The sequence below is a fragment of the Pseudomonas sp. ES4 genome, assembly GCF_050586665.1.
GTDB classification, from domain to species: domain Bacteria; phylum Pseudomonadota; class Gammaproteobacteria; order Pseudomonadales; family Pseudomonadaceae; genus Aquipseudomonas; species Aquipseudomonas frederiksbergensis.
On the sequence record NZ_JBOBDO010000018.1, the window covers coordinates 1 to 54040 of the forward strand.

Sequence of the window (54040 nt, forward strand, 5' to 3'; positions counted from 1 at the left end):
ACACCGCTTTCGACCGAGAAGATCGAACCGTCAAAAGAGCCAAACAACCCTGCTCTTTCAACTCCTTCTGGGCTTCGACGACCTGAAGCAACTCGCTGTCGAAAACTGCATAACTCATTGTTTACCAAGGAGTTTTCCGTTTCGACTGCGCCGGAAGTGGGGCGAATTATAGACTTCCAGAATCTGCCGTCAATCCTTAATTACGCTTTTCTATAAGGACGGCCAAAATCACAGCTTATATATAGACGCGCCCGCCATGAATGCGCAGTATATTGCCCAATACCACTCTCGTTTCCTACTTCGGACAATGCCACGCCATGAATGACCAACCTCGCAGCCTTGCCTCGACTCTGTTTTCGGTTGGCCTGCTATTGATAGCCATGGCATCAATCCAGTCAGGAGCCTCCCTGGCTAAAAGCATGTTCCCCATTATCGGCGCGCAAGGAACCACCACACTGAGGCTGATCTTCGCCAGCGTGATCATGATGCTGATACTGCGCCCCTGGCGAGCGAAGTTCACCGCGAAATCCTTGCGCACCGTCATCGTCTACGGAATGGCGTTGGGCGGCATGAACTTCCTCTTCTATATGTCATTGCAAACCGTCCCCCTCGGTATCGCGGTTGCGCTGGAATTCACCGGTCCACTGGCGGTAGCCATCTACGCCTCACGTCGCGCGATCGACTTTTTGTGGATCGCCCTGGCAGCCGTCGGCTTGCTACTGTTAATACCTATGGGAGAAACAACCGCGGGGATTGATCTGGTAGGCGCCGGTTATGCATTGGGCGCAGGTGTCTGCTGGGCGCTGTACATTCTGTTCGGCCAAAAGGCCGGTGCCGACAATGGCGTGCAGACCGCGGCACTGGGGGTGATGATTGCGGCACTTTTTGTAGCCCCTATCGGCATCGTCCATGCTGGTGCCGCACTACTCACTCCCTCACTGATCCCAGTGGCCATTGCTGTCGCCATTCTATCTACCGCAGTGCCCTACACGCTGGAGATGGTCGCCCTCACCCGCATCCCTACCCGGACATTCGGTACATTGATGAGCATTGAACCTGCGATCGGCGCGCTGTCAGGCCTGTTGTTTCTGCAGGAGTACCTTTCATTGTCACAATGGATGGCCATCATCTGCATCATTCTGGCCTCCATAGGCGCGACCATGACGATGGGGAGTGCAGCCAAGCCTGCTGTCACTGCAGATTGAGCCAGGATTTGACGAGGGTCTGGTATTTGTCGCGCAATTAGGCCATGTTTAGACCCATAACCCAGTGTCAGACATGGATTTTTTCAGATAGGGATATCAGAACGCTTCAAGCGAAAGCGAATGCAGCCAGACCCGGGCGCAAAGATCCGGGAACGCTATAAGGACAGTAATGAAACGAATTTTGGTATTGATCGCCGTACTTGCGGTTGCGGGCTGCGCGGCGACATCGAAAACCCAGGTAAAACACGGCAAGAGAGGGCTGCATATCAACTGTTCCGGGCTGTCATCATCCTGGGACAAGTGCTACACCAGCGCCGCCAACTCGTGCGCTCCAAAAGGTTACAAGGTCATCGCCAAGTCAGGGGACACTGTGGAAGAACCAGGCGATTACCCGTTCGGCCTCAACCCTGCCGGCTATACCAGCCGCAGCATGATCGTCATCTGCAAATAGATCGATGCCGCCTTGTCACGTTCGTGGACCTGCGATCTGGCGGCCAATCTCATCGTAGCTGGATTTCAGGACCGCACGCTGAATGTCCGGCGTGGCCAGCATTCGAGCAATAACCAACGCACCGATACATTGCGACAGAATCGCCCAGGCCAGGCTGTCGCTTTCCAGAACTTGTGCCCAACTCTTCTGAAGCCGACAAATCCAGTTCTCCGCTTGTTGACGAATCATCACGTCTGAACGTGCAATCTCGGCCCCTAATGCCGGCAAAGCACAACCCGATTCCGGATGCTCGACATGGGCCATGCTCAGGTAGTGTTTCAGGCAGCGCTGGAACTTCTCAGGATTCAGGTCTACCCCTAACCGCTCCAGGCTTTGAGACAGTTCACGCTCGACGATTGAAGCGAACAGCTCATCCTTTGACGAAAAGTGACTGTAGAAAGCCCCGCCACTCAAGCCGATCGCCTTCATCAAACCATCGACGCCTACCGTTGAAAAACCCGACTTCTTGGCCGACACCGCACTGCTTTCAAGTAGTTTCTCTTTGGTTTCCAGTTTGTGATTGGCCGAGTAACGCATTGCCTTGCCCTCAGGATTGATCGCCTTGACGCTTGCCGGATCGTAGCATAACGTTCGTTTAGTTAACGATCGTTTAGCAAAGGGATCTACCCATGAATAACAAGAAGGTCGTACTGGTTGTCGGTGCAGGGGATGCCACTGGCGGCGCAATTGCAAAGCGCTTTGCGCAGGAAGGATTTGTGGCGTGTGTCACCCGCCGCAGCGCGGACAAACTCCAGCCGCTGGTGGACGCCATCAAGGCCGATGGAGGTGAAGCCCACGGGTTTGCCTGCGATGCGCGCAAGGAAGAGGACGTGATTGCGTTGGTTGAGCAGATCGAAAGCCAGATCGGCCCAATCGAAGCGTTCGTCTTCAACATCGGCGCCAATGTGCCTTGCAGCATTCTCGAAGAAACCGCGCGCAAATATTTCAAGATCTGGGAAATGGCCTGTTTCTCAGGATTCCTCAACGCTCGTGAAGTGGCCAAGCGCATGGCCAAGCGTCAACGCGGGACTATTTTGTTCACCGGTGCTACCGCCGGCCTGCGTGGGGCCTCAGGGTTTGCGGCGTTCGCCGGCGCCAAGCACGGGATTCGTGCCCTGGCGCAAAGTATGGCGCGTGAACTGGGGCCGATGAACATTCATGTCGCCCATGTTGTAGTCGACGGTGCCATCGATACCGATTTTATCCGCGAGAGCTTCCCCGAAAAGTACGCGACCAAGGACCAGGACGGCATTCTCAATCCAGAGCACATTGCCGAGAACTACTGGTATCTCCACAGCCAGCCCCGTGATGCATGGACCTTCGAGCTGGACCTGCGCCCCTGGAGCGAACGCTGGTAAGCCCTCCCCCACAATAATAAACAGAGCGCATCGACCATGAGCAAAACCGTGAAGTTCTACTTCGACCTCGGCAGCCCCGCCACCTACCTGGCCTATACCCAGCTACCGAAGATCTGTGAGCAGACCGACAGCCAGTTGATCTACATACCCATCTTGCTGGGCGGCGTCTTCAAAGCCACAGGTAACGCCTCCCCCGCGGCTATCCCCGCCAAGGGTCGCTACATGTTTCAAGATCTGGACCGCTACGCCAAGCGCTATGGCGTGGCACTGAAGTTCAATCCCCACTTTCCTATCAACACCCTGATGCTGATGCGCGCCGTCACCGGCATGCAATTGCGCCATCCTGAACGCTTTCAGGCATTCATCGATTGCCTGTTTCACGCCCTCTGGGTTGAAGGCCGCAGCCTCGATGATCTGGCGACCGTCGCGTCAGTACTGACACAGAACGGTTTCGATCCAAATGAAGTCCTGGCCCTGACCGCCGACGAGGAAGTCAAAGCCACTCTCAAGGACAACACAGAGAAAGCAGTGCAACGGGGTGTATTCGGTGCCCCGAGCATGTTTGTCGATAATCAGCTGTTCTTCGGTCAGGATCGCCTGGACTTCGTCGTTGAAGCCCTGAGTTAGATCTCGACAACCAACCGCCCCTGCGCAGCTCCCGAAACGAGCAGCTCATGGGCGGCCTCGGCGGTTTGCAGCGTGAACTGCCGAGGGTCGAGCAACGGTTTCAGCTGACCCGTCTCGATCAACCGCGCAGCCTCCCTAAGTATCTCCCCGTGATGCTCACGCCCCTTGCCAGTCAGCAACGGCAACAAGGTAAACACTCCAGAATAAGTCGCCCCACGAAACGAGAGCGGCGCCACACTGTGCTGCCCCCATCCGAGACAACTCACGACATGCCCCTCGTAGACCCGAGCAGCCTTGAATGAAGCGTCCAGCGTCTCACCCCCCACCGTGTCGTAGACAATGTCGAAGCCCTCCCCCGCCGTGTGCTCAGCCACATACTCCTCAACCGAAGATTTTCGATAATCAATAAACGTCGCACCGAACCCTTCGATGATCGCCTGCTTCCCGGCCGACCCGGTGGCAAATACGTCAGCACCGAAAGCCCGGGCAATTTGTATAGCCACATGCCCGACACCGCCCGCACCGCCGTGAATCAGCACCTTCTGACCCGCCCGCACCCGCGCACGATCCACCAACCCTTCCCACGCCGTAATCAGTACCAACGGCAACCCAGCCGCCTCGCGCATGCTCAGATTGCCTGGCTTGCGTGCCAGCAGCCGTGCATCGACGGCGGCGTATTCAGCCAGTGAACCCTGCGCACCGCCAATACCGGTGGCCATTGCATAGACCTCATCCCCCGGCAGCCATTCACTGACACCCTCCCCCAATGCCGCCACTGTTCCCGCGAGATCAATACCCAATACCGCCGGCAATGACTGACGCGCATGAGCAGCCTGACCCGAGCGAATCTTTCCATCCAAAGGGTTCACCCCACTGGCCTTGATCCTGACCAATACCTGACCGGCCTCAGGCACAGGCCGTGGAACGGAAGCCAAGCGTAAAGGCCCGTTGGCCGAGTCAACAATCAGAGCGCGCATTTCAAGTGAGTCAGTCATTTCGCAATTTCCCGTCAGAGGTGGCTGTGGGATAAATCCTCCTCCCGTTCACTCATGCCGATAAGACGCTATATAGCTATAGTGACCATGCCCATTTGGCATCAATGAGAAACCCGTGGACAAACTCAATGCAATGGCAATCTTCGTTCGCGTTGTCGAGCGTGGCAGCTTTTCTGCCGTCGCCCGGGAATTGCAAACCAGCCAGCCGACCATCAGCAAAGTGCTGCGAGCACTGGAAACTGAGCTGGGTGGAAAGTTGATTTCTCGTAGCACACGACAACTATCCCTGACCGACGAAGGTCAGCGGTACTACAGCGAATGTCGACATATCCTGGCGGCCGTAGACGCCGCAGAACACAGCTTTCACTCCGGCCGCGAAGCTGTCGCCGGCAACCTGAAAGTCGGATCGTCCGTGAGTTTCGGGCGTTTACAGATTGCTCCGCGACTGCCGGCATTCCTCAAAAAACATCCTCAAGTGCAGATTGATCTGCAACTGAGCGATCAAAATCAGGACCTGGTCAGTGAAGGGCTGGACGTCACGTTCAGGATCGGCGAGTTGAACGACAGCGGATTGATTGCCCGCCGCATCGGCACCACCCACCGAGTAACTGTCGCAGCGCCCGAGTACCTTGCGCAGCACGGCCAGCCGCAAACGCCCGAAGAATTACGCGGACACAACTGCCTGCTGTTCAACCTGCTGAACAGTCAGAACCTGTGGGTTTACGAGAGAGAGAGACAACGTCACGAAGTGCGAATCAAGGGCAACGCACAAAGCAACAACTCCGAGGCGATCCGCGAGATGGTACTGGGGGGATTGGGGATTTCGCTGTCGCCGGTCTGGCTGTTCAGCGAGGACTTGAAGGCAGGACGCGTGACCGCGATTTTGCTGGAATACAGCGCCCAGTCGCTGCCGATTCATGCCGTGTCCCCGGCGAATCGTCGCCAATCCGCCAGGGTCAAAGCCTTCGTCGACTACATGAGCCAGGCGCTCGAAGAAGCGCCTGAACTCCAACCGATCAAATAGCCGCAGTCCGGGTGTTCAACCACTCAAGGGCTGCGCCGTCGAGCAACGGGCTCAAGCGCTGGCGCACCTCGGCGTGGTAGGCGTTGAACCATTGTTTTTCGTCGTCAGTCAGCAGCGACGGTTCCAGGCAGCGAGTATCGATCGGGCACAAGGTCAGGGTTTCGAATTTCAGGAACTCACCGAATTCGCTTTTGCCCGCCTCGCGGTTCAGCACCAGGTTCTCGATCCGCACACCCCAGCGGCCCGGACGGTAAGTGCCCGGTTCGATGGACGTAATCATGCCAGGCTGCATAGCCGTTTGCGGTGCCGCAGCGGCCTGATAGGCGATGACCTGCGGGCCTTCATGCACGTTGAGGAAGTAGCCAACGCCGTGACCGGTGCCGTGACCGTAATCAACGCTTTCAGCCCAGATCGGCGCGCGGGCAATCGAATCGAGCAACGGCGAGAGAATGCCACGAGGGAATTGCGCACGGGACAACGCAATCACGCCTTTGAGCACCCGCGTGCAATCGCGCTTCTGCTCATCGGTCGGCGTACCGACCGGCACCATCCGCGTGATGTCAGTGGTGCCGCCCAGGTACTGGCCGCCGGAATCGATCAACAACAGACCGTCGCCTTCGATCACCGCGTGTTCTTCTTCGGTGGCGTGGTAGTGCGGCATTGCGCCATTGGCGTTGAACGCGGCAATGGTGTTGAAGCTCAGCGATACATAGCCCGGACGTCGGGTACGCGCCGCCGTCAGGTGTTCGTCGATGGTCAGTTCGGTGATGCGCTCACGGCCCAACGCGGTGTCCAGCCAGGTGAAGAATTCACACAGCGCCGCGCCGTCCTGCTCCATGGCCTGACGAATGTGCTCGGCATCGGCCAGGCTTTTCTGTGACTTGGCCAACGTCGTCGGGTTCAGGCCTTCGATCAGCTTCACGCCGCTGTCCAGGTTATCCAGCAAGCCGGCGGTAACGCGCGCCGGGTCGACTTGCAGGCTCGCCCCGCTCGGTACGGCGCGCAAGGCGGCGGCCACTTCGCTGTAATCGCGCAGGGTCACGCCGTCCTGTTCGAGGGTTGCGCGCAGCTTGGTATCGACCTTGCTCAGAGCCACGAACAGGGTGGCCTGCTCTTGGCTGATCAACGCGAAAGAAACAAACACTGGGTTGAACGACACGTCACCGCCGCGCAAGTTGAACAGCCAAGCGATGTCATCAAGGGTGGCAATGAAATGCCAGTCGGCACCGCGATCGTTCAAAACCTCACGCAGCTTCGCCAGTTTCTCGCCGCGGCTGACCGTCGCCTGAGGCGGCAGGTGTTGATAGATCGGTTCATTTGGCAGCGTCGGACGGTCGCTCCAGACTTCGTTCAGAACATCGATATCAGTGCGCAAACGTGCGCCGCGCTCTTCGAGCTTGCTACCCAACGTACGCGCCGAAGCCACGGCCATCACCGCGCCATCTACCGCGACGACGCCGCCTTCAGGGGTTTGCTCGGCCAGCCAGTCCAGCGGGCCGGGTTGACCCGGTTGCAGCTTGACCAGTTCGATGCCGCTGCCCTTGAGTTCCTTGGTCGCTTGCTCCCAATAACGACTGTCGGCCCAGACGCCTGCAAAGTCCGGCGTAACGATCAGCGTGCCGACCGAGCCATGGAAGCCCGACAGCCATTGCCGTCCTTGCCAGTAACCCGGCAGATATTCCGACAGGTGCGGGTCGGCCGACGGCACCAACAGAGCGTGAATGCCCTCCCGGCTCATCAGTTCGCGGGTTTGCGCCAGGCGTTGAGGCACCGATCCATTGATCGAAGGCTGCGTACTCATCATGTCTCCTGCTAATCACTTCATCATTATTGTTGAGTGCCGATCAACGCCGACACTTTCAGACCTTATTGCCAAAATGCCGGAGCACTGGCGCAGGCCGCTTTAATCAGCTGTACCGCTTGGTCGATGTCTTGCTCGGTGGTGAACCGGCCGAGACTCAAGCGAATGGTGCGACTTGCCGAACGGGCGTCATGCCCCAGGGCCAGCAGCACATGGGAAGGCGCATTGCTCGCGGAATTGCAGGCCGAGGTCGCGGAGAACGCGATCGAGGTGCTCAACGCCGTGGAATTGAACTCGCCTTCGCTGAAGGTCAGGCTCAAGGTATGAGGGATGCGCTGGGTCGGACTGCCATTGAGGCGTACCCCGGGAATGCTCAGCAATTGCTCAAGCAAGCGTTCACGCAACCGCACGATCGTGGCTTTCTCTTCATCGAACGAAGCGGCCGCCAAGGCGAACGCCACACCCATGGCCGCGATCTGATGAGTCGCCAGGGTGCCGGAACGCAAACCGCCCTCGTGACCACCGCCATGAATCTGCGCCTGCAAACGCTGCTGCGCGCGTGGCCCGACGTACAACGCGCCGATGCCTTTGGGGCCGTAAATCTTGTGGGCGGAAAATGACATCAGATCCACTGGCAACCGGGCCAGGTCAATCAGCACTTTGCCTGCACCTTGAGCCGCGTCGACATGGAACAACGCATCGCGAGCACGCACGACTTCGCCGATGGCCGAGATGTCGTTGACCGTGCCCAACTCGTTGTTGACCAGCATCAACGACACCAGAAAGGTGTCTTCGCGCATCGCTTCGCTGACCGCTTGCGGGGTAATCAGACCCTCGGCGTCAGGCACCAGATAAGTCACCGCGACGCCGACGTCCTGCAACTGCTTTGCCGTGTCGAGAATCGCTTTGTGTTCAATCTGGCTGGTGATGATGTGGCCGCCAGAAACGCCACGTGCCTGGGCCACGCCCTTGAGGGCAAGGTTGTTCGATTCGGTGGCGCCGGAGGTCCAGACGATCTGGTCCGGCTGGGCGCCGACCAGTTCGGCGACCTGCTGCCGCGCCTGCTCGACCGATTGTCGGGCCTGTTGACCGAACGCATGGGAGCTGGACGCTGGATTGCCGAAGTTGCCGGTAAAACCCAGACACTCGACCATGACCTTGATGACTCGTTCATCCACCGGCGTGGTGGCGGCGTAGTCGAAATACAGAGGACGCTTATTCATAGAAGACTCGCAGAGCATGTTCCGGGATCAGGAGGCTCGTCACTGAAACGCCAAACGCAGCCTCGTGAGCTGCGCCCTTCGTTCAGAGCGTTAGAAATACCTGATCGGAGGCCGTTAAAGAAGAACAACTTCATTTAAAAGTGCGTAGGAACGCTCCTGAAGTCGAGCTTAACAGGCATCGGGCAAGCGGTTGAAGCAATGCGTCAGCTAAAGCTTTCGACCAACAACGGATACAGCGAAGCCACCAGCAGCAAGGCCATGCCCCAGTTGAACAGCCGCAACCAGCGGCGATCCTTCAGCACGTTGCGCAACAACGTGCCGCAGCCGGCCCAGACACTGACGCTCGGCAGGTTGATCAAGGCGAACACCGCTGCAATCACGATCACGTTGGTGAAATAACCCTGCATGGGCGTGTAGGTGCTGATTGCGCCGATGGCCATGATCCAGGCCTTGGGATTGACCCACTGGAACGCCGCTGCGCCCAAATAGCTGATCGGTTTGCTCTCGCCCTTTTCATTCTCGGAAACCGGTCCCGAATGGGCGATTTTCCACGCCAGATACAGCAAATACGCCGCGCCGACGTAACGCAGGACGCTGTAGAGCAAAGGATAGGTTTGAAACACTGCGCCCAAGCCGAAACCCACCGCCACGACGAGCACGAAGAAGCCGCAGGTGATGCCAAGCATGTGAGGGATGGTGCGGTTAAAACCGAAGTTCACACCCGATGCCAACAACATCGTGTTGTTCGGGCCGGGAGTGATCGAGGTGACAAGCGCAAACAGGGCAAAGCCCAATAGCAGATCGAGCGAGAGCGTCATGGTGGCAGTCCATTGGGTCAGTCAGGTACTGACCCTATCGCAGGCCTTAAGGGAAACCCATGGACAGTTGCGTAAAACTTCAAGCGGTACAGTTTTCGCTCAACTAGGACGACCGTGAAGCTGTACAGCACGTTCGGCGTTCATCTCGCCTTGTTTGTCGAAACTGAACGACTTTTGCGGTTGGCCGAGCAGCTCGGCTTTTTTCGCGTGGTATTCGTCGAACGACAAACCGCGCCGATTCAACGCCTCAAGTGCCAACTCTCTGGTTTCTTCTTCGGTGTACGGCCGTAATTCCGGGGAAACATGGCTGGCACATCCAGTGAGCACGGAGACCGCAAGCAGCAAGAAAGCAGCGATTGGAGGTTTCATTGTGAGTGTCCTGACATCTGGGTTCGAGGCAATGAACACAGGCTACGCCGGGCATCCGATCTGCAGAAATCAACGCTCTCGATAGTGGCTATCGACTTTGGCTAACGCCGCTGAGGCAGAACACTTTATATCTCCAAATGATCTATTAATATTAATTTAATGTCTTTTACGGAATAAAGCTGGACCTTTATAAACCTGTCATCGCTTCAGACACTCCATGAACCATGTCCCTGCCGATCCCGACTTTCTATTCATAGCCTTCTATTCATGGAGCCTGCCCATGCAACTGCTGACCTTACCGCCCTCGCCCGCCCTGGCCACCTCGATCCGCGCCACGGCGCAGGTGTTCGAAGACCCCAGATCCCAGGCCTTGCTCGCCCATATTCGACAAGTCGCGCCCAGTGAAGCCAGCGTGCTGATCATCGGTGAAACCGGCACCGGCAAGGAGCTGGTGGCACGGCATGTCCACAACCTCAGCGCCCGGCGCAACCGGCCATTTGTGGCGGTGAACTGCGGCGCGTTTTCCGAATCCCTGGTGGAGGCCGAGTTGTTCGGCCATGAAAAAGGTGCCTTCACCGGTGCGCTGAGCGCCAAGGCCGGCTGGTTCGAGGAGGCCGATGGCGGCACGTTGTTCCTTGATGAAATCGGCGATTTGCCGATGGCGATCCAGGTCAAGTTGTTGCGGGTATTGCAGGAGCGCGAAGTGGTGCGCCTGGGTTCGCGCAAGAGCATTCCCATCAATGTGCGTGTGCTGGCGGCGACCAACGTGCAACTGGAGAAAGCCATCAACGCCGGGCATTTCCGTGAGGATTTGTACTACCGCCTCGACGTCGTCAGCCTGGAATTAAGCCCACTGCGCGACCGCCCCGGCGACATCCTGCCGCTGACCCGGCATTTCATCGAAGCCTACAGCCAGCGCCTCGGCTACGGCACCATCACCCTCAGCAAAGAGGCCGAACTGAAACTGCGCGGCTACAGCTGGCCGGGCAATATTCGCGAACTGGAAAATGTTATTCATCACACACTGTTGATCTGCCGTAACGGCGTGATCGAACGCGACGACCTGCGCCTGTCGAACCTACGCATCGAGCGTCAGGACGATTACCACAGCACCATCGATGACTCACCGGAAGCCCTGCTCGACCGGGCTTTTCAAAAGCTCTTCGAAGAACAAGCCGGAGCGCTGCACGAGAAAGTCGAAGACGCGTTGCTGCGAGCCGCCTATCGCTTCAGCCATTACAACCAGGTACACACCGCCGCGCTGCTGGGCTTGAGCCGCAACGTAACCCGCACGCGACTGATCAGGATCGGCGAACTGGCGGTGAACAAGCGCCGCCCCATGGAAAATCTCCAGGGCGAGCGTGTCATGCAGCTGTCGATCTAACCCACCAGATTGCAGTGCAGCGCGTTGTCGTGGCTGCGTTCCAGGCTATGCAGGACCTGGAACGAGCCGAAGGTCACGGTTTTCGCCTGATGGGTGCGAATCAGTTGCCAGAAATCCTGCTCGCCGCTTTCAAAGCTCTGGAACGCGGCCTCTCCCGCCTCGCGTGTTTGCCATTGCAGGTAGTTGAGCACCCGTCGGCCATCATCGCTGGCCTGGATGCTGGCACTCAGAAATCCTGTGAAGTCCTGGGCCAGACGTTCGGTCTGTTTCGACAGTGCCGATACCAACGCGGGCTGTTGATGGGGTTCGATCTCGAATTCGATCAATTGGGTGAAGCTGCGATTTTTCTCTGACGCTTGCATGAAGAGTCCCCCTGACGTGTAAGCCGGATCTTGCGATCCGAAGGCCTGCAGGGTAAAACCTCGAGTTAACTTGAGGTCAAGGAGCATTTTTTAGATGATCACCTCGGAAAATCTGCACAAGGAACTCACCGTCGGCCAAGTGGCTGCGCGCAGCGGCGTCGCGGTCACGGCGCTGCACTTTTATGAGTCCAAGGGTTTGATCAAAAGCAATCGCAACCAGGGCAACCAGCGACGTTATCCACGGGAAGTGCTGCGGCGGGTGGCATTGATCAAAGTAGCCCAGCGATTGGGGATTCCGCTGGCGGAGATTGGCGAGGCGCTCAAGTCCCTGCCGGATAACCGAGCACCGACGGCGGCGGACTGGAAGGTGTTGTCGGCGCAGTGGAGTCGGGATCTGGATGAGCGGATCAATCAACTGACCTTGCTGCGGGACAAGCTCAATGGCTGCATTGGTTGTGGTTGTCTGTCGATGGAGGCATGTCCGCTGCGCAACTTTGGCGATGTGCTGGGGGAACGCGGGCCAGGGGCGCAGCTCCTTGGTTGATGGCTGAACAGTGCTGATGCAGCCGCGGGCGGTGATCTTTTTTGTGAACTTGGTAAATGCTGGGGATCAAAATCAAGACATCGCCATTTTTGGCAGCGCCTACACTTGATGATCCTGCTGAAAAGCGGCGAAGTGAAATCTTCCATCTACAAAAAAATCAGGGAGAACGATCATGAGTGTCAAACCTATTCCCGAGGGTTATCACAGCATTACCCCCTATCTGGGCATTCAAAAAGCGGCGGAAGCCATCGAGTTCTACAAGAAAGCCTTTGGCGCCACCGAAGTCATGCGCCTGTCCATGCCCGATGGCGGCATCGGCCACGCCGAACTGCGTATCGGCGATTGCCCGATCATGCTTGGCACACCGTGCGATCAGGGTCCGCTGAGCAATCCCGACACGTCGCCGTCCGTGGGACTGCATCTGTATGTGAACGATGTAGACAAGTCCTACAAACAGGCGATTGCGGCTGGCGGCACGGTGGTGTCCGAGGTCAAGGATCAGTTTTATGGCGACCGCTCGGGGACCTTGAAGGATCCCTATGGGCATCTGTGGTTTCTGGCCACGCGCAAGGAAGATCTGACTCAGGAGCAGATTGAGCAGCGGGCGCAGGAGATGTTCAAGCAGGGTTGACCCAATGATCGTTCCCACGCTCTGCGTGGCAATGCCTCAATGGACGCTCCGTGTCCGCTTCTGGGACGCAGAGCGTCCCGGGCTGCATTCCCACGCAGAGCGTGGGAACGATCGTGGATCACTCGCCTACAGCCAAACGATATCGCGAAACATTTTCTTTCATCTCCCCTTTCAGGATTTCCGACGCTCATCCGTCTTATCTAGATGCAGTCGGCCCGCGTAGGCAAAAGCCACAGCCCGGCCTTTCATGGACCTCATCGCTGGGAAGCCCTCAGCGACGGCCCGCTCATCGAAACAAGACCTTTAATCATGTCGAAGAAATCCCGTTCAAAACTCTGGTTTCTGGTCCATAGCTGGCTGGCATTGCCGATCTGGTTTTTCGTACTGATCGTGTGCGTGACCGGCACCCTGGCGGTGGTTAGCCAGGAAATCGTCTGGCTGGCCAACCCGCAGATGCGCGCCAGCCAACCCTCGGACAATGCACCTCTGCTCAGCTATGACCAGATCATTGCTGCGATCAAAAAGGCTGAGCCCAATACTCTGGTTGAGGCCATCAGTCGACCCGATGAATCGCACTTCGCCCTCGACGTGGACGTCAGCTACCCCGACGGTCGCTCGGTGACGGTTTACGTCAACCCCTACAGCGGCGTCATTCAGGGCACGGCGCCGCAGTTCAATTTCAAGGCGTTTACCCGTGCGCTGCATGGCTGGTGGCTGGTGCCGTTCACCAATGGTTACAGCTGGGGCTGGTACCTGGTGTCGTTTCTCAGCCTGCCATTGCTGGCTTCGTTGGTCACCGGGCTGGTGGTCTACAAGCGCTTCTGGAAAGGCTTCTTGCGACCGACGTTGCGCATTCGTCACGGTGCCCGGATTTTCTGGGGCGATTTTCATCGCCTCAGCGGCATCTGGTCGATCTGGTTCATCGCGGTAATTTCCATCACCAGCACCTGGTTCCTGATTCAGGCGTTCATGTTCGATAACCAGATCTCGATCAGCACCGCGCCGGTGACGGCTGTGGTCCCGCGTGAAAGTGTCCCGCTGACGGCCGACGGTTCACCAGCGCCGATGATCAGCCTGGAGACGGCAATCCGCGAAGCCAAGGAACGTATTCCCGGCCTGGACGACAGCTTTGTCAGCCTGCCCGCCAATGCTTATAGCTACCTCTCGGTGGGCGGGCGCAGTTGGTATCCGCTGATGTTCCAGACCGCCGACATCAATCCGTACACCGGCGACATCGCCGCCACCCGCCTGTTGTCGGACCGTTCCGGCCTGGAGTTGGTGACCGAATCCATGCGTCCGCTGCACACCGGCGACTTCGGTGGCATCTGGATCAAATTGATCTGGTTCTTCTTCGGCCTGATCCTGAGCATGATGGTGCTCAGCGGCCTGTTGATCTGGACCAAACGCACCGCCCTGGCCACGGCCAATGCCCTCAAGCGCAGCCATAAACGCCCGCGCAACCAGGCCGCTGCGGTTGCGAGCCATGAAACCACGGAGGTCAGCCAATGAGTCTGTTCATCGCTGATAAACCGGGCTCGAAACTGAGCCGTTTCTGGCACAAATGGCGCTTCCACATCAACGTACTGCTGTTGCTGGTGCCGCTGGGGTTCATGCCCAAGTACTTCGCCGATGCTGCGCTGTTTCGCGGTGACACCGGCCTGGGCGAGCGGGAAATCGGCGAGGTTCAGGTGGGGCCCTGGAGCCTTCGCCTGGCCGAGTTGCGCAACGACGCCCCGACCCTCGATGGTCCGGCCGGCTACATGAAGAGCTTCAACGCGGCGTTGTGCGACAGCTGTCGCGATCAGGTCAAGGCGACATACCTGCGCATCGGCAAACCTCGCAGTCTGCGCGCTGCCGGGGTGATTTTCTTCGGCACGCCATACCGCATGGGCGCGATATTGCCGATCCCCGAGAAGACTAAAACCGACGCCGAACTGTGGATCACCATGGAAGGCTGGGATGGCGCGATGCATCAGGCTTCCATCCCCCTGAGCCAGGCATCCCCGGCCACCCTCGCCTGGCTGAACCAACAAGGAGGCAAGCCATGATTAACGTTATACGTCCTCTGAGCGCCGCGCTGCTGGTGCTCTGCGCCGGTTTCAGCGCCAGCGCCCTGGCCCACAACCCGATGTGCGAATGCAAAGCCATCGACGCCGAGCAGATAAAATGCACCGGCGGCTTCTCCGACGGCAGCGGCGCGCCGGGGGTGACCCTGGACGTGATCGGCTACGACGAAACAATCCTGGTTCCGGGCAAACTCGGCGCCGATTCGACCCTGACGTTCAAGAAGCCCGGCGCCGAGTTCTATGTGCTGTTCGATGCCGGCCCCGGCCACGTCGTCGAAATCGACCAAGCGGACATTCAAGCCCCATGAGTACGCCAACCACGCAAGTCGTCCGCCCGGCCGGTGCTGGCCATGAAAGCCTCTTTGTGTTGCTGTTGTGCCTGATGATCCTTGCGGTTGCCGGCTCGGTGGTCGCGTGGCGCAGTGAGTCCCAGGAAGTCAGCAGCGTTGGCAGCCATCAACTGGATGCCCGTCGTGACTTGAGCGCGTCCGAGCAAGGCATCTACGCCGACCTGCGGGTGACGCTCGACGAAATTCATCTGTTACGTCAGGAGCAACAGGCGCTACCCGCCCCTGCCGCCCTCGCCGATGAGGGTTTTGCGCCGTTCGCCCAGGACGCCAGTTCGGTCAGCCGCGGCGGTCATGCCTGGCAATTGCTCGACGCCAAGGCTTACTTCGGCCAGAGCCAGGCGCCCACCGTGGCGGGTTCGTTTCTGATGCGCTTGAGCGCTGACGACGATGCGCCGGACGTCTGGCTCAACCGCGGCAACGCCCTCGCGGCCCCGACCGATCTCACCGACGCCGCGCTGGAAAGCGCCGGCTGGCAGCAGATCGTCGCGCAATTCGATGCCGGCGTGACACGCCAGCACCGGCACTGAACCCTCGCCTTCACCCGAGAGAAGACCGCTTTCCCATGCCTATTTCATCTCAACGTTGTTTCTTGCGCCTGATATTGGTCGGCTTACTGGCTTGCCTGCTGACTCCGCTGGCCAGTGCCGACGAAGCCAAGCGCCTGCGCATCGGCATCACCCTGCACCCTTACTACAGCTACGTGGCGAACATCGTCGGTGACAAGGCGGAGGTGGTACCGCTGATTCCGGCCGGTTTCAACCCGCATGCCTACGAGCCGCGCGCCGAAGACATCAAGCGCATCAGCGGGCTGGACGTGGTCGTGCTCAACGGTGTCGGTCATGACGACTTCGCCGACCGCATGATCGCCGCCAGCGAAACCCCGAAAATCCCGGTGATCGAAGCCAACGAAAACGTGCCGTTGCTGGCCGCCACCGGCACCGCCGCTCGCGGTGCCGGCAAGGTCGTAAACCCGCACACCTTCCTGTCGATCAGTGCCTCGATTGCCCAGGTCAACAACATCGCCCGGGAACTGGGCAAGCTCGACCCGGCCAACGCCAAGACCTACACCCAGAACGCCCGCGCCTACGGCAAGCGCCTGCGGCAGATGCGCGCCGATGCCCTGGCGAAACTGACCCAGGCACCGAACGCCGAACTGCGAGTAGCCACGGTTCACGCGGCTTATGACTATTTGCTGCGCGAATTCGGCCTGGAAGTGACGGCTGTGGTCGAACCGGCGCACGGCATCGAACCGAGCCCGAGCCAGCTGAAAAAGACCATCGATCAACTGCGTGAACTGGACGTGAAAGTGATCTTTTCGGAGATGGATTTCCCGTCCACCTACGTCGAGACCATCCAGCGTGAATCCGGGGTGAAGCTGTACCCGCTGTCGCACATTTCGTATGGCGAATACACCGCCGACAAGTACGAAAAGGAAATGACCGGCAACCTCGACACGGTGGTTAGGGCGATTCAGGAGTCGGGTAAATGACCGCGAAAGAAACCATCACCGCACAAACCCCCTCCCTGACTGATCCCGAATCCCCTGTGGGAGCGGCGGTGCGACGATTCGACTTGCTCGCGAAGGCGTCCAGTCAGTCGCCATCATCCTTGAATGACACACCGCAATCGCGAGCAGGCTCACTCCTACAGGGTTCGGGGCCGACGCTGGATTTTGCGCAGGTCAGTTTGACGCTGGGGCGCACGACAATCCTCGACAACGTGACCTTCCAGGTCCAGCCCGGCAGCGTGCATGCGCTGGTCGGCCCCAACGGTGGCGGCAAGAGTTCGCTGATCAAGACCTTGCTTGGGCAGATGCCGCATCAGGGTCGCTTGAGCCTGCAATGGCCCGGCACACCGGGAACCATCGGTTACGTACCCCAAGCCCTGGAATTCGATCGGGGGTTGCCGATGACCGTCGATGATTTCATGGCTGCGATGTGCCAGCGGCGTCCGGCGTTCCTCGGCTTGAGCAAACACTACGCCGCCGCCATTGGCGAAGCCCTGGAACGGGTCGGCATGCAGGACAAACGCAAGCGGCGCATGGGTGCGTTGTCGGGTGGTGAACGGCAACGGGTATTGCTGGCTCAAGGATTGATTCCGGTGCCGCAATTGTTGGTTTTGGATGAACCGATGTCGGCGCTCGACGAGGCCGGCATTCAGGTGTTCGTACGGCTGCTCGGTGACTGGCGCCAGAGCGGCATCACCGTGCTGTGGATCGAGCATGATCTGGAAGCTGTGGGTCGTCTGGCGGATCGCGTCACCGGGCTCAATCGCCGGGTGCTGTTCGATGCCACGCCGAAACAGGCTCTGACCCCGGAATGCCTGCTGACCCTGTTCTCCACTCATCCACGGAGCGCTGTGCAATGAGTTATGAAGCCTTTCGTTTGATGGTCCAGGGTTGGGCCTCGTCGGGTTATCTACCCGAGGCGCTGGCCTATGGATTCGTGGTCAATGCATTGCTTGCCGGCTTGCTGATCGGCCCGGTGCTGGGCGGTTTGGGGACACTGGTGGTGGTCAAGCGCTTCGCGTTTTTCTCCGAAGCGGTGGGCCACGCGGCGCTGACCGGCGTAGCCATCGGCATTTTGCTGGGCGAACCCTACACCGGGCCTTACGGCAGCCTGTTCGGCTACTGCTTGTTGTTCGGCATCTTGCTGAACTACCTGCGCAACCGCACGGGTCTGGCGCCGGATACCTTGATCGGCGTGTTCCTTTCCGTGTCATTGGCGCTGGGTGCCAGTCTGCTGCTGATTCTGGCGGGCAAGATCAACGTTCACATCCTCGAAAACGTGTTGTTCGGTTCGGTGCTGACCGTCAACGGCAATGACCTGCTGGTGTTGGCCATCGTCGGTTCGCTGGTCATGGCCCTGGCCTTGCCGCTGTATAACCGCATCATGCTGGCCAGTTTCAATCCGCAACTGGCGGCGGTCCGTGGCGTGGCGGTGAAGACCCTGGATTACCTGTTTGTGATTCTGGTGACCCTGATCACCGTGGCGGCGGTGAAAGTCATCGGCGCGATTCTGGTCGGTGCCCTGCTGGTGATTCCGGCGGCAGCGGCGCGATTGCTGAGTCAGTCGCTGAAGGGCTTCTTCTGGTGTTCGGTACTGATCGCTACGGTCAGCACGCTGTGCGGGATTCTCGCGCCGATTGTCTTCGACCTGCCTATCCCGTCCGGCGCCGCGATCATTCTGGTGGCTGGTATCGCCTTCGCTCTCGCCGCCATTGCCCGTGGCGTTGTCCCCAGCCTGAAAGGGAATCTCGGATAAATGTCTTTTACTTTGCGCCAATTGACCTTGGCCGTAGCCCTGTGCGGGCTGGTCAACACAAGCTTTGCAACTGACAGCGCCAAACCGTTGCGCGTGCTGGCGTCCTTGCCGATCACTTATGGTCTGGGCGAAGTCTTGCTCAAGGGCACCGACGTCAACCTCGAACGTGCCGCGCCGGCGAACCTGCCCGGCAGCCGTCAGACCGCGTACTTCACGGGACGTGGCGCTCCGGCGCTGGCCAAACTGGCGATCGACGCCGATGCGGTGATTGGCCTGCGTTCGCTGTGGGCGGATGATCCGCTTTACCCGATCTCCCGGCGTAGCAACATCCGCATCGTCGAGGTCGACGCCGCGCGCCCGGTGGACGGCGCCCTGCCCGGCATCGCCGTGCAGCCTGGCAACAAGGTCGATGGGTTGAACAGTCAGCCGTGGTTTTCCAGCAACAACATGGGACGGATGGCGGACGTGATGGCGGCGGACCTGGTGCGCCTGGCGCCCGAGGCCAAGCCGAAGATCGAGGCCAACCTGGCGGCGCTCAAACAGCGTTTGCTCAAGTTCAGCGCCGACAGCGAAGCGCGGCTGGCCAGTACCGACAACCTCAGCGTGATGAGCCTGAGCGATCACTTTGGCTATCTGATTGGCGGCCTCAACCTGGAGCTGATCGGCCTCGATGCGCGGCCGGATACCGAGTGGACACCTGAAGCGCTCAAGCAATTGGGCGCGACACTCAAGGACAATGAGGTGGCGGTGGTGTTGCACCATCGCCAGCCGTCGGAGGCGGTGAAAGCGGTGATTGCCGAGGCAGGGAGTCGGTTGGTGGTGTTGAGTGTGGATGCGGAGGATCCGGTGGCCGAGCTGGAAGGGAATGTGGATTTGCTGATCAAGAGGTTGAGCGGCGAGCCTTCGGCCTGAGATCAAAAGATCGTCCGAAGGCTCGGGCCGTGTTCGGACGATCTTTTGACGTTCAAAAACCAAAAAGCCCGCTGACCTTTCTATGAAGGGGGGGCAGTGCTTTGTGCATGGGAATGGCGTGGAGCCCGGCTACGGCGAAGGTTTCAGCGCAAGGCTGGTAACCCAGATGACGGTAAAAGGCTTCGCTGGTGCGGGTGCTGTTGAGTCGTGCCTGATGCAAACCCTGATCGGTCAACCAGCGCTCAAGGTCGCGCACCAGCGCTTGCCCGGCCCCACGACGAAAGCATTCCGGTTGCACGTAACAAAACGCCACTTTGCCGCTGATCGCAGCCATCGCGACGCCGACCGGTTTGTCCTGCAACAGAGCGATGTTCAGGTACAACCGCTCGTCGGTGAGCCAGGGCTGCACGTGTTCGATGGTTTTGTTGTGGGTCCAGGTGGCAACGATGAGTGGATCGTTGCGATGGTCGAGCGCACAACCCACGCGAATGGAGCGCTCGACGATCCGGCTGATGATGCCGGCGTCGGCGGGGGTTGCCTTGCAAATGTGAAGGGATGCATCCATGGCGCTGTTACCTCAATCCATTGAGTCAAAGCTGCTGCCGGGGACGATAGCGCTGCGGCGAGTGGGTGGCTAATGGAGAGACGTTACATTTGGTGTGCAACACAAAGCTAATGTGGGAGCGAGCCTGCTCGCGAAGGCGGCAGCACATCCAGCATTGATGTGACTGACAGATCGCTTTCGCGAGCAGGCTCGCTCCCACAGGGGGATTTTTGTGCTTGTTAGATAGGTTGCAACGGCATGGTCAGTTCGACTCGCAACCCGTCCGGCCGGCTGTCGAAATGCAACGTACAGCCGCAACGCTGGACAATCGCCTGGACAATCGCCAGCCCCAGGCCGCAGCCGGTGCTCTGGCCGTTGCGCCAGAAGCGTTGGGTCAAATGCTGCAGATCGTCTTCGGCAATGCCCGGCCCATGATCGCGAACCAGGAACTGCACGCGATTGCCGGTGGTTTCCAGGCTCAGTTCCACCGCGCCGTCGCCCGGGGTATGCCGCAGCGCGTTGTCCAGCAGGTTACGTAGCGCGGCAATCGACAGCACCGCGGGCATTTGCACCGGGGCGTGGGAGATTTTCGGCGGCAGCTGAAATTTGATCCGCTGACGATCACCGCTGGCGGCGTCCTGAATTGCCAGTTTCGCCACCTGCTCGGCGCTACATTGCACGCCGTCATCAAACGACAGACTGCCCTCGACCCGCGCCAGCAACAGCAATTGTTCAAGGGTCCGGTGCAGGCGGTCGGCGCCCTCTTCGGCCCGGGCCAGGGATTGATCGCGGGCCGCGCCGTCGGTCATGCGCGCCACTTGCAGGTGGGTCTTGATCGCTGTCAGCGGGCTGCGCAATTCATGGGCGGCGTCACCGGTCAGGCGGCGCTCGCGTTCGATGGTCTTGCCTATCCGTTGGAACAGCTGATTCTGGGTGTCCAGCAACGGTTGCAGTTCGCTGGGCAGCGGCTGGATTTGCAAAGGTTCGAGAGAATCGGCGCTACGGCGCATCAAGGCGTCACGCATACGATTGAGCGGCGCCAGCCCCTGGCCGATTCCCAGCCAGAGCAGGCATAGGCAGCCCAGCAACGCCACGCCCACCGGCACCGAAGCGGCCAGCAGGATCGACATGTTCAGCGCCTCACGTTCGATCTGCCGATCAGCGGTGGTGATGCGCACGTCGCCGCGGGCCAGGGTGAAACTGCGCCACGGTGCACCGTCGATCATCTGGTCGTGGAAGCCCATTTTCTCGGCTTCGAGGGTTTGTTGCGGATCGGTGTGACTGCGGGCGAGGATTTCGCCACGCAATGAACTGACCTGGCAGGCCATGCCACCGGGGAGGTTCAGTTGTTCAGCACTGAAATGGGTGCCCTCGCCCTTGCTCGGCAATGGCGGCAATTGTTCCATCAGGCCGGCGACCATTCGTGCCGAGGCCACCAACCGCTGGTCGAGGGAAAACATCATCTGATTGCGCAGGTCGCTGAGCATCCAGGCTGCCGCCAAGGCCCAGATCAGCGCAAAAGCGGCGCCGAGTGTCAGGCTCAGGCGCAAACGCAGGCTCATCACTTTTTCAATTCCTCTGCACCATCAGCCGGCCCCAGGCGATAGCCCAGGCCGCGCACTGTCTCGACAATGCCATTGCCGAGTTTGCGTCGCAGGTGATGGATATGCACGTTGAGGGCGTTGCTTTCCAGTTCATCGTTGAAACCGTAGACGCTGTCTTTGAGTTGCTCGGTGGACAGCACCCGGCCCCGATTATGCAGCAAGGCCTGCAACAACGACTGCTCACGACGGGAAAGGTCCACCGGCTGGCCGCCAAGCATGGTTTCGCGGCTGCTCGGGTCGTAAGTCAGGCGACCATGTTCGATCAAGTTGACGCTGCGTCCGGCCACTCGTCGCAGCAAGGTATGCAGGCGCGCGGCGAGTTCGCGCAGGTCGAAAGGCTTGAGCAAGTAATCGTCGGCGCCGGCCTGCAAGCCGTCGACGCGGTCGGTGACTGAATCCCGGGCGGTGAGGATCAGCACCGGGATTTCCAGACCGCTGTGACGCAATTGCTGCAACAGCTTCAGGCCATCTTCATCGGGCAGACCGAGGTCGAGCACCATCACATCGAACTCGGCGACCTTGAGCATCGCCCGGGCCGACGAGGCAGTGGCGACATGCTCTACCGTCAGGCCCTGAGCGGTGAGGCCGGCGACAATGCCGCTGGCGATCAACTCATCGTCTTCGCAAACCAGTACGTGCATGGTGAGACCTGTTGAAAAAAAGGTGAGTAGGCCGGAGGCCGATTAAGCGGACATTATGCCGCAAGCGCCATTGCCACAAGGCCACTGTGGTTAATCATCGGTTAATCGCCGCCTCCCATTGTGCACCTCACTTGCACAGGGATAAGGCTTACCCATGCGTCGACTGTTTTTGTTTTTTGCTCTCTTGATCTCGGGCGTGGCCCAGGCAGGGACCAATCCGTTCGAGACCAAACCTGATTTTTTGCCGGTGGAAAAAGCGTTCGTCTTCACGTCCGAGCGTCTTGAGTCGGGCGAAACCCAGCTCTATTGGCAGATCGCCGACGGCTATTACCTGTATCAGAAACGCCTGAAGTTCGATGGCTTGCCCGCTGAGCAGCATCCCGCGTTACCTGAAGGCGAAGCGCACAGCGATGAGTTCTTCGGCGAACAGCAGGTCTATCGCCAGGGTCTGGAACTGAAGATTGCGGCCGGTGCCACCGGGCAAATCAAAGTGGGCTTCCAGGGCTGTGCCGACGCTGGCTTGTGTTATCCGCCGCACACTCAGGTCGTGGATCTGGGCGGTACCTCCGCTATCGCTGCGACAGACGAAGCACCGGACCAAGCCCTGGCCAGCGGCCTGCAACAACGGGCGCTGGGCTGGAGCTTGCTGGTGTTCTTTGGTCTGGGGCTGTTGCTGGCCTTCACGCCTTGCTCGTTACCGATGCTGCCGATTCTGGCGGGTTTGATCGTCGGTAGTGGCGCCACACCCAAACGCGGTTTCGCCTTGGCCACCAGCTATGTCGTGAGCATGGCGCTGGTGTATGCGGCGATGGGCGTGCTGGCGGCAATGCTCGGGGCAAATTTGCAGGCGTTGTTGCAAAACCCTTGGTTGCTGGGCAGTTTCGCTGCGGTGTTTGTGTTGCTGGCATTGCCGATGTTCGGTTTCTTCGAGTTGCAACTGCCGGTGGCCGTGCGTGATCGACTGGAAAATGTCTCGCGCAATCAGCGTGGCGGCAGCCTGTTCGGGGCCGGAGTGTTGGGCGCCTTGTCCGGTTTGCTGGTGGGGCCGTGCATGACCGCCCCGCTGGCGGGCGCCTTGCTCTACATCGCGCAAAGCGGCAATGCGCTGCATGGCGGGCTGATTCTGTTCGCCATGGGCATCGGCATCGGTGTGCCGCTGCTGCTGTTGGTCACCGTCGGCAATCGCTTCCTGCCCAAACCCGGTGCGTGGATGAACCTGCTCAAGGGTGTGTTCGGCTTCCTGTTCCTCGCCACCGCATTGCTGATGCTGCGCCCGGTGCTGGACGAATCACTGTGGATTGGTTTGTGCGGTGGGTTGCTGCTGATTGCCGCGTACAGCGCCTGGAAGCAATCGGAGGGTTTCGGTCGCGTCGCTCATGTGTTCGGCGCCAGCTCACTCTTGTTGGGTGTGTGGGGCAGCCTGTTGATGATCGGTGCCGCCGGTGGCAGCGACGACTTGATGAAGCCTTTGCAGGTCTACAGCGCTTCGAACTCGAGCAGCGCCGCCTATCCGGTCGGCCATGACGCATTCACCACGATCAAGGACCCGACAGCTCTGCAACGGGAGCTCGATGCGGCACAGGCTCAGGGCCAATGGGTCTTGCTGGACTACTACGCCGACTGGTGCGTGTCGTGCAAGGTCATGGAAAAACAGGTGTTCGGCAAAGCCCACGTACTGGAGGCCTTGAGCGATGTGCGCTTGCTACGGCTGGACGTCACCGCCGACAATGCCGCCAGCCGCGAACTGCTCGGCCGTTATAAAGTGCCGGGGCCACCGAGCCTGCTGTGGATCGGTGCCGACGGCATCGAGCGTCGGAGCCAGCGCATCACCGGTGAAGTCGATGCCGGCACCTTCCTGCAACGCTGGACCACTACCCGAGACGCCCATTAAATGCTGACTTTTACTCTCGGCACTTTTGCCATCGCGCTTAATCACCTGCTGCTGATCAGCGCCCTGGCGCTGGCGACTTTCGTCGGCTGGCGGGTGGCCAAACGCGGCGGCGAGAATCCGGAGTCGGTGCTGTTCAGCCTGTTCCTGCTGGGCTTGGTGGCTGCCCGGGTCGGTTTCGTGGCCGTTTACTGGGCCCATTATCGCGACGATCCCTGGCAGATCATCGACCTGCGCGACGGCGGTTTCCTCGCCTGGCCCGGTGTGATCGTGCTGCTACTTGCGGCGTTGTATCGAGGCTGGCGTCGCCCGGGCTTGCGCCGGCCGTTGGGCTTTGGCGTGGCCAGTGGCCTGGCGTTCTGGTTGCTGGCGACCTTCTCCCTGACTATTTACGAACAAGGCACGCGCCTGCCGGAAATCACCCTGCGCAATGCCGCCGGTGAAACCGTGCAACTGGCCGATTACCAGGGCGGCCCGTTGGTGATCAATCTCTGGGCCACCTGGTGTCCGCCGTGCCGTCGGGAAATGCCGGTACTGGAAAACGCCCAGCAACACCGCCCGGACCTGACGTTCCTGTTCGTCAATCAGGCTGAAAGCATGCAAAGTGTCAGTACGTTTCTGGAAACCCAAGGCCTGAGCCTCTCCAACGTGCTGTTCGACGGCAGTGGCCGATTGGGTCAGGCCGTCGGCTCCATGGCGTTGCCGACTACGCTGTTCTATAGCCCCGAAGGTCGCCTGTTGGGCAGCCATCTGGGTGAGCTGTCGGAAGCGAGCCTGGCCCGCGCCCTGGAAAACTTCGACACCCCGAATCCTGCCGTACCGGCCACCTCTTCAAGGAAATTGCCATGCCCCGCCTCCGCCACCTGCTGACGTTGACCCTGGGCGCTGCCCTGCTGCATTTACCCTCAGTGCAGGCCGCCGAAGAATTGCCCGAAGCGATCAAGAAAATCGAAGCCAAGGGCGCGAAAATCGTCGGCCAATTCGACGCGCCCGATGGCCTGCGCGGTTATGCGGCGCAGTACCAGAACCGGGGCATGGCGTTGTACCTGACCCCGGATGGCAAGCACGTGCTGCTCGGCAATCTGTACGATGCCGACGGCAACGACCTGAGCAGCGCACCGTTGCAGAAGCTGGTTTATGCACCGATGGCCAAGGAAATCTGGGGCAAGATGGAAGCCAGCAACTGGATCGCCGACGGGAAGGACGATGCACCGCGGATCGTGTACCTGTTCAGCGATCCGAACTGCCCTTATTGCAACGTGTTCTGGGAGCAGGCGCGGCCATGGGTCAAGGCGGGCAAGGTGCAGCTGCGGCACATCATGGTCGGCATCATTCGCGAAGACAGTCCAGGGAAATCGGCTGCATTGCTGGCCGCCAAGGATCCGCAGAAAGCGCTGGAAGACCATGAGAAGTCAGGCAAGAAGAGCTCGCTGAAAGCCCTGAAGGACGTGCCCCCGGCGATTCAGGCGAAACTGGCGGCGAACATGCAGTTGATGGAAGACCTGGAGCTGCAGGCCACCCCGGCGATTTTCTACATGGACGGCAAGGGCGAGCTGCAACAACAGCAAGGCGCGCCGTCGCCGGATAAGTTGGTGCAAATTCTCGGGCCACGCACCTGACATTCCCAACTTATAGCCAAGCCCCCCCTGCCCGCTGACCGCATACGCAGGGGGATAAGTTCCCCTGAATCATCTTTGCGGCAACTTTAATATTCCGTAGCACTCCCGACGAGACATCAATAAAACAATCATTTACCTTTCTGAAAACGAAGGACCTCGACATACAGAAAGGACACTAAAACATGAACTTCCTCACCGACGAAATGCGTAACTTTGAGCGCAGCGCCGACATTACAGAGCTCAGCATATCGGCAACCATCCAGAACAAATCATTTGCGGGCACCGACGACAAAATCTATATAAGCATGGGTCACCATGAAAACAAGCAATTATTTTGCGACGCCCCTAGAGCGGGCCAGTCCATCACTGTCGACATAGATATTCCCCGCCTCTTCGGCAAGCAAAGTATTCATATCAGCGAACTGAATAATATTTCACTATATCAACTTCCAGTCGAGCATCCGATCGCCAGCGATGATTGGGAGCTGGAGTCACTGATACTGACCGCCAACCGTATTTTTACCAATACATCCTTTAAGAAAATCCACCAATGGCTCTCCAACCACTCCGTTAACTTACAGCAAATATGGGCCGGACAAATATCGTGGTCCGAGTGGGTCAACACCGACTACCGCCCCATAGATGTGAACACCCAGACCTACCCCGTTCGCTGGTTGCCGTGGATCGGCGACCTTCGGTCGTGGCGGACTTATGATCCATCAAAAATCGATGGTGTAGGCCAGCTGGTTGGAATGATTGACGGAAAACTGGTGGGCGAACGTTTGAAAAGTCGACAGACCGAAATCCTGAACGTCAACGGTTCCCATGACAGTTACACCTGGGTGTACACTCCCGAAGGTTCGATTATCTATAAGCTTTGGAAGCACGAAGCACGTAACTATTATATAAGACACAGCCAACTGGGCGGTGGCAGACCCGTTATATGTGCGGGTGAATTCAGACTGGATAATATTCAGGACCGCTCAGGCATTCGTGATGTCATCGGACTGGTAAATGACGCGTCCGGGCATTACATTCCGGATGGCGGTGCATGTTTAAAGTACGTAGAAGAAAAACTCCGAGGCCTGGGAATTAATACTGACCATACTGAATGGCGTTGGCACAACTCATTTCCGTAACGCTACATTCACCCAGCTCATTGTTTTATAAATAGTCCCAGCACACCTGAACCTTCGGTAACGCCTACCGAGTTACTCACACCGAAGGTTCGGGCCGCGCTCTAACAATCTTTTTATCAAGTGTCACACGAACTCCTGTCTGCCAGGAACACCAGCAAGGCCTTAGTAACAAACTGCGGATTCTCCAAATTGGAGATATGCCCCGCCTCTGGCACCAATACATACGGGCATCCGATCAACCCGGCCATCTCCCTCGTTTCCGATGGCGGCCGCGGTTTGTCTTGATCGCCGCACATCAGCAGCGTGGTATCAGGATCCAACTCGCCCAGTCGCGGCAACAAATCGTCCCGCCCAAACGTAATCCGCCCCATCGGCACGATGCTCTCGCGCAGACGCTCCGGCGGCAGCGCGGCCAGTTGGGCGCGGAAGTCCTGGTACAGCGCCGACTGCGGATCGATGCCCGGACGGAAGAAGATCGGCACGACGATGTCGAGCAGCTGCGGTGCGATCACGCCGGTATCTTCGATCTGTTTGAACAGCGAGAAGTAGTATTGGCGAGTCGGTTCCGGCTCGACGCCGACGTAGGTGTCCATCAGCACCAGACCATTGATCCGCTGCGACGCCGACAGCGCCAGACGCACGCCCCACATGCCGCCGACCGACAGACCGACCAGCGTGACACGGTCGATGTCCAGGTGATCGAGCAACGCCAGTGCCTGGCGCGCAATGTCATCCAGCGATTGCGTGCCGTGGGGTAGCGGCCCGGATTCACCATGGCCCCAGAGGTCCAGAGCAATCACCCGGTATTGCTGGGACAGGGCGGCAATCTGCGGCGCCCACATGGCCTGGTCCCACAGGTAACTGCCGGCCAGCAGAACGGCTGGGCCGGTGCCTTGATCAGTGTAGTGAAGGGGTTGTCCATCAACCGTAACGAAGGGCATTGACTGTCTCCTTTGTGAATTGCGATCCACCCAAAAAAGCACAGGCAGCCTGAGCCGGTCCGAAGCGACAGTCAACGCGCAAATCCGCGCAAATTTCGGTGACGCCATCGCAGCGGAACCATGTACTCCGGCATTTCAGTGCGCAGGCGCTACTTGATTAACCCAGCGTGTCGCAGTTCTCACTCTGCACCTCAAAGGGGCATTAGTTCTAATTCTCATTTGACAATAATTATCATTAATAATAATTTGTTGCTCGACGTGTTGGACGGCTCAGCCCCCGCTTGCCGTCCCGCCAACCTATTTGGAGCAAGGTGATTTCCAATGACGGAACAAGTGTCCACAAGCAGGTGCGATTCACCGCTACTTCAAGTATTCGTCGACAATCGACTGATTCTGGTCAAGATTGCCGCCCGCATTACCGGCTGCCGATCGCGTGCTGAAGACGTGGTGCAGGATGCGTTCTTCCGACTGCAATCAGCGCCGCAGATCACGTCCTCGTTCAAGGCTCAGATGAGCTACCTGTTCCAGATCGTGCGCAACCTGGCAATCGATCACTACCGCAAACAGGCGCTGGAGCAGAAGTATTCAGGATCTGAGGAGGAAGGCCTGAACGTGGTGATTCAAGGTGCTTCACCGGAAACCTCGCACATCAACTTCTCGACGCTGGAACACATCGCCGACGCGCTGACCGAGCTGCCTAGCCGCACCCGCTACGCCTTCGAGATGTACCGCCTGCACGGCGTGCCGCAAAAAGACATCGCCAAGGAGCTTGGCGTCTCGCCGACGCTGGTGAACTTCATGATTCGCGATGCATTGGGGCACTGCCGCAAGGTGTCGGGGAGTCGTGTGGATACCTTTGCCCGTCGCTAAGACCTGTAATCTGCCTTCTACTTGAACTTGCAGCGCGGGCTCTCGAGTCAGGTGCAGCTGAATCAGCGGCTGCCCTTCAAGGCTGAGACACAGATCTCAGGTACCCGGAACCGGCACCACGGCGATCTTGTAGGGATCGAAAATCTTCAGCAGTTGGCCATTGTCCCGCAACCCTTGCAGCAATTTGCCGAAAGCCTCGCCAGTGATCGGTGCGGCCGGCCGGAGGATGGCGTAGTGGTGATAGATCTGGTCGATACGCTGGGACACCAGCAGCTGATCGGCGACTTTCTCGTTACGCAGCAGGTAATCGCTCAGATAGGAGCGCGTCACCAGGGCAACGTCGGCACGCCCACGCAGCACCATCAGCAGGTTGCTGTCGTGGGAATACGTCAACGTTGCATCGTAGTTTTGCGCGAGGAATTTTGGATCGGCATTGAAGTTGGCGAATTCATAGTGATAGCCGCTGAACAGCGCCAGGCGCTTGCCGGCGAGGTCGGCAAAATAATTCTGCTGGCGAACCGGCTGGCCATCGGGCTGGCGTTGCGCGACAAAAATCTCGGCGTCTTCCAGCCCCATGTCGACGGTGGTGTGCGGGATGTCCTTCCAGCCCCAGTCCGGGTTCTCGAAAATCGCCATGTCCACCCGGCCTTGCTTGAAGTCGCCGAAACGTCGGGGAATGGAAGTCGGCACCAACACAAACTGATAGTCGCTCTGCAAGGCATTGAGTGCCTCGACCAACTGCGGCAGCAAACCGGTGTCGGCACCGGATTCCGGGCGCACGGTATAAGGGGGAAAATGTGCGGCACCGACCCGAACCAGCTGTGCAGCCTGGGACGGAACCATGCATAACAGCGCAAGCGTCGCCAGCAAAAGCCGCGAAACCGTCCGAATTGGCGAAGACATCAAAACAACCCACTCCCCAAAAAAAACGCCTCAATGCATTCAAGCTAGGCGGTTTCGGCTACTTAGCCAGTTTTCTTCTGTTTCAAAACAAACTTACTGCTTTTCTTCCAGCACCAGAATCAATGCCTCATCGGCCAATTGATCGAGGCTCATGCTGCCGCCTGCGCGAAACCAGGTGGTGGTCCAGGACAACGCCCCGGTCAGAAAACGGCGGGTAATGAACACATCGCCGCGAATAAAACCGGCCTGCTTGGCTTCGCCCAGCACCTGAAGCCAGAGTTCTTCATAAATGTCGCGCAGCGCCAGCACTTGCGCCTGCCCGTCTGCGGACAGCGAGCGCCACTCATATACCAATACCGCCATGGCCTCGCCGCTGCCGCCCATGATCGACTGCAATTCACAACGAATCAGCGCCAATACCCGCTCGCGCACACTGTCGGCTTCTGCCAAGGCTGCACGCATCAACGCAGTGTTATAGCGAATAGTTTCTTCCATCACCGCCCGCAGGATCTCGTCCTTGCTTTTGAAGTGATGGAAAATGCTGCCGGACTGAATCCCCACGGCGCCGGCCAGATCGCGCACGGTGGTGCGTTCGTAACCTTTGTTGCGGAACAGGTGAGCCGCCACTTGCAGCAGTTTGCCGCGGGCGCTGTCCGGGTCGGTCAATTGGCCGCTGTCGACCAATTCGCGCATCACCCTCAGGGCTTTTTGCTCGTCCACCCGTTCTCTCCTACAGTCGAATCAATCAAATACGCCGCACGCCGCTAAAACCGCGGGCTTGCGCGGGCAATTTAAGCTGGACGGCGCAACCAAGCAAGCGCTCGGGCCGAAGATATTTATACCGTTTACAAACCAAGCGCTTGCTTGGTAGTCTCGACGCACTTCTATCGCAGGTGACTATGGAGTTGACTGTGCCCAAGACAATCCGCATCGGTTGCGCCAGTGCCTTCTGGGGCGACACCTCGACCGCCGCCGCGCAACTGGTGGAAGGTGGGCGCCTGGATTATCTGGTGTTCGATTATCTGGCCGAAATTACGATGTCGATCATGGCCGGTGCGCGGATGAAAGATCCCCAGGCCGGTTACGCCAGCGACTTCATCGAAGTCCTGAGCCCGCTGCTGGGTCAACTGGCCGAACAGAAAATCCGTGTCATCAGCAACGCCGGCGGGGTCAATCCGCAAGCCTGCGCCGCCGCTTTGCAAGCGGCTTGCGACCAGGCCGGAGTGACGCTGAAAATCGCCGTGTTGCTGGGCGATGACCTGCAGCCGCAGTTCAAACAGCTGAGCAGCAGCGGTATCCATGAAATGTTCAGCGGCGCGCCCCTGCCGCCGATGTGTGTCTCGACCAACGCCTACCTCGGCGCACCGGGCATCGTCGAGGCCCTGCGTCTGGGCGCCGACATCGTCATCACCGGCCGCGTGGTCGACAGCGCCGTGGTCAGCGCCGCGCTGGTGCATGAATTCGGCTGGTCCTGGCACGACTACGACAAACTCGCCCAGGCGGCATTGGCCGGGCACCTCATCGAATGTGGCGCCCAGTGCACCGGCGGCAACTTCACCGATTGGCGCGAGGTGCCCGACTACGAACACATCGGCTTTCCCATCGTTGAAGTCAGCGCCGACAGCCAGTTCATCGTCAGTAAACCCGACGGCTCCGGCGGCCTGGTCACTCCCCTGACGGTCGGCGAGCAAATGCTGTATGAAATCGGCAACCCGCAGGCGTATCTGCTGCCGGACGTGGTCTGCGATTTCACTGAAGTCAAACTCGTGCAACAAGGCAAAAACGCGGTTCAGGTACACGGCGCAAAAGGCCTGCCGCCGACCGATCAGTACAAAGTCAGCGCGACGTACCCGGACGGTTTCCGCTGCACCGCCAGTTGCCTGATCGCCGGGATCGATGCGGTCGACAAGGCGCGTCGAGTCAGTGAAGCCATCATCAACAAGACCTCGGAAATCTTCAGTCAGCGCGGTTGGCCACCCTACAGCGAAGTGAACATCGAATTGCTTGGCAGCGAGGCCACTTACGGGCCCCACGGTCAGCGTCAGGACAGCCGCGAAGTGGTGATCAAACTCGCGGTGCGCCATCCGGGCAAACAGGCGTTGATTGTGTTTTCCCGGGAGATCGCCCAGGCCGCCACAGGCATGGCACCGGGGTTGACCGGGATTGTCGGTGGCCGGCCGACGGTGTATCCGCTGATCCGGCTGTTCTCCTTCCTTATCGACAAAACCGCCTGCACGCTGGAAATTGATCTCAAGGGCCAGCGCCACCCCTGTGCCTTGCCCGCCGTTGATGCAATCGACACCGCCGACCTGCCCGTGGCGTACGCCCCACCGAAACCCTCGGGCCGAGCCGATGCCAGCGTGGCCCTGGTCAAACTCGCCGTGGCGCGCTCCGGTGACAAGGGCAACCACAGCAACATCGGCGTCATGGCCCGCGAGCCGGAGTACCTGCCGTGGATTGCCGAAGCCTTGACGCCGGCAGTGATCGTCGACTGGATGAGTCATGTCCTCGATCCGATCCACGGACGCGTCGAACGCTGGTACCTGCCGGGCACCCACAGCCTTAATTTTCTGCTGGAAAACGCCCTGGGAGGCGGTGGCGTGGCCAGCCTGCGGATCGACCCGCAAGGCAAAGCCTTCGCCCAGCAACTGCTGGAAATCCAGATACCGGTGCCGCAGCGCATCGCCGACCGGGTCAACTAGAGGACTGTCGCCATGGCTTACGATTCGATTTTCAAAGCCGACTTGTTTGCAGGCCAAAACATCATCGTCACCGGTGGCGGCAGCGGCATCGGCCGTTGCACCGCTCACGAACTGGCGGCCCTCGGCGCCCATGTGCTGCTGCTCGGGCGCAAGGCTGACAAGCTGAAAAACGTCGCGGCCGAGATTACCGAAGATGGCGGCAAGGCTGACTGGATGGTCTGCGACATTCGTGAGGAAGAAACGGTCAAGCATGTGGTCAGCGAATTGATCCGCAAGCACGGACCGATTCACGGCCTGGTCAACAATGCTGGCGGGCAGTACCCGTCGCCGCTGGCGTCGATCAATCAGAAAGGCTTCGATACGGTGTTGCGTACCAACCTGATGGGCGGCTTCCTGATGGCCCGGGAAGTGTTCAACCAATCCATGAGCAAACACGGCGGTGCCATCGTCAACATGCTCGCCGACATGTGGGGCGGCATGCCCGGCATGGGCCACTCGGGCGCGGCCCGTGCAGGCATGGACAACCTCACCAAGACCGCCGCGTTCGAATGGGGTTATGCCGGGGTGCGGGTCAACGCCGTGGCGCCGGGCTGGATCGCGTCCAGCGGCATGGACACCTACGAAGGCGCGTTCAAAGCGGTGATCCCGACCTTGCGCGAACACGTGCCGCTGAAACGCATCGGCACCGAATCGGAAGTCAGCGCGGCGATCGTTTTCCTGCTCAGCCCGGCCGCGGCATTTGTCAGTGGCAGCACCTTGCGCATCGACGGCGCCGCCAGCCTCGGCGGGCGTGCCTGGCCGATACACAAGGCGCAGATCAGCGAGTCGTATAACGGTTTTCACCGTGCCTACCTGCCTGACGTGCTCAAGGACAAGGAATAAGTCATGCCGGTGATTCAGTCGCAAGTGGACCCATTCAGCGAACAGTTCGCCCGCAATCGCGCGGCGATGCTGGTCGGCATCGAGCATGTCCGCCAGCTCGAACAGAACCTGCTGAACAAAGCGGCCGAGGCCAAACCCAGGTTCGACAAGCGCGGCCAATTGTTGCCCCGTGAACGCCTCAATCTGCTGCTCGACCCTGGCGCACCGTTTCTCGAACTGGCGAGCCTGGCGGGCTACAAGTTGCACGATGACAAGGACGGCAGCTCGGCAGGCGGCGGGTTGATCGCCGGGATCGGCTACGTGTCCGGCGTGCGCGTACTAGTAGTGGCAAACAATAGTGCGATCAAGGGCGGGACCATTTCCCCCAGCGGTTTGAAAAAATCCCTGCGCCTGCAACAGATCGCCATGGAGAACAAACTGCCGGTCATTACCCTGGCCGAAAGCGGTGGCGCCAACCTCAATTATGCGGCGGAGATTTTCGTCGAAGGCGCCCGCAGCTTTGCCAATCAGGCGCGGATGTCGGCCATGGGCCTGCCGCAAATCACCGTGGTCCATGGCTCGGCCACGGCGGGCGGCGCCTATCAGCCAGGGTTGTCGGATTACGTCGTGGTGGTGCGTGGCAAGGCGAAGCTGTTTCTGGCCGGCCCGCCGTTGCTCAAGGCTGCCACCGGCGAAGTCGCCACCGATGAAGCATTGGGCGGCGCCGAGATGCATGCGCAGATCGCCGGCACCGCTGAATACCTGGCCGAGAACGATGCCGACGGCGTGCGCCTGGTGCGCGAGATTGTCGGCCTGCTGCGGTGGAACGATCAGCTGCAATGGCTACCCGAACGTCACTGGGAAGAACCGCTCTACCCCATCGATGAGTTGCTCGGGCTGATTCCCGACGATGCGAAAAAACCTTACGACGTGCGCGAAATCATCGCGCGGATAGCCGACGGCTCGAACTTTCTCGAATTCAAGGGCGAGTTCGATCAGCAAACCGTCTGCGGCCATTTGCAGATTCAAGGCCGCGCCTGCGGGTTCATTGGCAACAATGGGCCGATCACGCCCAAGGGTGCGAGCAAGGCGGCGCAGTTCATTCAGCTCTGTGATCAGAGCAAGACGCCGTTGCTGTTCTTCCACAACACCACCGGGTTCATGGTCGGCACCGAGTCGGAGCAGCAGGGCGTGATCAAACACGGCGCGAAAATGATTCAAGCGGTGGCCAATGCCCGGGTGCCTAAACTGACTATCGTCGTCGGTGGCTCCTATGGCGCCGGTAACTACGCGATGTGCGGCCGCGGCCTCGACCCGCGCTTCATCTTCGCCTGGCCCAACAGCCGCACGGCGGTGATGGGCGGCGCCCAGGCCGGCAAAGTGCTGCGGATCGTCACCGAGGCCAAACAGGCCAAGGACGGCCTGGTACCCGACCCGAAAATGCTCGACATGCTGGAACAGGTCACCGCGCAGAAACTCGACAGCCAGTCCACCGCGCTGTACGGCAGCGCCAGCTTGTGGGACGACGGGTTGATCGATCCTCGCGATACCCGGACCTTGCTCGGGTACTTGCTGGATATCTGCCATGAGGCTGAAGTGCGGCCATTGCAATCCAACAGCTTCGGCGTCGCTAGATTTTGATCGTCCCCACGCTCTGCGTGGGAATGCAGCCAGGGACGCTCCGCGTCCCAAGAGCGGACGCAGAGCGTCCATAGAGGCGTTACCACGCAGAGCGTGGGAACGATCGGGTTCGTCAGGAGAACAATAAGAATGATCTTCACCCAGGAACACGAAGCACTGCGCCGCACTGTCCGCCAATTCGTCGATCACGAGATCAATCCTCACGTCGATGAATGGGAAAAGGCCGGACGCTTTCCGATCCACGAGCTCTTCCGCAAGGCCGGCGAGCTCGGCCTGTTGGGGATTTCCAAACCGGAAAAGTTTGGCGGCATGGGGCTCGACTACAGCTATTCGATCGTCGCGGCTGAAGAGTTCGGCACCATCCATTGCGGCGGCATTCCGATGTCCATTGGCGTGCAGACCGACATGTGCACCCCGGCCCTCGCCCGCTTCGGCTCCGATGAGCTGCGTGAAGTATTCCTGCGACCGGCGATCACTGGCGAGCAGGTCGGTTGCATCGGTGTTTCCGAAGTCGGCGCCGGTTCCGATGTGGCCGGTTTGAAAACCACCGCCCGCAAGGACGGCGACGACTACGTGATCAACGGCAGCAAGATGTGGATCACCAACTCGCCGAGCGCGGATTTCATCTGCCTGCTGGCCAACACTTCAGACGACAAACCGCACATCAACAAGTCGCTGATCATGGTGCCGATGAACACCCCGGGCATCAGCCTCAGTTCGCACCTGGACAAGCTCGGCATGCGCAGTTCGGAAACCGCCCAGGTGTTTTTCGACAACGTGCGCGTGCCGCAACGCAACCGCATCGGCCACGAAGGCGCGGGGTTCATGATGCAAATGCTGCAGTTCCAGGAGGAGCGGCTGTTCGGCGCGGCGAACATGATCAAAGGCCTGGAGTACTGCGTCGACAGCACCATCGAGTACTGCAAGGAACGTAAAACCTTCGGCAATGCGCTGATCGACAATCAGGTCATCCACTTTCGCCTGGCCGAACTGCAAACCGAAATCGAATGCCTGCGGGCATTGGTCTATCAGGCCACCGAGCAATACATCAAAGGCCAGGACGTCACCCGCCTGGCGTCGATGGCCAAACTCAAGGCCGGGCGCCTGGGCCGGGAAGTCAGCGACAGCTGCCTGCAATATTGGGGCGGCATGGGCTTCATGTGGGATAACCCGGTGGCCCGCGCGTACCGTGACGTGCGGCTGGTGTCGATCGGCGGCGGTGCCGACGAAATCATGCTGGGGATCATCTGCAAACTCATGGGCATCCTGCCGGGGAAAAACAAATGAGCGCCCTGCCGGTTTGCCAGACCTTGTTGCTGGAATCGCACAACGGCGTCCTGCACATCACCCTCAACCGCCCCGAAAGCCGCAATGCCATGAGCCTGCTGATGGTCGCGGAACTGCGTGCGGTGCTGTTGGCCGTGCGCGATGACCGTGGGATTCGTGCCTTGGTGATCGGTGGTGCCGGCGGGCATTTTTGCGCCGGTGGCGACATCAAGGACATGGCCAACGCACGCGCTCAAGGCCCGAGCGCCTATCGCGACTTGAATCGCGCATTCGGTGCGCTGCTGCAAGAGGTGCAACACGCGCCGCAAGTGGTGATCACGGTGCTGCAAGGCGCGGTGCTCGGCGGTGGTTTGGGGCTGGCCTGCGTCAGCGATGTCGCCTTGGCCGATCACCAGGCGCAATTCGGTCTGCCGGAAACCAGCCTCGGCCTTCTGCCTGCGCAGATCGCACCGTTCGTGGTGCAGCGAATCGGCCTGACCCAGACACGTCGACTGGCGCTGACCGCGGCACGTTTCGATGGCACACACGCACGGCGCATGGGGCTGGTGCATTTTGTCGAGCATGACGCGCAAGCGTTGGCCGAGCGTCTCGATGAAATTCTGGCCCATGTGTTGTGCTGCGCGCCGGAGGCGAATGCGACGACCAAAAAGCTGTTGCTGGCGAGTGCCGGACAGCCCTCGAATGCGTTGCTGGATGAAGCGGCCGACTGGTTCAGCGAGGCAGTGACCGGGGCTGAAGGTATTGAGGGGACCATGGCTTTCGTGCAAAAGCGTAAACCGGGCTGGGCGCCTTAAAAGCATCGTCGGAACGCCGCCCGGAGCAGGTTCACTCCCACAGGGGAATGCATTTCAAATGTGGGAGCGAGCCTGCTCGCGATGAGGCCGTCACTTTCACCGCACAACTTCAGAGAAGACCCAATGCCCGGACTCAGAAAAATCCTGATCGCCAACCGCGGTGAAATAGCCTGCCGCATCCAGCGCACCGCCCAGGCCCTGGGCTATCGCACGGTCGCAGTGTTCAGCGATGCCGACGCCAATGCGCTGCATGTGCAGCTGGCCGACGAAGCCGTAAACATCGGCCCGGCACCGGTGCAGCAGTCCTATCTGAATATCCCGGCCATTCTCGACGCCGCCCGGCGCACCGGCGCTGACGCGATCCATCCGGGCTATGGCTTCCTCTCGGAAAACGCCGGGTTCGCCCGCGCTTGTCAGGATGCCGGCATCACCTTCATCGGCCCCAGTCCCGATGCCATCGAACTGATGGGCAGCAAACGCCTGTCAAAACTCGCCATGCTCGATGCCGGTGTGCCGTGTATCAAGGGTTATCAGGGCGAAGAACAGGACGACGCCACCCTGAGCCGCGAAGCCGCACGCATCGGCTATCCGCTGATGATCAAGGCCAGTGCCGGCGGTGGCGGGCGTGGCATGCGCCTGGTGCGCGAGGCTAAAGATTTGCTCGAACAGCTGCGCACCGCTCGCTCCGAAGCGCTGCATGGGTTTGGCAGCGACGAACTGATCCTCGAGCAAGCGCTGATCGACCCGCGTCATGTCGAAGTTCAACTGTTCGGCGACCAGCACGGCAACCTGGTCTACCTTGGCGAGCGCGACTGCTCGATCCAGCGTCGCCATCAAAAAGTCATCGAAGAAGCGCCCTGCCCGGTGATGACCGCCGAGTTGCGTCAGGCCATGGGTGAAGCGGCGCTAAAAGCAGGTCGCGCAGTGAATTACATTGGCGCTGGCACCGTCGAATTTCTGCTGGATGCGCGCGGGCAGTTTTACTTTCTGGAGATGAACACCCGTCTCCAGGTGGAGCACCCAGTGACCGAATTGATCACCGGCCTCGATCTGGTGGCCTGGCAGTTGCACGTCGCCGAAGGGCTGCCGTTGCCGTTGCGCCAGGAGCAGGTCCAGCTCAGCGGCCATGCCATGGAAGTCCGCTTGTACGCCGAAGATCCGGCGCACGGTTTTCTGCCACAGACCGGTCGCATCACCGCCTGGGAGCCTGCGTTGCAGAGCGGCGTGCGAATCGATCATGGCTTGGTCGAAGGCCAGACCATCAGCCCGTTTTATGACCCGATGCTGGGCAAGATCATCAGCCACGGCGCCACCCGCGAAGAAGCCCGGCGCAAACTGCTGCGGGCAGTGCAGGACAGCGTGCTGCTCGGCGTGCAGAGCAATCAGCGTTTGCTCGCCAGCCTGCTCGAACATCCGCAGTTCATCAGTGGTGAGTTCAGTACCGGCTTCATCCCGACTCACTTTGCCGAGCATCCTTGCCTGCATGCGCATGTGCCGAGCGCCGAAGAACTGGCCATCGCTGCGGCATTGTTCTATCAGGCTTCGGCGCAGGTTCATCACGCGCCACTGGCCGGTTGGCGCAACAACGCCAGCGTGCCGCTGCACTATCGAATCGGCCTTGAGGATCAGGATTGGCCTGTGGAGTTGAACGCTGTATCGGGTGAGCCGTATCGGATTCAAGTCGCAACAGTGCCCTTTGAATTGAAGATCATCCAGTGCGACGGATGCTGGGCCAGCCTGGACATCAACGGTGTCCGCCGACGCCATGCCTACCGTCTTGAGGCCGGGCAACTCTGGCTGTTCACCCGTCCCGGCAGTGTGCGGCTGATGGACCGCACGCAAGCCTTGGTCAGCAGCCAGGCCAGCGTCAGCTCCGGCACCCTCAAGGCTCCGATGGACGGGGCGATCGTCGACGTGCTGGTGACCGAGGGCAGCCCTGTCAGTAAAGGCCAGTTATTGGTGGTGCTGGAGGCCATGAAAATGGAGCATCCGCTCAAGTCAGGCATCGACGGCGTGCTCAAACGCTTGCAGGTCAGGGTCGGTGACCAGGTGAAAAATCGTCAGATTTTGTTGGAGGTCGAATAAGCCGCTAGGCGGATCCGCCGGGTTTGGCTACGCTCAAGCCCTATCAGGACGCGGATACCAGGAACCCTGCGATGCCTCACTGGCTGGTCATTGATCTGGAAGCCACCACCGATGAGGGTGGTTGGCCAGTAACAGAAATGGAAATCATCGAAATCGGCGCCACCCTGGTGGACCGAAAAGGTCGAGAACTGGATAGCTTTCAGCGCTTCGTACGCCCGACGCGTCGGCCTTTGCTGACGCCGTTTTGCCGGCAACTGACCCACATCACCCAGGCCAACATCGACGCCGCGCAGTCTCTGAGCGAGGTCTGGGCGTCGTTCGAACACTGGCTCGGCCAGCATCACTCGCGCCTCGAAGGCTGGGCCAGTTGGGGCGATTACGATCGCAAACAGCTGGTCCAGGAGTGGGAGCGCCTGCAACTCGACAGCGCCCTGAGCCGGGTTCCGCACATGAACCTCAAACAGCGCTTTGCCAAGTCTCGACGTCTGGAACGCCCGTTAGGGCTCAACGGCGCGCTGCAGCTGGCGGGCATGCAGTTCAGTGGCCAACAACATCGGGCGCTGGAAGATGCGCGCAATACCGCACGATTATTACCATTGGTTCTTCCGTCTTAGAGAGGTGACGCCGGCATGGGCCTTGTGCATACTGGCCGGCCCTTTTCAGCCCTTTTCGAGGAATCGCCCATGTTTAAAGTCAACGAGTACTTCGACGGCACCGTCAAGTCGATCGCCTTTGGCACCGCTGAAGGTCCTGCGACCATCGGCGTCATGGCACCGGGCGAATACGAATTCGGCACCAGCCAGCGTGAAATCATGCACGTGGTGTCCGGCGCCCTGACCGTCAAACTGCCGGACAGTAGCGACTGGGAAACCTTCTCCGCCGGCAGCCAGTTCAACGTGCCCGCCAACAGCAAGTTCCAGCTGAAAGTGGCCGTCGACACCGCTTACCTGTGCGAATACCGCGGCTAAAACCCCGGGTTTTCACAGCGACAAAAAAATGCCCGCGTCCTTGGACACGGGCATTTTTTTGTTCAGATGGTCCTATTCAAGGATCGTCACCGGCATACCGACTTCAAGTTGGCCATTGCTGTCGTTGACCAGGTTCTGTCCGAACATCGCGCCGTCGGCTTCGCTACGGTATTTCTGCAATGTAGCCAGAGGTTCACGATCTTCGCTGCGCTCACCGGTTTGCGGGTCGATGGTGGTCAGAATGCAACGTGAACACGATTTGACCACGCGGTACTCGACATCGCCGATGCGGATACGCTTCCAGCCATCTTCGGCATACGCCTCGCTACCCTCGATCACCAGGTTGGGCCGAAAGCGCAGCATTTCCAGCGGGCGGCCGACTTTTTGCGACAAGTCATCCAGTGAGGCCTGTCCGATCAGCAACAGCGGAAAGCCATCGGCGAAGGCCACCTGATCATCGTCCTTGCCGTAGCCGGCCTGGGTGGTCCGTGCGCGATCAAGAGGGACTTGTACCAGGCGAGTCGGTTTGCCAATGAACTCACTGACCCAGGCACCCGCCTCGTCACCGGCATCCGGCACACGCAACGTATCGCGCCAAATGGTCACGCCACGCAGTTCAGCGTGGCTGGCAGGCAGGGCGACATTGATCGGTAAGCGGCCCGGCGCACTGAGGGTCAAGCCACCGTCGGCATTCCACAACGCCGACAGTTGACTCATCTGCGCCACGGCACGCTGGGTCAGAAAGCGCCCGCTGGCCTCGTCCACCAGCATCCAGCGTCGATCACCGTCCAGGCCCAGCTTGTCGAGGCTGACCTGCTGCAGGATCTCGCCCTTGCCGGATTTCAACGGATAACGATACAGCGCGCTCAGACGCAACATGGCCAGCTCCCTGGTGGATAAAAACGCCACCCTATACGAGCTTGATCACCGAATCAAAGGCCAAAACTGTGGGAGTGTGTTGGGTCAGGCAGGCACTTCGTCGAGCATCAGACGCTGGCGCACCACATCGACGAGTTTGTCCGGCTGGAATTTGGAGAGGAAGTTGTCGCAGCCAACCTTCTTCACCATCGAGTCGTTGAAGCTGCCGGACAACGAGGTATGCAGGACCACATAAAGGCCACGCAAGCGCGGGTCGTTGCGGATTTCCGTGGTCAGGCGATAGCCGTCCATTTCCGGCATTTCCGCGTCGGTAAAAATCATCAGCAGTTTGTCGGTCATGTTCACACCGGTATCGGCCCAGGCCTTGAGCATGTTCAGCGCCTTCAAGCCGTCGCTGGCGATGTGCATCTTCACGCCCAGTTGACCCAGGGTGTCGCGCAATTGCGACAGGGCCACGTTCGAGTCGTCCACCAGCAGCACTTCACGGCCACGGGCACGTTCCAGAACCGGATCGTCGAGTTTTTCGCGCGAGACCTTGGCGTTGTACGGGACGATTTCCGCGAGAACTTTTTCGACGTCGATGATTTCCACCAACTGGTCGTCGACCTTGCTGATAGCCGTCAAATAATGCTGGCGACCGGCGCTGGCCGGCGGCGGCAGAATGGCTTCCCAGTTCATGTTGACGATACGGTCCACGCCACCAACCAGGAACGCCTGCACCGAACGGTTGTACTCGGTGACGATGATCGTACTGGTCGGGCCTGGCACCAACGGGCGCATGCCGATGGCCTGGGACAGGTCGATCACTGGCAAGGTCTGGCCACGCAAATTCACCACGCCGCAAACAAACGGATGACGCTGGGGCATCAGGGTCAGCTTCGGCAGTTGCAGCACTTCCTGCACTTTGAACACGTTGATCGCGAACAATTGACGTCCGGCCAGCCGGAACATGAGAATTTCCAGGCGATTCTCACCCACCAGTTGCGTGCGTTGGTCTACCGTGTCGAGAATGCCGGCCATCAATGACTCCTGGGCTTGTTCTGATGAATTCACTAAAGGGGGTTATCGGCTGTTTTTGCCGGACCTTGACCCCCGTGTAAAATGCCACGAACAAACATTGATGTCACATTAACATCATGCTTTACTGGCCAGGCGATTCATCTGCCCCATTGCCTGCCGCGAGACCTCGTTTCGTTCGGTTGGTTCCCCTGTGTAAGGGATTCCCCTAGTAACAATCAGGCCCAACCTGATATTCGCAATATCCAATAGCCATTAATGTGACGCCATTCTCATTGCATGAACGGAGTCAGGCTTTTGTGTGCGATCGCAGGTAAGTGGCCATCCACCCTATCGAGTTCCCCAGCCTGCAGCCAGACAGGCCGGCGCGCGATCTCACGACGGCATGGCAATGCGGGGACCATGATCGTCCCCGTCGACACACACGACACTCCCGCATTTGACATGACGTTGTGGAGATAGACATGCCGAACGATCGTAACGAATGGGCTAACCGGCTCCCTGAATTTCTCGTCGAAGCAGAAACACTGCTGGTTAAAACCGAGGAGTGCCTGAGCCATTTGCAGCTGATCAGCAATGACAAGGACGCCATCGACTGCATGCTGAGCACCCTGCTCAAACTGGCCAACAAGGCCGATGCTCTTGCCTTGGCAGCCGTTTCGGAATTTTCGTTGCACATTCATGGTTTGCTCAGCCATGCGCAGAATCACATGGATTTACACGACCAGGCCCTGAGTGCGCTGAAAGACTGCCTGACGTTGATCGCCTGGCAACTCGAGCTTATCGATCAGAAGACCGGCCAACTCAGCCTGGATGACAGCGAACAGACCTCCCTGATCGAAGCCTTCGCCTTTCAGGTCGGACACAGCCAGTTTCACCCCCCCGCTCATTCCAAACCGCTCACACTCGTTTCCTTTGCAGGTCGGCAAGCCTGAATTATCGGGCTTCTATGCCGTGCTGAAATTTTATTGCCGTGAAGCCCCTTTAGCGGGCTCATGTCGCATTTGAATATTTCATACCTGCTTACGACAACTCGAAACCAAATAAACCACTCTTTCAGCCAACTTTTTCCATTATGGAACTGCTGTCCATAGAGTGCTTGTTTCCTGACTCGACTGACATATAGACCAAACGCGACCAACGGTATCTTAGGTGGTAGTATGCCGCCCATTAGTTGACGTCAATTAATGGCAGATTGACTCCAGACAGAGACCGTTATCCTCGATGCCCCGGTCTTCCCGCAGCGAACATCTATTGGCTCCATCCGCTATGTACGCCAGCCTCAAGTCAATCATACGAAGGCTACCCTCCTCAAAGTACGCGCACCTGGTCATGCTTGTGTTGTGTACCTGCTCGGCGCTTGGCAGCGCGCTGGTTTATAGCCTGTCCACTCGCCTGCCGCTGAGTCTGCTTGCCCTCAATATCGCCGCGTTGGCCTGCGTCTGGGTGCGGCATTGTTTTTCGCGCAAGTCGATAAAATTTCAACCCCAGGAATTGGCTGACCGGCTGTTGGAGGTTCAGGAAAACGAACGTCACCGGCTCAGTCGGGAGCTGCATGACGACATCGGCCAATTGCTGACCGCGGCAAAACTTCAAAGCGACTGGCTCAAACGCCGAATGCCCGAAGAACTCCAGGGCCAGTGTTCGGTACTCTGCGACACGCTGGAAGAGACCCTGGCCAAGGTAAGAGACGTGTCGGCCATTCTCAATCCAAGGCAGCTGACCAGCCTCGGCCTGGAAGCCAGTCTGCGCGCGCATTTACTCAAGACACTGGCCAACACACCGGTGCACTGGAGCCTGGAATGCCATCAGCGCCTGTCCGGTATACCGGAGGAAATGAGCCTGGCCGCCTTTCGTATCACCCAGGAAGCGGTGACCAATATATTGCGCCATGCCAAAGCGAAAAATCTGTTGGTCCGCCTGCAACGTCTGCCGCAGGGCCTGACGCTATTGATCAGCGACGATGGCCAGGGTTTCGCGCCAGCGACCGATCCAGGCCGAGAAGGACAACGCGGCATGGCAGGGATGTCGGAGCGGATCAATCAGTTGGGCGGCACACTGAGCATTTGCAGCGAGCCGGGCAAAGGCACTCAAATCGAAGCCCTCTTCCCCTGGGCGCCCCGTGCGCTCGAACGGGCCAGTACGAATAAGGTTATGCGTTGACTTGTAACTTACTTCTGGTGGATGACCACTCACTTATCAGGGCAGGCGTGCGCGCCCTGGTGCTGGATATTCCCGGTTACGCGGTAATCGGTGAAGCCAATGACGGTTCGCAGTTGCTCGAGTTGGTCGAGCAGTTGTCCCCCGACATCATCCTGCTGGATATTTCCATGAAGGAAACCAGTGGCCTTGACGCATTGCAGCGACTCAAGCGCGTACGCCCGCAGAGCAAGGTGCTGATCCTGTCGATGCACACCGATCCCGCACTCATCATGCAGGCATTGGAAACAGGTGCGCATGGCTACTTGCTCAAGGACACCACGGCCACCGAGCTCGAACATGCCCTGGATGCCTTGCGTAACAATGAGCGCTACCTGAGCCCGGCCATCGCCCATACCGTCATCAGCCAGGCGCTGACCCGAACTCAGAAACACCAGCCGGAACCTGATTCGCACAACCTGACAGCGCGTCAGCTGGAAATCCTCCGGCTGATCGTTCGCGGAAAATCTACCCGGGAAATCGCCAATGGCCTGGGCCTCAGCATCAAGACCGTTGAAACCCACCGCTCGCAACTCATGAAGCGCTTGCAGATCTACGATGTAGCAGGCCTGGTACTGTTCGCCGTGCGCGAGCAGATCATCAGCCTGGATGATTGATCAATGGCGATGCCCCCAGCAGCGGCGAGTTTTCAGGTAAATGCACGCGCAGTGCCGCCGGACGTGTCGAGAAACGCAAGTTGTCACCTTCCAGAGGTTCGCCGTCGAGGTTGATACAGAGGCCTTCCGAGACCTTGATTTCGACCCATGGCAAGCGGACTCGCACAAACATGTTGTCGATGCCGAAGCCATCCGCCAGCAGGGTTTTCAAGGTGCCGACGATTTCCTGCGGCGCAGGCAGAATACTGATGTCCAGCAGACCGTCGTCAGCCAGCGCTTCTGGACACAGCACGTGTCCACCGCCAGCCTGCCGGCCATTGCCGATGCCCAATGCCAACAGCTCGCCGCTCCAGTGGAAATCAGGCCCCTGCAACTCGCCATAGGCTGCGTGCAACTCACTGAACCGCGATAAACCGGTGAATAGGTAAGCCGCGCCGCCGAGGATTTTTTTCAAGTCCTCCGAGGTGTTTGCCGTGACCTGGCTGCCAAAACCGCCCGTGGCCATATTCAGGAACACCTGCCCGCCGACCTCCCCCAGATCAATGGCGCTCGGTGCAATGTCGAGAAGTTCCAGCGCCTGCTCGGGCTCCAGAGGCACGCCGGCGGCACGCGCAAAATCATTGGCGGTCCCCAACGGCATCAGTACCAGGCTGGCCTGTGTCGAATGCGCGGCCATGGCTTCGGCAATATCGCGCAAGGTACCGTCACCGCCACCGGCGATGATCTGTGTGTAGCCTGCCGCCAGTGCTTCATCTACCAGCCGCTGTGCGTCGCCCGCTTCCCAGGTCACTCGAACAGCCAGTTCCCAACCCTGTTCTCGCTTGTCCGCAACGGCAGAACGAACCGCCTCGTTGAGCGCTTGCTTGCCATGCAGAATCAACAGCGCCTTGCGTTCGCTCATTAGTTGTCACTCCCATGATTGAATTCCGTATAGGAAATGTTGACCTCATCTCGCCCCATAAAAGTCGCAAGAATTTGAATTTTTTGAAGTCGAGCCGTATGGCGTCCTACAAGGCGGGATTTTTTCTTACAACATGTGAGGAATCGGCTCAATTGACCGAGCAATGCGTTTGGTACACCTTGGCACCAGCAGTTATCAAACATCAGCAGAAACTACACAGGGACGTGCCATGCAAAGCCAAGAGATCAGGTCACCGGTCACTCCGGTTGCATCCTTCGCAGAAAAACGCGCCAATCATCAAGCTGAATTCAAAACCAGCGCAAAGCCCAGTGGAGAGGCTGCCATGGAATCTCGCGTCGTTGAACTGGAGACACACCTCAAATACATCCGACGAGACATCGATGAAGTCCGCAGTGACGTCAAATCCATAAAACACAGGCTTGCCTATTCGGCTATCGGAACAGCCGTCGTCATCGGCGTTCTGGCCTGGATCGCCAATAGCCGTTTCGACCAGCTCGTGACACTCCTGGCTCACCAAGGGTAAGCCATGAACGCGAAACCCGGTTCGATCAACCGGGGTTGCGCGGTAAGACAGCGGCGGGAGTCAGCTCAAGACTTCGCTCAACGGGATGAAGCCCACGTAGTCACCTTCGCTCAGCGTGCGATCCTCCAGCACCTCAACCAGACCATCAGCCCAGGCAGCGCTACGCAGTACACCAGAACTCTGATTCCTGTAGATAATTGCCCGGCCATTCTCCAGACGCCCGCGCAAGTACTCGCGTCGAGTGCCTGCTTTTGGCCATGCAAACCCTGCAGGCACCTGAAACTTAAGGGGCTCAACCTCTTTTACACCCTGGCGGCGCAAGAGATAGGGCCTTGCCAACAAAGCAAAGGTCACCAGCGTTGAAGCCGGATTGCCAGGCAACCCAATCACCGGCACGCCGCGAAAATGCCCGAATGTCAGCGGTTTGCCGGGTTTGATGGCAAGTTTCCACAACGTCAACTCGCCCTCTTCACGCAAGGCAATGCCCAGAAAATCCGCCTCGCCCACCGAGACACCACCGGTGGAAAGGATCAGATCGACATCTTTCAATTCACCAAGACAAGTACGGGTAGTCGCTAAATCATCCGGGAGAATCCCGGCGTCGATCACTTCACAGCCCTGACGCTGCAACCAACTGCACAACAACACTCGATTGCTGTTGTAAATCTGTCCCGGTCCCAGCGCCTGACCCGGTTCAATCAGTTCGTCCCCGGTGGACAGAACAGCAACGCGAACCTTGCGAATCACGTCCAGCTCTGCACATCCCAGCGATGCAACCAACCCCTGCTCGATCGGCCCGAGGCGCGTGCCGGCTGGCAGAATCAATTCACCAACGGTAGCTTCCTGGCCTTGGGGACGAATGTTTTGTCCTGGGGCCATGGTTTGGGTGAAACGTACTCGCTCATCCGCCAGAATCTCGGTGTTTTCCTGCATCTCGACGCAATCTGCACCAGCGGGCACTGGCGCACCGGTGAAGATTCGTGCACAGGTGCCAGGCTTCAACGGCTGCGGAGCCTGACCGGCAAAAATCTTCTGGCTGACTACCAGGGGTTCTCCAGTCCAGTCGGCCACGCGCAAGGCATAACCGTCCATGGCACTGTTGGGCCAAGGTGGCAGATCCAGCGTCGAGACCAGGTCATCAGCCAGCACCCGACCCTGAACCTGCACCAATGGCAAGCGTTCACGCTCACGAATCGGTGAGGCTTCCGCCATTGCCAGCAAGCGTGCCAATGCCACCTCGACAGCCATCAGGCTGCCAGTCTTGCCTGGCTTACCCGCGGGATTCACAGGGTGCCGCCTGTTTAAGATGAGTGACGAAGTTGCACGGGCGGTGCCGCGAATCCAGCTGCTCGGCAAGAATGCCATCCCAACCGGTGCGCACGGCATTGGTCGAACCCGGTAAACAGCAGACCAGCGTGCTATTGGACAAGCCGGCCAGGGCACGGGACTGAACAGTAGAGGTGCCAATATCCGCCACCGATATTTGCCTGAACAGTTCACCAAAACCGTCGACCTGTTTATCCAGCAGGCAACTCACCGCTTCCGGAGTGCTGTCGCGCCCCGTGAAACCGGTACCGCCAGTGATCAGTACCACCTGCACAACATCGTCGGCAATCCAGTTGGCGACTTGCGCGCGAATTTTGTAGAGATCATCTTTGAGCAGAACCCGGGCCGCCAGGTTATGGCCGGCAGCACTCAAGCGGTCGACGAAGAGCTGGCCTGAAGTATCGGTTTCCAGAGTACGGGTATCGCTGACCGTCAGCACCGCGATGTTGAGCGGTGCGAAAGGTACATCAGCCTTGGCTTTCATAGGCTCATCCAGTTGTAGGAGAAACAGCCCGGTGTTATATCACAGCGCTTCATTTTTTCGCCGCCCCCATGGAGACCGGCCATGACCTCGAATACACATTTGCCGCCCTGCTCCATTCTGCTCCTGGCAGGTGGTCGCGGCCAACGCATGGGCGGGCAGGACAAAGGTCTGCTGGAATGGCACGGCGAGCCATTGATTGCCCACTTGCACCGCAAGACCCGTTCACTGAGCGATGACCTGATCATCTCCTGCAACAGAAACCTGGAAAAGTACGCACCCTACGCCGACCAATTGGTTCATGACGATGAAGGCGACTTCCCTGGCCCCCTGGCCGGTATTCGCGCAGGCCTGAAGGCCGCCCGCCATGCGCATTTGCTGGTGCTGCCTTGTGATGTACCGCGCATAGACACCGCACTGCTCAATAGCATGCGCGATTCCGCTAGCCGGCACCCGGACCAACCACTGATGCTTCGCCATGGCGAACACTGGGAGCCTCTGCTGTGCATTATTCCCGTGGCACTCTCGGCGGAATTCGAAAGCGCCTGGAGCGACGGTGAACGCAGCCCGGGTCGCCTCATGCGCAAACTGGGCGCTACGGCCCTGCAATGCCCCGACAATGACCCACGTCTGGCCAACCTCAACACACCAGAACTGTTAAGTGCCCACAACTCTGTGTCAGACTGACACGAGAAGGAACTTGCGCGCGCTCTACACGTCTCAAGCTCAGTAACCAAAAGAATTCATATTCGGAGACACACTCATGACTCAACGGACCCTCGCCACTTTCATGCTCGCACTGGGCCTCGCTACCCTCGCCGGTTGCGCATCGCCTACAGTGATTACCTTGAATGACGGTCGAGAAATCCAGGCTGTCGACGCGCCAAAGTTCGATAAGGATTCGGGTTTCTACGAATTCGAACAACTGGATGGCAAGCAGAACCGCATCAACAAGGATCAGGTTCGTACCGTTAAAGAGCTGTAATTTTTGCGGTGAACAACCGGATATGAAAAAGCCCGCTTCATGCGGGCTTTTTCGTGGCTGAAGATCGGCAGATTCGCTGAATTTGGTGATCACCACTGCAGGGTGATGGTGCTTTCGAATGCTCTTTCCTGGCCGCTGACCGGGTCCACAAATCGTAATCCCTGAGCGAGCAGTTTCAAAGGATTGGCATAGTCATCCTCAACACCCTTGAGTACGTGCGGATAAAACGGGTCGTTGCAGATGCTGGCGCCCAAGGCTGTCATGTGCACCCGTAATTGATGCTTTTTGCCTGTCACCGGGTAAAGCGCATAACGCCACAGATCACCGTTCTTCTCCGTAACCTCGACAGCCGTTTCGGTATTGCTGACGCCCGGGCCTTCCTGCATGCGGAAGAAAGGCTCGCCATCGATGAGCCGACTCTTGTGGACCAGCGGAAAAGACAGTTCAGGTAGCGCTCGGGCAATTGCCTCGTAGCGTTTTTCGATCTGCCGTGTAGGAAACAAGGACTGATAGGCGGAACGGCTCTGAGGGTTGGCGGAAAACAGCACCAACCCCGCTGTGTGCCGGTCAATGCGATGCAAAGGCACCAGATGCGGGTTATCGAGTCGACGGATCAACCGTCGCAACAGGGTTTGCTCCACGTATTCACCCGCCGGCGTCACCGGTAGAAAATGCGGCTTGTCCGCCACGACCAGATGCTCATCCGCATACAGAATCGACTCAACCACCGGGATCGGCTTTTCGTCCGGCACCTCACGGAAATAATGAATCCGCAAGCCTTCCTTGTAAGGAAGATCCAGGGCGATCGGTATGCCGTGACCGTCGAGGACACGGCCACGAGCGATTCTGTCCAGCCATTGTTCACGACCGATGGCGCTGAAGTGCTCGCACAGACAATCGAGTACGGTCCGCCACGGACCGGGCGGCAAGTAGAGCGTGCTGGCCTGGTTGTGTGCAGCAGAAAATGATGAAGTGGACATACGAAAATTCTAACCCTCAATACAGGGCGGCATTATCCAACAGCGACCGGAACGAACCTAGAAGAGAATCCTCAAGCCGGAATCTGCGTGCGCGCTGCCGCTTCGGTGAACTCCTTGAGCCAGCGCAGCACATCGACTGCCTCCCATCGACCTGGGTCATAAAGTGCATACAACAAACCCTGATAGCCCACGACATCCAGCTGCCGGTGATAGCCCGCGCGCTGGAACAAGGCTTCGATTTCGGCGAAACAGGTATTGAAATGCAGTTTATTGAAAGGAGTTTTTCCTTCTGTCACCAGGCCATCCAGGCGCAATTCGAGGACAGCCTCGCGCACCACGTCCGCCGACATCCGGTTCACGCTGTTCTTCAATTGTTCGACATTGACCACGATTCATCCCTCTCACGCCCGGACCGCCTGCCCAAAACCCGAAAACCAGAGGGCAAGGCAGGCATCACGAATAACTGTATGTGCATACAGTATCCGATCAATGCCGGTAAAGCCAAGGGAACCATCGCAAAGTTCGACAGGCGGGAACACCGACCGCCTAACGCAGGAACGCCACTACCTGATCGGCACTGAACGGCCAGCCCAGCTCCGCGCCGGTATCGATCCGCCGTAAAACCGGAATACGCAGACTGTAAGCCTCGAACCATGTTTCGTCGTCCGCGATATCCACCAGTTCCACCAGCAGACCGCGCTCGACAAACTCCATCAGCATGGCTTCGGCGACTTCACAAAGATGGCAACCAACGGTGCCGAACAGCTGACATTCAGGAAGCATGACTACAAGACCCGGTAAAGTAGGCGTTCATTCTAGGCCCGCCACGAAAAGCCGTCGAGCCAGGGACATCTTGATCAAAACTGGTTTCATGAGATTTCGGCAACGCCCTGACGCAAATCATTCGACCTGAACATCACTTGCGTCATGCTCGCCGCTTTTTTGCCTCTACGCTTGAATTGCCAGCGCCCATCACCGGAGTTATTCGTGTTCGCCAACCTGTTGATCATCCTCGCTTCCTCCCTGGTGGTGATTGCGCTGTTCCAGCGCCTGCGATTGCCACCCGTGCTGGGCTACCTGTGCGTGGGGCTGATGATTGGGCCAACCGCATTCAACTGGGTAAATGACAGCGAAGAGCTGCCGGACCTCGCCGAGTTCGGCGTAGTGTTTCTGCTGTTTTCCCTGGGGCTGGAGTTTTCCCTGTCGAAAATCCTCGTGTTGCGCCGAGTGGTATTCGGGCTTGGCAGTCTGCAGGTGCTGTGCTCCGGGATGCTGCTAGGGGGGTTGCTGATGCTGCTCGGCATGCCGATCACGCCTGCGCTGTTACTCGGCGCCGGCCTGTCGCTGTCTTCCACTGCCATAGTCAGTAAAGAACTGAGCAGTCTCGGCGAGATCTTCAGCAGCCACGGCCAGAATGCCATCGCCGTGTTGTTGTTCCAGGACGTCGTGGCGGTATTGCTGCTGACCCTGGTGCCGGTGTTCTCTGGCAGCAGTGACCAGGCCTGGTATTGGGCGCTGCCACTGACGCTGGGTAAAACCGTCGTACTGTTCGTGGGCCTGCTGCTGGTCAGTCGCTGGTTGCTGCCGCGGTTGTTCCATGAAGTGGCAGCTGCCCGCTCCCCGGAACTGTTCGTACTACTGGCGCTAGTCATTGTTCTGCTGACGGCGTGGCTGACGCACCTGCTCGGTCTCTCCCCTGCCCTGGGTGCATTTCTCGCCGGCATGCTGCTGGGAGAAAGCCATTACCGGCACCAGATCGAGGCCGACATCCGCCCGTTCCGCGACATCCTGCTCGGGCTGTTCTTCGTCAGTATCGGCATGCTGATCGACTTGCAGTTGTTCGCCAGCCACGGCCTGCTGATCCTCGGCCTGACCCTCGGGCTGTTGCTGCTCAAGGGCAGCGTCGTTGCGCTGCTGGTCAAATGGCGTGGCAGCGATGGCGAAACCGCCTGGCGCAGCGGCCTGGCATTGGCCCAGGGCGGCGAGTTCTGCTTTGCGCTGATGGCACAGATGCAGCAAAACAAATTGATGCCCGCGGATTTTGGTGGCCTGCTGCTGGCGGCGACCTTTTGTTCGATGCTCGTCACGCCGTTGTTGCTGCGCGCCGCCCCCCACATCGCCACACGCCTGCACCGCAAACCCAACGAAGAAGCAAAACTTGAAGAAATCAACGCGCTCAATGCCGGGTTACACAACCATGTCGTTATATGTGGCTACGGTCGTGTAGGTCAGTCAATCGGCCGCGCGCTACGCAACGCGCAACAACCCTACATCGCACTGGATACTGATCCGGTGCGTGTCCACGAAGCCGCCATGGATGAGACCTGCGTGCATTATGGCGACTCAAGTCGCGGTGAACTCCTGGTTGCGATAGGGCTGTCGCGCGCCAGGCTGCTGGTGATCGCCGTGGATCAGACCGACATTGCGTTGTTGATTCTCAAGGAAGCGCGGCAACTCAATGCGAGCGTGCCGATTCTGGTGCGCACACGCGACGACAGCCAACTGGCCGAGCTGAAGGCAGCCGGCGCCAGCGAAGTCGTGCCCGAACTGCTGGAGTCGAGCCTGATGCTCGCCTCCCACGCGCTGATCATGCTGGGATTACCCGCACATCAGGTACAGGAGCGGGCCGACCAGATACGGCACGACCGCTATCGCCTGCTGCACGGTTTCTATCCGGGTACTGATGACGAAGAAACCTAGTCCTGGCTCACAGCGCCAATCTTATGCACCGACAAGTCAGCGCCGTAATACTCTTCTTCCTGACTCAGACGCAGACCATGCAACGCCTTGATCACGCCATACACGGTAAAGCCGCCGGCCAGCGCCACGATCACCCCCAACGCGGTGCCGATCAACTGGCTGATCAGACTCACGCCGCCCAGCCCACCCAACGCGCTCTGGCCGAAAATGCCGCAGGCGATTCCGCCCCAGATGCCACACAAACCATGCAACGGCCAAACCCCCAGCACATCGTCGATGCGCCATTTGACTTGAGCCGCAGTGAAGCACCAGACAAACAATGCGCCGGCGATGACGCCGGTGACCAGCGCGCCCACCGGGTGCATCAGGTCGGACCCGGCGCAAATCGCCACCAACCCGGCCAACGGGCCGTTATGCAGAAAACCCGGGTCATTGCGCCCGATGATCAGCGCCGCCACGGTACCGCCGACCATGGCCATCAGCGAGTTCACCGCCACCAGTCCGCTGACACCTTGCAGTGTTTGCGCGCTCATTACGTTGAAACCGAACCAGCCAACGATCAGGATCCACGACCCCAGCGCCAGAAAGGGAATGCTCGAGGGCGCGAACGCCACCAGTCGCCCTTCGCGATAACGACCATTGCGCGGCCCGAGCAACAACACCGCCGCCAGGGCCAGCCAGCCACCCATGGCATGAACCACGACCGAGCCGGCGAAATCATGGAAGCTGGCGCCAAAGCGTTCCAGCAACCAGGCTTGCAAACCAAAGTTGCCGTTCCAGATCGTGCCCTCGAAAAATGGATAAATGAACGCCACGATCAGCGCCGTCGCGCACAACTGCGGGACAAACCGGGCACGTTCGGCGATGCCGCCGGAAATGATCGCGGGTATTGCCGCCGCAAAGGTCAGCAGGAAGAAAAACTTCACCAGTCCATAGCCATGATCAGCATTGATCACAGCCGCCGGTTGCATGAAGGTCACCCCGTAGGAAATCCAATAGCCTATAAAGAAGTAGGCCAGGGTCGAAATGGCGAAGTCGCTGAGAATCTTCGACAAGGCATTGACCTGGTTCTTTTGTCGAACCGTGCCGACTTCAAGAAAGGCGAAACCGGCGTGCATCGCCAGAACCATGACCGCGCCGATCAGAATGAACAACGTATTGGAGCTATGAACCAGACTGTCCACAGCGCTTTGCAGATTTTCCATGGGGTTGGCAGACCTGAAGGCTAAAAAAGCACCAAAGCAGTTCGCGCAGACAATTCATGCACCAAGTTGCATCCTGACAGGATCAGCAGATCGATCCCGATGAGCCACTTTGGCGCACAAGGTTGCAACCTTTGCGCGAGTTTTCATTATTTGAGATAAGGTTTTGCTCGCATCCTGCCCAGCAACAGCGCAACGGCGCAGACAGACGCACCACGACATAGCAAAAGTTGTACCAGTCATTTGTACTGAACCTTCGCGCAAGGCTCATACTCGAACGATTCAGAAGCCACTTACGGA

General features: G+C 59.1%; 59 protein-coding genes. 37 read left to right on the forward strand and 22 right to left on the reverse strand.

Annotated elements, in window-relative coordinates:
• The 3 genes from ACQ4OB_RS19075 to ACQ4OB_RS19085 form a co-directional block, all read left to right on the forward strand.
• Nucleotides 1-216 (forward strand): hypothetical protein (locus ACQ4OB_RS19075; protein ID WP_430956249.1); only part of this gene is annotated, 216 nt, incomplete at its 5' end.
• Nucleotides 217-317: 101 nt separating this feature from the next.
• Nucleotides 318-1205, forward strand: coding sequence for a threonine/homoserine exporter RhtA (rhtA, locus tag ACQ4OB_RS19080; RefSeq protein WP_074878685.1), 888 nt, complete (start codon nt 318-320; stop codon nt 1203-1205).
• Between the two features lie 169 nt (nt 1206-1374).
• Nucleotides 1375-1656 carry a hypothetical protein gene (locus ACQ4OB_RS19085; protein WP_074878687.1) on the forward strand — a complete coding sequence of 94 codons (282 nt, stop codon included), beginning with the start codon at nt 1375-1377 and terminating at the stop codon, nt 1654-1656.
• Nucleotides 1657-1671: 15 nt separating this feature from the next.
• On the opposite strand, the gene ACQ4OB_RS19090 is transcribed toward ACQ4OB_RS19085, so the two are convergent.
• The gene (locus tag ACQ4OB_RS19090) at nt 1672-2232 is read right to left on the reverse strand and encodes a TetR/AcrR family transcriptional regulator (RefSeq protein ID WP_102616715.1); all 561 of its coding nucleotides are present in this window, start codon (nt 2230-2232) and stop codon (nt 1672-1674) included.
• A 92-nt stretch (nt 2233-2324) separates the two neighbouring features.
• On the opposite strand from ACQ4OB_RS19090, the gene ACQ4OB_RS19095 reads away from it, so the two are divergent.
• Nucleotides 2325-3053, forward strand: a complete 729-nt coding sequence (locus tag ACQ4OB_RS19095; protein ID WP_102616716.1) for an SDR family oxidoreductase — start codon at nt 2325-2327, stop codon at nt 3051-3053.
• A 36-nt stretch (nt 3054-3089) separates the two neighbouring features.
• Entirely contained in the window at nt 3090-3680 is a 591-nt protein-coding gene (locus ACQ4OB_RS19100) for a 2-hydroxychromene-2-carboxylate isomerase (protein ID WP_430956250.1), read from the forward strand.
• On the opposite strand, the gene ACQ4OB_RS19105 is transcribed toward ACQ4OB_RS19100, so the two are convergent.
• Nucleotides 3677-4675: a zinc-dependent alcohol dehydrogenase family protein gene (locus ACQ4OB_RS19105; protein WP_430956251.1), complete on the reverse strand. Its 999-nt coding sequence runs from the start codon at nt 4673-4675 to the stop codon at nt 3677-3679. The genes ACQ4OB_RS19100 and ACQ4OB_RS19105 overlap by 4 nt on opposite strands.
• 115 nt (nt 4676-4790) lie before the next feature.
• Between ACQ4OB_RS19105 and ACQ4OB_RS19110 the strand changes: the two genes are divergently transcribed.
• Nucleotides 4791-5699 (forward strand): LysR family transcriptional regulator, encoded by a 909-nt coding sequence (locus ACQ4OB_RS19110; RefSeq protein WP_074878698.1) that lies wholly within the window; start codon nt 4791-4793, stop codon nt 5697-5699.
• Here the strand turns inward: ACQ4OB_RS19110 and ACQ4OB_RS19115 are convergent.
• The 4 genes from ACQ4OB_RS19115 to ACQ4OB_RS19130 form a co-directional block, all read right to left on the reverse strand.
• Nucleotides 5692-7500, reverse strand: a complete 1809-nt coding sequence (locus ACQ4OB_RS19115; protein ID WP_430956252.1) for an aminopeptidase P family protein — start codon at nt 7498-7500, stop codon at nt 5692-5694. The two genes, ACQ4OB_RS19110 and ACQ4OB_RS19115, sit on opposite strands and share 8 nt — an antisense overlap.
• A 65-nt stretch (nt 7501-7565) precedes the next feature.
• Entirely contained in the window at nt 7566-8723 is a 1158-nt protein-coding gene (locus tag ACQ4OB_RS19120; RefSeq protein ID WP_430956253.1) for a cysteine desulfurase family protein, read from the reverse strand.
• A 203-nt stretch (nt 8724-8926) separates the two neighbouring features.
• Nucleotides 8927-9541, reverse strand: coding sequence for a LysE family translocator (locus tag ACQ4OB_RS19125; RefSeq protein ID WP_074878704.1), 615 nt, complete (start codon nt 9539-9541; stop codon nt 8927-8929).
• Between the two features lie 99 nt (nt 9542-9640).
• Entirely contained in the window at nt 9641-9910 is a 270-nt protein-coding gene (locus ACQ4OB_RS19130; protein ID WP_102616722.1) for a hypothetical protein, read from the reverse strand.
• Nucleotides 9911-10190: 280 nt separating this feature from the next.
• Here ACQ4OB_RS19130 and ACQ4OB_RS19135 point away from each other — a divergent pair, with 280 nt between their 5' ends.
• Nucleotides 10191-11294, forward strand: a complete 1104-nt coding sequence (locus ACQ4OB_RS19135; protein WP_430956254.1) for a sigma-54 interaction domain-containing protein — start codon at nt 10191-10193, stop codon at nt 11292-11294.
• Here the strand turns inward: ACQ4OB_RS19135 and ACQ4OB_RS19140 are convergent.
• Entirely contained in the window at nt 11291-11656 is a 366-nt protein-coding gene (locus ACQ4OB_RS19140; protein ID WP_074878709.1) for an antibiotic biosynthesis monooxygenase, read from the reverse strand. The two genes, ACQ4OB_RS19135 and ACQ4OB_RS19140, sit on opposite strands and share 4 nt — an antisense overlap.
• A 94-nt stretch (nt 11657-11750) precedes the next feature.
• Here ACQ4OB_RS19140 and soxR point away from each other — a divergent pair, with 94 nt between their 5' ends.
• The 10 genes from soxR (at nt 11751) to ACQ4OB_RS19190 (ending at nt 19422) form a co-directional block, all read left to right on the forward strand.
• Nucleotides 11751-12200: a redox-sensitive transcriptional activator SoxR gene (gene soxR, locus ACQ4OB_RS19145; RefSeq protein ID WP_074878711.1), complete on the forward strand. Its 450-nt coding sequence runs from the start codon at nt 11751-11753 to the stop codon at nt 12198-12200.
• A 172-nt stretch (nt 12201-12372) separates the two neighbouring features.
• Nucleotides 12373-12831, forward strand: a complete 459-nt coding sequence (locus ACQ4OB_RS19150) for a VOC family protein (protein WP_430956255.1) — start codon at nt 12373-12375, stop codon at nt 12829-12831.
• 309 nt (nt 12832-13140) lie between these two features.
• The gene (locus ACQ4OB_RS19155; RefSeq protein ID WP_430956256.1) at nt 13141-14340 is read left to right on the forward strand and encodes a PepSY-associated TM helix domain-containing protein; all 1200 of its coding nucleotides are present in this window, start codon (nt 13141-13143) and stop codon (nt 14338-14340) included.
• Entirely contained in the window at nt 14337-14879 is a 543-nt protein-coding gene (locus ACQ4OB_RS19160; protein ID WP_430956257.1) for a thiamine pyrophosphate-binding protein, read from the forward strand. Before ACQ4OB_RS19155 ends, ACQ4OB_RS19160 begins: the two co-directional genes overlap by 4 nt.
• Nucleotides 14876-15205: a hypothetical protein gene (locus ACQ4OB_RS19165; RefSeq protein WP_430956258.1), complete on the forward strand. Its 330-nt coding sequence runs from the start codon at nt 14876-14878 to the stop codon at nt 15203-15205. The genes ACQ4OB_RS19160 and ACQ4OB_RS19165 overlap by 4 nt, the downstream gene beginning before the upstream one ends.
• Entirely contained in the window at nt 15202-15774 is a 573-nt protein-coding gene (locus tag ACQ4OB_RS19170; protein WP_430956259.1) for a DUF6162 family protein, read from the forward strand. Before ACQ4OB_RS19165 ends, ACQ4OB_RS19170 begins: the two co-directional genes overlap by 4 nt.
• Before the next feature lie 35 nt (nt 15775-15809).
• Nucleotides 15810-16736 carry a metal ABC transporter substrate-binding protein gene (locus tag ACQ4OB_RS19175; RefSeq protein WP_430956260.1) on the forward strand — a complete coding sequence of 309 codons (927 nt, stop codon included), beginning with the start codon at nt 15810-15812 and terminating at the stop codon, nt 16734-16736.
• The gene (locus ACQ4OB_RS19180; RefSeq protein WP_430956261.1) at nt 16733-17614 is read left to right on the forward strand and encodes a metal ABC transporter ATP-binding protein; all 882 of its coding nucleotides are present in this window, start codon (nt 16733-16735) and stop codon (nt 17612-17614) included. Before ACQ4OB_RS19175 ends, ACQ4OB_RS19180 begins: the two co-directional genes overlap by 4 nt.
• Complete coding sequence (locus tag ACQ4OB_RS19185; RefSeq protein WP_003226663.1) at nt 17611-18510, forward strand: metal ABC transporter permease; 900 nt, start codon at nt 17611-17613, stop codon at nt 18508-18510. The genes ACQ4OB_RS19180 and ACQ4OB_RS19185 overlap by 4 nt, the downstream gene beginning before the upstream one ends.
• Nucleotides 18511-19422 carry a metal ABC transporter substrate-binding protein gene (locus ACQ4OB_RS19190; RefSeq protein ID WP_430956262.1) on the forward strand — a complete coding sequence of 304 codons (912 nt, stop codon included), beginning with the start codon at nt 18511-18513 and terminating at the stop codon, nt 19420-19422. It abuts the gene before it with no gap.
• Between the two features lie 52 nt (nt 19423-19474).
• Here ACQ4OB_RS19190 and ACQ4OB_RS19195 read toward each other — a convergent pair whose 3' ends face one another.
• The 3 genes from ACQ4OB_RS19195 to ACQ4OB_RS19205 form a co-directional block, all read right to left on the reverse strand.
• Nucleotides 19475-19987, reverse strand: coding sequence for a GNAT family N-acetyltransferase (locus ACQ4OB_RS19195; RefSeq protein WP_430956263.1), 513 nt, complete (start codon nt 19985-19987; stop codon nt 19475-19477).
• 218 nt (nt 19988-20205) lie between these two features.
• Nucleotides 20206-21531 carry an ATP-binding protein gene (locus ACQ4OB_RS19200; protein WP_074878738.1) on the reverse strand — a complete coding sequence of 442 codons (1326 nt, stop codon included), beginning with the start codon at nt 21529-21531 and terminating at the stop codon, nt 20206-20208.
• A complete protein-coding gene (locus ACQ4OB_RS19205; RefSeq protein WP_074878741.1) occupies nt 21528-22211 on the reverse strand; it encodes a response regulator in 684 nt (227 codons plus the stop codon). Before ACQ4OB_RS19205 ends, ACQ4OB_RS19200 begins: the two co-directional genes overlap by 4 nt.
• Before the next feature lie 154 nt (nt 22212-22365).
• Between ACQ4OB_RS19205 and dsbD the strand changes: the two genes are divergently transcribed.
• The 4 genes from dsbD (at nt 22366) to ACQ4OB_RS19225 (ending at nt 26857) form a co-directional block, all read left to right on the forward strand.
• Nucleotides 22366-24102: a protein-disulfide reductase DsbD gene (gene dsbD, locus ACQ4OB_RS19210; RefSeq protein ID WP_430956264.1), complete on the forward strand. Its 1737-nt coding sequence runs from the start codon at nt 22366-22368 to the stop codon at nt 24100-24102.
• A complete protein-coding gene (locus tag ACQ4OB_RS19215) occupies nt 24103-24969 on the forward strand; it encodes a prolipoprotein diacylglyceryl transferase family protein (RefSeq protein WP_430956265.1) in 867 nt (288 codons plus the stop codon).
• Nucleotides 24945-25718, forward strand: a complete 774-nt coding sequence (dsbG, locus tag ACQ4OB_RS19220) for a thiol:disulfide interchange protein DsbG (protein WP_074878746.1) — start codon at nt 24945-24947, stop codon at nt 25716-25718. Before ACQ4OB_RS19215 ends, dsbG begins: the two co-directional genes overlap by 25 nt.
• Before the next feature lie 182 nt (nt 25719-25900).
• The gene (locus ACQ4OB_RS19225) at nt 25901-26857 is read left to right on the forward strand and encodes a hypothetical protein (RefSeq protein ID WP_430956266.1); all 957 of its coding nucleotides are present in this window, start codon (nt 25901-25903) and stop codon (nt 26855-26857) included.
• Nucleotides 26858-26973: 116 nt separating this feature from the next.
• On the opposite strand, the gene ACQ4OB_RS19230 is transcribed toward ACQ4OB_RS19225, so the two are convergent.
• Nucleotides 26974-27798 (reverse strand): alpha/beta fold hydrolase, encoded by an 825-nt coding sequence (locus tag ACQ4OB_RS19230; RefSeq protein ID WP_074878751.1) that lies wholly within the window; start codon nt 27796-27798, stop codon nt 26974-26976.
• 321 nt (nt 27799-28119) lie between these two features.
• On the opposite strand from ACQ4OB_RS19230, the gene ACQ4OB_RS19235 reads away from it, so the two are divergent.
• A complete protein-coding gene (locus tag ACQ4OB_RS19235; protein ID WP_074878754.1) occupies nt 28120-28668 on the forward strand; it encodes an RNA polymerase factor sigma-70 in 549 nt (182 codons plus the stop codon).
• A gap of 96 nt (nt 28669-28764) precedes the next feature.
• On the opposite strand, the gene ACQ4OB_RS19240 is transcribed toward ACQ4OB_RS19235, so the two are convergent.
• Together ACQ4OB_RS19240 and ACQ4OB_RS19245 are read right to left on the reverse strand one after the other, a co-directional pair.
• Nucleotides 28765-29571, reverse strand: a complete 807-nt coding sequence (locus ACQ4OB_RS19240) for a substrate-binding periplasmic protein (RefSeq protein WP_074878756.1) — start codon at nt 29569-29571, stop codon at nt 28765-28767.
• A gap of 93 nt (nt 29572-29664) precedes the next feature.
• Nucleotides 29665-30291, reverse strand: coding sequence for a TetR/AcrR family transcriptional regulator (locus ACQ4OB_RS19245; protein ID WP_102614784.1), 627 nt, complete (start codon nt 30289-30291; stop codon nt 29665-29667).
• Between the two features lie 191 nt (nt 30292-30482).
• On the opposite strand from ACQ4OB_RS19245, the gene ACQ4OB_RS19250 reads away from it, so the two are divergent.
• The 8 genes from ACQ4OB_RS19250 to ACQ4OB_RS19285 all read left to right on the forward strand — a co-directional run bounded on the left by ACQ4OB_RS19250 (nt 30483) and on the right by ACQ4OB_RS19285 (nt 39909).
• A complete protein-coding gene (locus tag ACQ4OB_RS19250) occupies nt 30483-32273 on the forward strand; it encodes an acyclic terpene utilization AtuA family protein (protein ID WP_430956267.1) in 1791 nt (596 codons plus the stop codon).
• A 12-nt stretch (nt 32274-32285) separates the two neighbouring features.
• Nucleotides 32286-33155, forward strand: coding sequence for an SDR family oxidoreductase (locus ACQ4OB_RS19255; protein WP_102614786.1), 870 nt, complete (start codon nt 32286-32288; stop codon nt 33153-33155).
• 3 nt (nt 33156-33158) lie between these two features.
• On the forward strand, nt 33159-34775 hold the full coding sequence (atuC, locus tag ACQ4OB_RS19260; RefSeq protein ID WP_102614787.1) for a geranyl-CoA carboxylase subunit beta: 1617 nt from the start codon (nt 33159-33161) through the stop codon (nt 34773-34775).
• 129 nt (nt 34776-34904) lie between these two features.
• The gene (atuD, locus tag ACQ4OB_RS19265; protein WP_430956268.1) at nt 34905-36062 is read left to right on the forward strand and encodes a citronellyl-CoA dehydrogenase; all 1158 of its coding nucleotides are present in this window, start codon (nt 34905-34907) and stop codon (nt 36060-36062) included.
• Nucleotides 36059-36856, forward strand: a complete 798-nt coding sequence (locus tag ACQ4OB_RS19270; protein WP_102614789.1) for an enoyl-CoA hydratase/isomerase family protein — start codon at nt 36059-36061, stop codon at nt 36854-36856. Before atuD ends, ACQ4OB_RS19270 begins: the two co-directional genes overlap by 4 nt.
• A 123-nt stretch (nt 36857-36979) precedes the next feature.
• Complete coding sequence (locus ACQ4OB_RS19275; protein WP_430956269.1) at nt 36980-38941, forward strand: acetyl-CoA carboxylase biotin carboxylase subunit; 1962 nt, start codon at nt 36980-36982, stop codon at nt 38939-38941.
• A gap of 71 nt (nt 38942-39012) precedes the next feature.
• Nucleotides 39013-39555, forward strand: coding sequence for an exonuclease domain-containing protein (locus ACQ4OB_RS19280; RefSeq protein ID WP_074878771.1), 543 nt, complete (start codon nt 39013-39015; stop codon nt 39553-39555).
• Nucleotides 39556-39624: 69 nt separating this feature from the next.
• Complete coding sequence (locus tag ACQ4OB_RS19285) at nt 39625-39909, forward strand: pyrimidine/purine nucleoside phosphorylase (protein WP_074878773.1); 285 nt, start codon at nt 39625-39627, stop codon at nt 39907-39909.
• 72 nt (nt 39910-39981) lie between these two features.
• Here ACQ4OB_RS19285 and ACQ4OB_RS19290 read toward each other — a convergent pair whose 3' ends face one another.
• Together ACQ4OB_RS19290 and ACQ4OB_RS19295 are read right to left on the reverse strand one after the other, a co-directional pair.
• On the reverse strand, nt 39982-40788 hold the full coding sequence (locus ACQ4OB_RS19290) for an MOSC domain-containing protein (protein WP_074878775.1): 807 nt from the start codon (nt 40786-40788) through the stop codon (nt 39982-39984).
• Between the two features lie 84 nt (nt 40789-40872).
• A complete protein-coding gene (locus tag ACQ4OB_RS19295) occupies nt 40873-41808 on the reverse strand; it encodes a chemotaxis protein CheV (RefSeq protein WP_074878777.1) in 936 nt (311 codons plus the stop codon).
• Nucleotides 41809-42269: 461 nt separating this feature from the next.
• Here ACQ4OB_RS19295 and ACQ4OB_RS19300 point away from each other — a divergent pair, with 461 nt between their 5' ends.
• From ACQ4OB_RS19300 to ACQ4OB_RS19310, 3 genes are all read left to right on the forward strand, one after another.
• Entirely contained in the window at nt 42270-42740 is a 471-nt protein-coding gene (locus tag ACQ4OB_RS19300) for a hypothetical protein (RefSeq protein ID WP_074878779.1), read from the forward strand.
• Between the two features lie 334 nt (nt 42741-43074).
• Nucleotides 43075-43968 (forward strand): sensor histidine kinase, encoded by an 894-nt coding sequence (locus ACQ4OB_RS19305; RefSeq protein WP_074878781.1) that lies wholly within the window; start codon nt 43075-43077, stop codon nt 43966-43968.
• Nucleotides 43965-44621 carry a response regulator gene (locus ACQ4OB_RS19310; protein WP_074878783.1) on the forward strand — a complete coding sequence of 219 codons (657 nt, stop codon included), beginning with the start codon at nt 43965-43967 and terminating at the stop codon, nt 44619-44621. The genes ACQ4OB_RS19305 and ACQ4OB_RS19310 overlap by 4 nt, the downstream gene beginning before the upstream one ends.
• On the opposite strand, the gene yegS is transcribed toward ACQ4OB_RS19310, so the two are convergent.
• Nucleotides 44605-45522, reverse strand: coding sequence for a lipid kinase YegS (yegS, locus tag ACQ4OB_RS19315; RefSeq protein ID WP_430956270.1), 918 nt, complete (start codon nt 45520-45522; stop codon nt 44605-44607). The two genes, ACQ4OB_RS19310 and yegS, sit on opposite strands and share 17 nt — an antisense overlap.
• A 229-nt stretch (nt 45523-45751) precedes the next feature.
• Between yegS and ACQ4OB_RS19320 the strand changes: the two genes are divergently transcribed.
• The gene (locus tag ACQ4OB_RS19320; protein ID WP_074878786.1) at nt 45752-46066 is read left to right on the forward strand and encodes a hypothetical protein; all 315 of its coding nucleotides are present in this window, start codon (nt 45752-45754) and stop codon (nt 46064-46066) included.
• A gap of 60 nt (nt 46067-46126) precedes the next feature.
• Here the strand turns inward: ACQ4OB_RS19320 and ACQ4OB_RS19325 are convergent, their stop codons facing one another.
• Nucleotides 46127-47353 (reverse strand): molybdopterin molybdotransferase MoeA, encoded by a 1227-nt coding sequence (locus ACQ4OB_RS19325; protein ID WP_102614795.1) that lies wholly within the window; start codon nt 47351-47353, stop codon nt 46127-46129.
• The gene (gene moaB, locus ACQ4OB_RS19330) at nt 47337-47876 is read right to left on the reverse strand and encodes a molybdenum cofactor biosynthesis protein B (RefSeq protein WP_074878790.1); all 540 of its coding nucleotides are present in this window, start codon (nt 47874-47876) and stop codon (nt 47337-47339) included. The genes ACQ4OB_RS19325 and moaB overlap by 17 nt, the downstream gene beginning before the upstream one ends.
• Before the next feature lie 81 nt (nt 47877-47957).
• On the opposite strand from moaB, the gene mobA reads away from it, so the two are divergent.
• Together mobA and ACQ4OB_RS19340 are read left to right on the forward strand one after the other, a co-directional pair.
• Complete coding sequence (mobA, locus tag ACQ4OB_RS19335; RefSeq protein WP_430956271.1) at nt 47958-48560, forward strand: molybdenum cofactor guanylyltransferase MobA; 603 nt, start codon at nt 47958-47960, stop codon at nt 48558-48560.
• 76 nt (nt 48561-48636) lie between these two features.
• Nucleotides 48637-48858 carry a YgdI/YgdR family lipoprotein gene (locus tag ACQ4OB_RS19340; protein WP_074878794.1) on the forward strand — a complete coding sequence of 74 codons (222 nt, stop codon included), beginning with the start codon at nt 48637-48639 and terminating at the stop codon, nt 48856-48858.
• Nucleotides 48859-48947: 89 nt separating this feature from the next.
• Here ACQ4OB_RS19340 and ACQ4OB_RS19345 read toward each other — a convergent pair whose 3' ends face one another.
• The 3 genes from ACQ4OB_RS19345 to ACQ4OB_RS19355 all read right to left on the reverse strand — a co-directional run bounded on the left by ACQ4OB_RS19345 (nt 48948) and on the right by ACQ4OB_RS19355 (nt 50621).
• Complete coding sequence (locus ACQ4OB_RS19345; protein WP_074878796.1) at nt 48948-49838, reverse strand: pseudouridine synthase; 891 nt, start codon at nt 49836-49838, stop codon at nt 48948-48950.
• Between the two features lie 71 nt (nt 49839-49909).
• The gene (locus ACQ4OB_RS19350) at nt 49910-50227 is read right to left on the reverse strand and encodes a hypothetical protein (protein WP_008145883.1); all 318 of its coding nucleotides are present in this window, start codon (nt 50225-50227) and stop codon (nt 49910-49912) included.
• 157 nt (nt 50228-50384) lie between these two features.
• A complete protein-coding gene (locus tag ACQ4OB_RS19355) occupies nt 50385-50621 on the reverse strand; it encodes a glutaredoxin family protein (RefSeq protein ID WP_074878797.1) in 237 nt (78 codons plus the stop codon).
• Nucleotides 50622-50825: 204 nt separating this feature from the next.
• Here ACQ4OB_RS19355 and ACQ4OB_RS19360 point away from each other — a divergent pair, with 204 nt between their 5' ends.
• Nucleotides 50826-52538 (forward strand): cation:proton antiporter, encoded by a 1713-nt coding sequence (locus ACQ4OB_RS19360; RefSeq protein WP_074878799.1) that lies wholly within the window; start codon nt 50826-50828, stop codon nt 52536-52538.
• Here ACQ4OB_RS19360 and ACQ4OB_RS19365 read toward each other — a convergent pair.
• Complete coding sequence (locus tag ACQ4OB_RS19365; RefSeq protein WP_430956272.1) at nt 52535-53743, reverse strand: ammonium transporter; 1209 nt, start codon at nt 53741-53743, stop codon at nt 52535-52537. The two genes, ACQ4OB_RS19360 and ACQ4OB_RS19365, sit on opposite strands and share 4 nt — an antisense overlap.
• Nucleotides 53744-54040: the final 297 nt, after the last annotated feature.

What these genes read in the sequence shown, in the direction of transcription:
- ACQ4OB_RS19135 (WP_430956254.1), top strand. Translation starts at nt 10,191, where the DNA reads ATGCAACTGCTGACCTTACCGCCCTCGCCCGCCCTGGCCACCTCGATC.
- ACQ4OB_RS19090 (WP_102616715.1), bottom strand. Translation starts at nt 2,232, where the DNA reads ATGCGTTACTCGGCCAATCACAAACTGGAAACCAAAGAGAAACTACTT.
- ACQ4OB_RS19305 (WP_074878781.1), top strand. Translation starts at nt 43,075, where the DNA reads ATGTACGCCAGCCTCAAGTCAATCATACGAAGGCTACCCTCCTCAAAG.
- ACQ4OB_RS19085 (WP_074878687.1), top strand. Translation starts at nt 1,375, where the DNA reads ATGAAACGAATTTTGGTATTGATCGCCGTACTTGCGGTTGCGGGCTGC.
- ACQ4OB_RS19235 (WP_074878754.1), top strand. Translation starts at nt 28,120, where the DNA reads ATGACGGAACAAGTGTCCACAAGCAGGTGCGATTCACCGCTACTTCAA.
- ACQ4OB_RS19230 (WP_074878751.1), bottom strand. Translation starts at nt 27,798, where the DNA reads ATGCCCTTCGTTACGGTTGATGGACAACCCCTTCACTACACTGATCAA.
- ACQ4OB_RS19175 (WP_430956260.1), top strand. Translation starts at nt 15,810, where the DNA reads ATGCCTATTTCATCTCAACGTTGTTTCTTGCGCCTGATATTGGTCGGC.
- dsbG (WP_074878746.1), top strand. Translation starts at nt 24,945, where the DNA reads ATGCCCCGCCTCCGCCACCTGCTGACGTTGACCCTGGGCGCTGCCCTG.
- ACQ4OB_RS19340 (WP_074878794.1), top strand. Translation starts at nt 48,637, where the DNA reads ATGACTCAACGGACCCTCGCCACTTTCATGCTCGCACTGGGCCTCGCT.
- ACQ4OB_RS19365 (WP_430956272.1), bottom strand. Translation starts at nt 53,743, where the DNA reads ATGGAAAATCTGCAAAGCGCTGTGGACAGTCTGGTTCATAGCTCCAAT.
- atuC (WP_102614787.1), top strand. Translation starts at nt 33,159, where the DNA reads ATGCCGGTGATTCAGTCGCAAGTGGACCCATTCAGCGAACAGTTCGCC.
- ACQ4OB_RS19170 (WP_430956259.1), top strand. Translation starts at nt 15,202, where the DNA reads ATGAGTACGCCAACCACGCAAGTCGTCCGCCCGGCCGGTGCTGGCCAT.
- ACQ4OB_RS19270 (WP_102614789.1), top strand. Translation starts at nt 36,059, where the DNA reads ATGAGCGCCCTGCCGGTTTGCCAGACCTTGTTGCTGGAATCGCACAAC.
- ACQ4OB_RS19100 (WP_430956250.1), top strand. Translation starts at nt 3,090, where the DNA reads ATGAGCAAAACCGTGAAGTTCTACTTCGACCTCGGCAGCCCCGCCACC.
- ACQ4OB_RS19290 (WP_074878775.1), bottom strand. Translation starts at nt 40,788, where the DNA reads ATGTTGCGTCTGAGCGCGCTGTATCGTTATCCGTTGAAATCCGGCAAG.
- ACQ4OB_RS19180 (WP_430956261.1), top strand. Translation starts at nt 16,733, where the DNA reads ATGACCGCGAAAGAAACCATCACCGCACAAACCCCCTCCCTGACTGAT.
- ACQ4OB_RS19355 (WP_074878797.1), bottom strand. Translation starts at nt 50,621, where the DNA reads ATGCTTCCTGAATGTCAGCTGTTCGGCACCGTTGGTTGCCATCTTTGT.
- ACQ4OB_RS19345 (WP_074878796.1), bottom strand. Translation starts at nt 49,838, where the DNA reads ATGTCCACTTCATCATTTTCTGCTGCACACAACCAGGCCAGCACGCTC.
- ACQ4OB_RS19130 (WP_102616722.1), bottom strand. Translation starts at nt 9,910, where the DNA reads ATGAAACCTCCAATCGCTGCTTTCTTGCTGCTTGCGGTCTCCGTGCTC.
- dsbD (WP_430956264.1), top strand. Translation starts at nt 22,366, where the DNA reads ATGCGTCGACTGTTTTTGTTTTTTGCTCTCTTGATCTCGGGCGTGGCC.
- yegS (WP_430956270.1), bottom strand. Translation starts at nt 45,522, where the DNA reads ATGAGCGAACGCAAGGCGCTGTTGATTCTGCATGGCAAGCAAGCGCTC.
- ACQ4OB_RS19285 (WP_074878773.1), top strand. Translation starts at nt 39,625, where the DNA reads ATGTTTAAAGTCAACGAGTACTTCGACGGCACCGTCAAGTCGATCGCC.
- ACQ4OB_RS19165 (WP_430956258.1), top strand. Translation starts at nt 14,876, where the DNA reads ATGATTAACGTTATACGTCCTCTGAGCGCCGCGCTGCTGGTGCTCTGC.
- ACQ4OB_RS19300 (WP_074878779.1), top strand. Translation starts at nt 42,270, where the DNA reads ATGCCGAACGATCGTAACGAATGGGCTAACCGGCTCCCTGAATTTCTC.
- ACQ4OB_RS19195 (WP_430956263.1), bottom strand. Translation starts at nt 19,987, where the DNA reads ATGGATGCATCCCTTCACATTTGCAAGGCAACCCCCGCCGACGCCGGC.
- ACQ4OB_RS19140 (WP_074878709.1), bottom strand. Translation starts at nt 11,656, where the DNA reads ATGCAAGCGTCAGAGAAAAATCGCAGCTTCACCCAATTGATCGAATTC.
- ACQ4OB_RS19125 (WP_074878704.1), bottom strand. Translation starts at nt 9,541, where the DNA reads ATGACGCTCTCGCTCGATCTGCTATTGGGCTTTGCCCTGTTTGCGCTT.
- ACQ4OB_RS19280 (WP_074878771.1), top strand. Translation starts at nt 39,013, where the DNA reads ATGCCTCACTGGCTGGTCATTGATCTGGAAGCCACCACCGATGAGGGT.
- ACQ4OB_RS19105 (WP_430956251.1), bottom strand. Translation starts at nt 4,675, where the DNA reads ATGACTGACTCACTTGAAATGCGCGCTCTGATTGTTGACTCGGCCAAC.
- ACQ4OB_RS19155 (WP_430956256.1), top strand. Translation starts at nt 13,141, where the DNA reads ATGTCGAAGAAATCCCGTTCAAAACTCTGGTTTCTGGTCCATAGCTGG.
- ACQ4OB_RS19115 (WP_430956252.1), bottom strand. Translation starts at nt 7,500, where the DNA reads ATGAGTACGCAGCCTTCGATCAATGGATCGGTGCCTCAACGCCTGGCG.
- ACQ4OB_RS19095 (WP_102616716.1), top strand. Translation starts at nt 2,325, where the DNA reads ATGAATAACAAGAAGGTCGTACTGGTTGTCGGTGCAGGGGATGCCACT.
- ACQ4OB_RS19320 (WP_074878786.1), top strand. Translation starts at nt 45,752, where the DNA reads ATGCAAAGCCAAGAGATCAGGTCACCGGTCACTCCGGTTGCATCCTTC.
- ACQ4OB_RS19275 (WP_430956269.1), top strand. Translation starts at nt 36,980, where the DNA reads ATGCCCGGACTCAGAAAAATCCTGATCGCCAACCGCGGTGAAATAGCC.
- ACQ4OB_RS19255 (WP_102614786.1), top strand. Translation starts at nt 32,286, where the DNA reads ATGGCTTACGATTCGATTTTCAAAGCCGACTTGTTTGCAGGCCAAAAC.
- mobA (WP_430956271.1), top strand. Translation starts at nt 47,958, where the DNA reads ATGACCTCGAATACACATTTGCCGCCCTGCTCCATTCTGCTCCTGGCA.
- ACQ4OB_RS19120 (WP_430956253.1), bottom strand. Translation starts at nt 8,723, where the DNA reads ATGAATAAGCGTCCTCTGTATTTCGACTACGCCGCCACCACGCCGGTG.
- ACQ4OB_RS19185 (WP_003226663.1), top strand. Translation starts at nt 17,611, where the DNA reads ATGAGTTATGAAGCCTTTCGTTTGATGGTCCAGGGTTGGGCCTCGTCG.
- ACQ4OB_RS19215 (WP_430956265.1), top strand. Translation starts at nt 24,103, where the DNA reads ATGCTGACTTTTACTCTCGGCACTTTTGCCATCGCGCTTAATCACCTG.
- ACQ4OB_RS19205 (WP_074878741.1), bottom strand. Translation starts at nt 22,211, where the DNA reads ATGCACGTACTGGTTTGCGAAGACGATGAGTTGATCGCCAGCGGCATT.
- atuD (WP_430956268.1), top strand. Translation starts at nt 34,905, where the DNA reads ATGATCTTCACCCAGGAACACGAAGCACTGCGCCGCACTGTCCGCCAA.
- ACQ4OB_RS19240 (WP_074878756.1), bottom strand. Translation starts at nt 29,571, where the DNA reads ATGTCTTCGCCAATTCGGACGGTTTCGCGGCTTTTGCTGGCGACGCTT.
- ACQ4OB_RS19225 (WP_430956266.1), top strand. Translation starts at nt 25,901, where the DNA reads ATGAACTTCCTCACCGACGAAATGCGTAACTTTGAGCGCAGCGCCGAC.
- soxR (WP_074878711.1), top strand. Translation starts at nt 11,751, where the DNA reads ATGATCACCTCGGAAAATCTGCACAAGGAACTCACCGTCGGCCAAGTG.
- ACQ4OB_RS19190 (WP_430956262.1), top strand. Translation starts at nt 18,511, where the DNA reads ATGTCTTTTACTTTGCGCCAATTGACCTTGGCCGTAGCCCTGTGCGGG.
- ACQ4OB_RS19160 (WP_430956257.1), top strand. Translation starts at nt 14,337, where the DNA reads ATGAGTCTGTTCATCGCTGATAAACCGGGCTCGAAACTGAGCCGTTTC.
- rhtA (WP_074878685.1), top strand. Translation starts at nt 318, where the DNA reads ATGAATGACCAACCTCGCAGCCTTGCCTCGACTCTGTTTTCGGTTGGC.
- ACQ4OB_RS19150 (WP_430956255.1), top strand. Translation starts at nt 12,373, where the DNA reads ATGAGTGTCAAACCTATTCCCGAGGGTTATCACAGCATTACCCCCTAT.
- ACQ4OB_RS19295 (WP_074878777.1), bottom strand. Translation starts at nt 41,808, where the DNA reads ATGGCCGGCATTCTCGACACGGTAGACCAACGCACGCAACTGGTGGGT.
- moaB (WP_074878790.1), bottom strand. Translation starts at nt 47,876, where the DNA reads ATGAAAGCCAAGGCTGATGTACCTTTCGCACCGCTCAACATCGCGGTG.